Raw genomic sequence first — 54,655 nt, 5'->3', positions numbered from 1 at the left:
AGCGCGGTCCCCAGGCCCTCGCCGACGATGACGAACGGGTTGCGCTCGCCGTCGATCACGGTCGCCAGCATCGTGATCAGCGCCACCACCGCGGGCACGAACGACAGCAGCAGCAGGAGCACGCGGCGCCAGAGCGGGTAGACGGCCGGGCCGATGAGGTGCAGCTCGCGCCCGGCGTAGGTCGCCGCGAGCCGCTCCGGGTCGCCCAGCTCGACGAGGACGTCCCGCTCGACCTCCCCGGGGTCGGGCCCCGTCCGGGCCCGCACCCTCTCCTCGATCGTGGAGCGCAGCTGCTGCCCCACGTGGGCCCGCTCCTCGGCGGGCAGCCGCCGCACGACGGCGTGGACGTAGCGTTCGCTGAGGGACGACATGGTCCCCGTCCTTCCCGGAGCCACCCCGATGAAGCTCCTGCCTCCATTGTGCTCCTGTCCGGGATCGGAGGGTGGTGCGGGACCCCGCCCGCAGGGGTCGTCGGTCCCGTCGTGTACTGATGGACCTCGGCCCGACGCGCGGGCCCGGTCACCGAAGGTGGCCGCAGGTCGGAGAAGCTGGCGCAGGTGCTGGAGAAGCAGTGGTGCAGACGGTATGAAGTGGTTGCTCGGCACGGCCGTGCTCGGACTCGGTGTCACGGTCGCGGTGGGGGTGACGGCCAACTCCGCGATCGACGAGGAGGTCGTCACCGTCCACCGGGTCGTCGACGGTGACACCCTCGACGTCCTGCGTGACGGCGAGACGGTGCGCGTGCGCCTCCTCAACGTCGACACTCCCGAGACCAAGCACCCCGGCAAGGCCGTCGAGTGCCTCGGGCCGGAGGCCACCGCGTTCCTCGCCGACCGGCTGCCCGCAGGCACCGAGGTCGAGCTCGAGTACGACCAGGAGCGCACCGACCGCTACGGCCGCGACCTGGCCGGGGTCTTCCTCGACGACTCGCTGGTCAACGCCGAGATCGCCCGGGCGGGGCTGGGGGTGCCGGTCTACTTCGCGCCCAACGACCTCTTCCTCGACGACGTGGAGGCGGCGTTGGAGGAGGCCCAGGCGGCGGGACGCGGGATGTACGACCCTGAGCAGGAGTGCACCTTCGCCGCCCGGGCCCAGCAGGTCGAGGACCAGGTGGTCCAGGCCGAGGACGCCGCGCAGGCGGACCCCGCCGCGGCGGAGGAGACGGCCACCGAGGCGGTGGAGGCGGCCGAGGGCCTGCTCGTGCTGCTCGCGGACGTCGAGCCGGACACGCTGGCCGCGGCTGGCCTGACCACGGGTGAGCTGGACCGGCTGCGACAGGACGTGCGGGGTATGCGGACGCGCGCCCAGGCGGTGCACGCCGCCGCCGTCGAGGCACGGGAGGAGGCCGAGCGCGAGAAGGAGCGCGCGGCCGAGGAGAAGCGGAAGGCCGAGGAGAAGGCCGAGCGGGAGCGCGAGGAGAAGGCCGCGCAGGAGGCAGCCGAGCGGGAGGCGCCGCAGCCGGCTCCTCAGCCCCCGCCGCCCCCGGCGAACCAGCCCGGGGCCGGATACACCGGCTGCCGGGCCTACGTCGGCGGCCCCTACGTGGACGACCAGGGCCGGCACTACACCCCGATCGACTGCGAGACGAAGCAGTCGCTGGTGCCCTGAGGTGCCCACCGCGGGCGCCACGCCGGGGCGACACGCCGACGACACACCGGGGCCCATGCGGCTGACCTGCGGGTCTGGAGATTCGTCCCGGCCGAGGTGTTGCATCGAGGGGCGGGGCGGCATACGATCCCCATATCTAGTAGTTACAGCACTGTGGTTCGTCCACATGTTGTGCACAACCAGAGGGCGTGTACCCACACGTCGTCCACAGGTCGTCCCCAGATCGGCACACAGGGCGCCCCCACCAGGGGGTGTCGAAACCGTGCTGCCCGCACCCTCGAGGAGGAGAGTCGTGCACTGCCCGTTCTGCCGTCACACCGACTCGCGGGTCGTCGACAGCCGCGTCCAGGAGGAGGGCACCGTCATCCGGCGCCGCCGCCAGTGCCCCGAGTGCGGGCGCCGGTTCGGCACCGTGGAGACCGCCACCCTCTCGGTCATCAAGCGGTCCGGGGTCACCGAGCCGTTCAGCCGGGACAAGGTCATCACCGGGGTCCGCAAGGCCTGCCAGGGCCGGCCGGTCACCGACGACCAGCTCCAGGTCCTGGCGCAGCAGGTCGAGGAGACCATCCGCTCGCAGGGGCAGGCGGAGGTCGACGCGCACGAGGTCGGCCTGGCGATCCTCGAGCCCCTGCGCTGCCTCGACGAGGTGGCCTACCTCCGGTTCGCCTCCGTATACCAGGCGTTCGACTCGCTCGAGGACTTCGAGCAGGCGATCACGCTCCTGCGGACCGAGCAGGACGCACAACCCGCACCACCGGCGGGTATGCGGTAGCACCGCACCCCTCACGTCACCGGGTATGTCGGACCCGCCCGGTGGAATGGAACACCACGGACCACGAAGCACCGAAGCACGCACCACACCCACCACGCACAAGGGAGAGCAGCATGACGGAGACGACAGGGGCCAAGTCGCGGACCCGCCGCGGCGACAAGGGGCTGAAGATCGAGCGGATCTTCACCACCCCGGGCGTCCACCCCTACGACCAGGTCACCTGGGAGAAGCGGGACGTCGTCCAGACCAACTGGCAGAGCGGCGAGACGATCTTCGAGCAGCGCGGCGTGGAGTTCCCCGACTTCTGGTCGGCGAACGCCTCGACGATCGTGACGACGAAGTACTTCCGCGGTGCGGTGGGCACCCCGGAGCGTGAACAGAGCCTCAAGCAGCTGATCGACCGCGTGGTGCTGACCTACGTCAAGGCGGGCAAGGAGCACGGCTACTTCGCCTCCGACGAGGACGCCGAGGTCTTCGAGCACGAGCTGACCTACGCCCTGATCCACCAGGTCTTCTCGTTCAACTCCCCGGTGTGGTTCAACGTGGGCACCAAGAGCCCGCAGCAGGTCAGCGCGTGCTTCATCCTGTCCGTCGACGACTCGATGGACTCGATCCTCAACTGGTACAAGGAGGAGGGCAAGATCTTCCAGGGCGGCTCCGGCGCCGGCCTCAACCTCTCCCGCATCCGCTCCTCCAAGGAACTGCTCTCCTCCGGCGGCACCGCCTCCGGCCCGGTCTCCTTCATGCGCGGCGCCGATGCCTCCGCGGGGACCATCAAATCCGGCGGCGCGACCCGTCGCGCGGCCAAGATGGTCGTCCTGGACGTCGACCACCCCGACATCGAGGAGTTCATCGAGACCAAGGCGCGCGAGGAGGACAAGATCCGCGCGCTGCGCGACGCCGGCTTCGACATGGATCTGGGCGGCCGCGACATCGTGTCGGTGCAGTACCAGAACGCCAACAACTCCGTGCGCGTCTCCGACGAGTTCATGCGCGCCGTCGAGCAGGGGGCCGAGTTCAACCTCACCTCCCGCCTGGACGGCTCGGTCGTCGACACCGTCGACGCCCGCGAGCTCTTCGGCAAGATGGCCCAGGCCGCCTGGGAGTGCGCCGACCCCGGCCTGCAGTACGACGACACCATCAACGACTGGCACACCAACCCCGAGACCGGCCGCATCACCGCGTCCAACCCCTGCTCGGAGTACATGTCGCTGGACAACAGCTCGTGCAACCTGGCCTCGATCAACCTGCTGAAGTTCCTGCGCGAGGACGACACCTTCGACGTGGAGACCCTCGAGAAGGTCACCGAGCTGGTCTTCACGGCGATGGACATCTCGATCAGCTTCGCGGACTTCCCGACCGAGGCGATCGGCCAGACCACCCGTGACTACCGGCAGCTGGGCATCGGCTACGCCAACCTCGGCGCGCTGCTCATGGCCACCGGCCACGGCTACGACTCCGAGGGTGGCCGGGCGGTCGCCGCGGCGATCACCTCGCTGATGACCGGCGCCGCCTACCGGCGGTCCGCCGAGATGGCCGCCGTGGTCGGCCCCTACAACGGCTACGCCCGCAACGCCGACGGCCACAAGCGCGTCATGCGCAAGCACCAGGCGGCCAACGACCAGCTGCGCACCCTGCACACGATGGACTCCCAGATCCACAAGGCCGCGACCAAGGCCTGGGACGACGTCATCAAGCTGGGGGAGAAGAACGGCTTCCGCAACGCGCAGGCCTCGCTGCTGGCCCCCACCGGCACCATCGGCTTCATGATGGACTGCGACACCACCGGCATCGAGCCCGACTTCTCGCTGGTGAAGTTCAAGAAGCTCGTCGGCGGCGGGTCGATGCAGATCGTCAACCAGACCGTGCCCCGCGCGCTCAAGCGGATGGGCTACACCGAGGAGACCATCGAGGCGATCGTGGAGTACATCGCCGAGAACGGTCACGTCATCGACGCCCCGGGCCTGCGTCACGAGCACTACGAGGTCTTCGACTGTGCGATGGGCGCCCGCTCGATCAAGCCCATGGGCCACGTGCGGATGATGGCCGCGGTCCAGCCGTTCCTGTCCGGCGCGATCTCCAAGACGGTCAACCTGCCCGAGTCGGCGACCATCGAGGACGTCGAGGAGGTCTACCTGCAGGGCTGGGAGCTCGGCCTGAAAGCGCTGGCGATCTACCGCGACGGGTGCAAGGTGGGCCAGCCGCTGTCCGACGGCAAGGAGGGCAAGGCCGCCAAGCCGGACGAGAAGGGCGAGCCGGAGAAGGTCATCGAGTACCGCCCCGTCCGCAAGCGGCTCCCCAAGCGCCGCAGCAGCCAGACCACGAGCTTCGCGGTCGGCGGCGCGGAGGGCTACCTCACGGCCGGCACCTACGACAGCGGCGACCTGGGGGAGATCTTCCTCAAGTTCGGCAAGCAGGGCTCGACCCTGGCCGGTGTCATGGACGCATTCTCGATCGCGGTGTCGATCGGCCTGCAGTACGGCGTGCCGCTGGAGACCTACGTCGAGAAGTTCACCAACCTGCGCTTCGAGCCGGCCGGTCTGACCGACGACCCGGACGTGCGGATGTCGCAGTCGATCATGGACTACGTCTTCCGTCGTCTGGCGCTGGACTACCTGGACTTCGAGTCCCGGTCGTTCATGGGCATCCACTCCGCCGAGGAGCGGGCCCGCGAGCTGGAGACCGGCTCTTACGCGCCGGTGCAGTCCAGCGACGACGAGTCCTACGAGGACGAGCTGGAGTCCTTCAGCCAGGGCGTGGCCACCTCCCCGGCCAAGAGGGAGCAGAAGGCCGAGAAGGTCGAGGACTCCTCCGGCGCCGGTGCGGCCGACGCCCGCCAGGTTGACCCGGCCGTCCGCTCCTCGGCCGAGCTGCTCGAGCAGTTCCAGGGCAAGGTCGCCGACGCCCCGATCTGCATGACCTGCGGGACGAAGATGCGTCCGGCTGGCTCGTGCTACGTGTGCGAGGGCTGCGGCAGCACCAGCGGCTGCAGCTGATCGGTCCACTGCCGGGACGCGGTTCCACAGCCGCAAGTGCCCGTCATAGTTATCCGTTCTGAGGCGGGGCGAACCACAACTGGTTCGCCCCGCCTCACTGTCTGTGGGGTCAGTGTGCCACCTCGACAAGTGCCATCAGGGTTCGAGGTTGCCTGAGTCTCCGCAGGTCAGCGGACGCATCTATGAGTGCAAGGAGGCGAGCGCAGTCGCAGCCTGGTGGGGGAGTGCCCCGGCGGGGCGTTGCCCACTCTCCCGCACTCTGCTACTGTTGGAGGAACGCCAAGGAGGACTCGGATGAACGTTGAGTTCAAAGACGCTGGACAAGTCGTGGCTGACGAAAGGGGGCGCGTCGCGGTCGGCAAGGCAGGAGTCCGTAAGAACGACCGCTACGCCGTAAGCGTGAGCGACGACGGCTCGATCCTGCTCACGCCATTGGCCACGGTCCCGCGCCGCGAGCTGCTGATCTGGGAGGACCAGGAACTGCGGAAGATGTTGGCCCTCTCGCTGGCACAAAGCGAAAACGACGATGTCGTCGAACTGGAAGACCTGAGCGCCGTTCTCGACGAAGAAGACGTCGAGTAGGTTCATGCCCGCGTATACCATTCGCATGACCAAAGTGGCGCATGAAACCTACACTGAGCTGAAAGACAGGGCGGATCAAAAGGCACGTTTCAAGAAGGTGCAAAAGGCCCTGGCGCACCTGCAAGCGAACCCCAGGCATCCAGGACTTCAGTCTCATAAGTATGAGTCCATGCAAGGGGCGAATGGGGAAGCCGTCTGGGACTCCTATGTCGAAAACAACACCCCTTCGGCTTGGCGCATCTTCTGGCACTACGGGCCAGGCAAGGGTGTGCTGACCGTGTTGATGATCACGCCTCACCCGTGAGCAGGGTACCCTTGGGAGATGGGGCAGTCTGACCAAGAATTCATCCTTATTGCCACGATCGCGTTCGCTGACGCTTGCACGTTGCCGGCATTGACGCCCGAGTGCCCCTTCTATCGTCTAACGAACGATGGGACTCCCATGTGTGAGGAGCAGTGCCAGTCGGTGCTGCGGGGCCTCGGCTATGAGGGCAGGCCTGAGCGGTCCGTGCAGTTGGGTGGACTGGTTCTACACGGTAGGGCGCGCCCTGGAACGGTCGTGCGAGGATCAGATGATTACGACGCAGCTCAGATCTTCATGGAGGACCGTGTCCGTCCTCTCTCGGAGAGGCGGTTGGCGGCGATTTTGATGGACGCTACTGCACTGATGCAGAATCCATTTTTCTCCGGAAATCTTTATGAGGATCTGGCTCTAATCGAGCAGGAGCTTGAGCGCAGAGGGGCTGCTTCAGTAGAGTTTCTTTCATACGCATTGGTCGAGGCGGGGGCATCTAGAATAATATCCCTACTCCTTCTCGACAGATTGAACACGCTGGGCAGCCTTGGGGAAACGGCGTTGCAGTTGCCCGAGGGGAGTGCGACGGTCAACCTCGATGAGTGGAAAGACTGTCTAGCCCACATTGCCCCCAAGAATACTATCGACGTGCACGGGTTGGAGAAAGAGAACCCTGCCGATCAATTGATGAGGTCGCTGGCCGTTACTCTAGCGCACGATGATGTCTGTCGAGCGGCTCTAGGTCCGGCTTTCAGGAACCGAGTCATGAACTGGCTTGCGCGGCTACATAGGGCCGACTTGCGTGGTTTTGTCGAGACACCTGCGCCTACAGTGCCGTTGTTCTTGGCGGAGTCTCAAGAATGGAGCATTCCGGAAGATGCGCGATGGATAATTGACCGATTTACGAAGACGGACTTGGGGTCTTGGGATGACAAGTCACTCATGCTGGAATGGGGGGCTGTGCAGGGTAATCCGCCCCCGCTAAATGGACGTGTATGGCGTGAGCGCGTTCTCAGTGCTGAAGAGTTGTCAGTCGCATTCATGCAGAGGTCTCAAGTAATGGCGCGCCCGAGCAGGAGGCAAGGTCTTGAGGCATCGGAATATGTAGGGGTGGCGCGCGACAAGTTGTTGGCTGAAGAGTACGGCGCTGCATGTGAGATCTTTGAGGGGTTGTCAGTCCTTCGAGGTGCGGATGGTGAAGTCCATAACAACTGGGCGTTTTGCATGTTACCACACGATCCGCAGCGGGCGTTGGAAATTCTGGAGAATTCCATACTGTTCCCGATGGATGATCGCAATTTGCGGACGGCGAATAGAGCCTTTTTTCTGCATATGCTCGGGCGAAATGAAGAAGCCATGCTAGTTCTTAAGAGGGTCTCTGACGTCGATGCCGGAAACGACATTTTGGCTTGGGTGCACGAGACGTGCGATGCGCAGCTGACACTCAGAGCGAACTGGACGTCTTTGGATTACGTAAAGTGGCTTTCGTCTCACTTGGGGAGTGACCTCCCGTCGTAGTCGGGTTGTCCGTGCCCATTGATGGTCGGCACTCTTGCCCCCCGAGGTATCCGGTGCGCCTGTGGCTTAAGCTCTCGCCATGGCTGCGGAGTGGGAGCTGGAGATCGGGGACCTCACGAACCGTCGTGACGTGATGAAGCGGTACGGGGGGTCGCGCTTCGGCGGGATCGAGCCGTCGAACAGGACGCCCAACGTGCTGATCTACAGTGATCCGCAGCAGGGCACGCAACATGGTTACAACTACGACGGTTGGGATCCAGACACCGCTTCGCCGGTCTACTACTACACCGGCGAGGGCCAGCGCGGCGACCAGAACCCCGAGAGCAAGGGCAACGGGGCGATTCTTCGGCATTTAGAGGCTGGTCGGACGTTGCGGCTTTTCGAGGCTGCAGGGCCTAACAGAGGCGGGGGGAAGCCGCAGCTCTACGTGGGCGAGTTCCATATCGACCCGGCGGATCCGTGGCGTTTCCGTGAAGCACCCGACCGTGACGGTCAGCTGAGGCAAGTGGTCGTCTTCAAGCTCGTGGCAATCGATGCTGCCCGAAGCCGGACCGTCAGCCAGGCAGGCGTCGTGTCGATCCCCATGGAGATCGAGGTCGACTTTGACGAGCGGAAGTTGCGTGAGGTGGCGCTGCGGTGGCTCGAGCAGCGCACAGACGGTGGACGGCAGGCACTCAGCTTCGAGGACCTACGGGACTTCGACGGAGGCTTTCAGCTTGCCAACCCGGCAGTCGAGCTTTGGCAGCCTACGGGCTTCTCGGCCACGTTCTCCGTTCGGGACGAGGAGAACGTCAGTCGGGACGAAGCGCCGCTTGATGGCTTAAGAATCTCGCCGAGCACTGACGTCCAACTTGATAGCTTGGTCGCCGCTGACGAGCAGAGGTTGCCGTTGATCTGGTTCCAGAGCATCGGAGGAAGCAGATACCTGCCGATCTATCCGCTCTACGTCGCCGCGCGCGATGGCGGCTCCTTCCTGCTCTCACCCGACGAGACCTTCGGCCGCCTGCCTGAAGCGCCGGAGTCCGCCCTTGAAGTCGTTATGAAGCGATACGTGCTCGCGGAGACGAAGCGGCGGCTCCACCAGCCGGTGTTCAGGGCGCACATCCTCCGCGCTTATGAGCGACGCTGCACAGTCTGTGCGTTAAGGCACGTTGAGTTGTTGGACGCGGCGCACATCATCCCGGACTCGGAGGAGCTGGGAGTGCCTGCTGTCCCCAACGGCATGGCCATGTGCAAGTTGCATCACTCCGCATACGATTCGTATCTCCTCGGAGTCACTCCTGACCTGACGGTTGAGATCGCGCCGCGGATCATGCTTGAGGTAGACGGGCCGACGCTGAAATATGGGTTGCAGGGGCGGCACGGGCAACGCCTCATGGCTCTCCCGGCCTCCCGTATCGAGTGGCCAGACCCCGAGTTGTTGACGCAGCGCTACGAACAGTTCCGGGCGCACACAGAGGCGGGATAGAGCTCGTCCCGCGTATTGCCTGGATGACGGGACAACTCCTGCCCACTTGTCCCTGCCGCCCGGGACGCCCTGCCCGACAAAGTCATGTCATCGCACCGACAACCACGACAGAAGGAACCGCGATGACAACCATCACCACCACCAACCCCGTCCGCTCTGACGTCGCCGCCGAGCCGGCCCCGACCCGCTTGCGGCAGAGCCGCTCCTGGGCCGTCACCGGCATCGGCGCCGCGCTCGCCGGCATCGGCACGATCGTCACCAGCAGCGCCATCAGCGCCGTCTACGACCCGAGCCTGACGACGCCCGAGCAGGTCATGGCCAAGCTCGAGACGCAGACCGGGTGGATGTTCGCCTTCCACTCGGTCACCGCCCTCGGCGCGGTCCTGACGATCGTGTTTGGCGCCGGTCTCTACCGGCGGCTCCGCGCCACGCTCCCGGCCGACAGTTCCCTGCCGCTCGTCGCCTTCGCCGGCATGCTTGGCACCGCGGTCGTCTCGATCCTCGGCTCGGGGCTGGACACCGAGTTTATGCTGTCGCTGGCCACCGGCGACGGGGCCGTCGCGCCGACGAGCGCCGTCATCTACAACCACTGGACCGGCACCATCCCGTGGCTGTGGACCCTCGCCGGCCTCACCGGGGCCAGCCTGTTTGTGGCCGCCCGCACCCACGCCGTGCCGCGCTGGCTCGGCCGCGTCGGTCTCGTCATGGGTGGCCTGACCCTGCTGCTAGGCATCTCGCCGTTCGAGTACATGGCCGGCCCCGTCGCCGTCCTGTGGCTCCTCGTCACCGCCATCGGTTTCACCGCCGGTGACAAGGCATTCCGCCAGGCCTGACGGCCTGACAGAGTGAGCACCGTGCTCAGAGCCCGATCGCCGGAGCCGGCCACCGCCCGATGGGCGGGGGCCGGCTTCGTGCTGGCCACCGGCGCCATCTTCATCCTCAGCGTCGTGCTTGACCAGCGCGCCGACCCCACCGGGGCGGGCGCCGTGCTGGCACCCGGCGACGGCTGGCCCTACGCCGTGCTCGGCCCCCTCTTGGCGGCCCTCGCCACCGTGATCCTCATGCGCGACCCGCGCCAAGGCTTCGGGTGGGCGCTCGCCTGGCTCGGGTGCTTCTGGGCGCTCGACGGCCTCTCCCAGTCCTGGGTCCGCTACGCCGTCGGGTATGACGAGTCGCTCCCGGGCAGCAATCTCGCCCTCTGGTTCCTCAACCGCGTCGGCGCGTTCCTGCCCGTGACGGTGGCGCTCCTGCTCCTGCTCTTCCCGACGGGCCGCTTCCTGCCCGGTCGGTGGCGGGTCGTCTCCTGGACGGCGGCGGTGGGCATGGTGCTCGCGGCGCTGTTCATCGTCGTCGCGCCCGCGCGTGACGTGCCGGACGTCGAGGCACCCGGCGTGGACGTCGACTTCGGGGCCATCGCGCTCCCGGCGCGACTCGTCGACGTGGCGCTGCCGCTGACGATTGTCGCCTCGGTCGTCGGACTGGTCGTGGCGATGGTGACCGTCGTCGTGCGCTACCGCCGCTCCCTTGGGCTCGAGCGCGACCGGATGCGCTGGCTGCTGTGGTCGGTCATGGCCATGGGTGCGCTGATCGCCCTCTCCTTCCTCGCGCTCGGCCCGCTGCAGGACGTGGCCGTCATCCTGCTCATGGCCCTGCCCGCCGCCGCCATGACCATCGCGATCGTCGACCCGACGCTCGTCTCGATCGAGGAGCTGCTCGGCCGCACCCTCGTCTACGGCGCGCTCGGCGCGGTGATCGTCGGCGTCGACCTCCTCGGCCTCGGCCTGCTCGCCACCGTCCTGGGCGACCGGCTCGACCAGCGCCAGGCGGTGGTCGCCGTCGTCGTGCTCACCGCCCTCGTCTACCTGCCGCTGCGCGGCTGGCTGAGCCGGTGGGTCCGTCGCCTCATGCTCGGGTCTCGGGCCAACAGATATGACGCGGTCTCGGGTCTCGCGGCTACGCTCGAGACCACCGACGAGGGCAGCGAGCAGCTGGCCGCCGTGGCGCGCGCGGTGGCGGACGCGTTCCGCGTGCCCTTCGTCAGCGTCGACGTCGACCGCGGTGGCGGCGAACGACTCGTGACCACCGTGGGGAAGCGCCCGGCAGAGACGCGCAGCCTGCCGATCTCCTACCGCGGCGAGGCGGTCGGGCGGCTCGTGCTCCCGGCGCGCGGGCTGCGCAGCCGTCTCACCGCCCGTGATGAGGAGCTGCTCGGCGACCTGGTCCGGCAGGCCGCGACCGCAGCCCGCAGCAGCCGCCTCGCGGAGGAGCTGCAGGCCAGCCGCGAGCGGCTCGTCCTGGCCCGCGAGGAGGAGCGCCGCCGCATCCGCCGCGACCTGCACGACGGGCTCGGTCCCGCGCTGGGCGGAGTGGTGTTCCAGCTCGAGTCGGCCCGGCTGCTGCTCGACCGCGAGCCGGAGCAGGCTAAGGAGCAGCTTGCGGCAACCTCGACGCTGGTCCAGGACGTGGTCGCCGACGTGCGGCGGCTCGTGCACGACCTGCGCCCGCCCGCCCTCGACGACCGCGGCCTCGTCGGCGCCCTCACCCAGCAGGCCGAGCGGATGAGCGCCACCGGCCCGGTGACGACGGTGACCGCCGACGACCTCGGTGCGCTGCCCGCGGCCGTGGAGGTGGCGGCATACCGGATCGTGGGGGAGGCGCTGACCAACGTGACGCGCCATGCCCGGGCCAGGCGCGCCGAGGTGCGCCTGGCCGTCGCGGACGGCGCGCTGGCCGTCACCGTGCGCGACGACGGCCTCGGCATCCCCGACGACACCGAGTCCGGCGTCGGCCTGCTCTCGATGCGCGAGCGCGCGGCCGAGCTCGGCGGCACCGCCGAGGTCACCTGCCCACCCGACGGCGGCACCCTGGTGCGCGCCGTCCTGCCCCTGGAGAACCGATGATCCGAGTCGTCGTGGTCGACGACCACCAGATCGTGCGCGACGGGCTCGTCGCGCTGCTCGGCGCGCTCGACGGCATCGAGGTCGTCGGGACGGCCGCCGACGGCCAGGACGCCGTGCACGTGGTGGGGGAGACCCGACCCGACGTGGTGGTGATGGACATCCAGATGCCGCGGCTGGACGGGATCGAAGCGACACGGTTCGTCACCGGCCGGCACGAGGACGTGCGGGTCGTCATGCTGACGATGAACGAGGACGACGACACCATCCTCGCCGCGATGCGCGCGGGGGCCAGCGGCTACCTGCTCAAGGGCGCCGGCGCCGAGGAGGTCGAGCGCGCGATCCGCTCGGCGGCGGCCGGCGGGGTGGTCTTCGGGGCCTCGCTGGCGGCGCGGGTGGCGGAGTTCTTCGCCCGGATGGGTGCCCCGGCTCCGCCGGAGGAGGTGCCCTTCCCCGAGCTCAGCGAGCGGGAGCGGCAGGTGCTCGACCGGCTGGCCGCCGGGCGGACCAACGACCAGATCGCGGCGGAGCTCTACGTCTCCAACAAGACGGTCCGCAACGCGGTGTCGTCGGTCTACGCCAAGCTGCACGCGAGCGGCCGCGCTGAGGCGATCGCGAAGGCGAGGGACGCCGGGCTGGGCCGGGCTCCGGGCTGACCGGGTCTCCTCACGACCGTCGGCGGCGGCTGCGGAGGAGGAGCCAGATCCCCGCGACTACCACCAGCGGCCCGACGACGGCCCAGAGGGTGACGCCCGTCATCGGACTGCCCCCGACGACGCCCAGCCCCTGCAGCGTCCACAGCGCACCCACGGCGATCAACAGGACTCCACCGAGCATGCTCGCGACAGGACTCATGCCCGCACTGTACGAGGCGCGGCGACGCGGGATGCCGGCGTTCTCGAGAGCTGTGTCCGAGGGTGACCGGGACGCAGGCCGACGAGGTCGGCGGTGACAGGCGGTTAACTCCCCGCGCTAGTCTGCGGCGCATGGCAGCGGCGTCGCAGCGCATCCCGCGCCGGGCCGTCGCGGGCTACGCCGCGGGCAGCGTCGGCACCGGGGGCTTCGGCACGCTGCCGGGGCTGGTGCTGGCCTACTACCTCACCGACACCCTGGCCGTGCCCGCCCTCCTAGCCACGCTCGTGGTCGTGGTCCCCAAGGTCTGGGACGTCGTCATCGACCCGGCCGTGGGGGCGCTGAGCGACCGGGAGACCAGGGGCCGCGGCACCCGCACCCGGCTCATGGCCGTCGGCGCGCTCACCCTGCCGGTCGGCTTCGTCGGCATGTTCGCCGTACCCGACGGGCTCAGCCCCCTCTGGGCGGCGGTCTGGGTCACCGCCTGCTTCGTGCTGGCCACCACGTCGTTCAGCCTGTTCCAGGTCCCCTACATCGCGTTGCCGGCCGACCTGACCGGCAGCTACGACGAGCGCACCCGCCTCATGGGATGGCGGATCGCGGTCCTCGCGCTCGCCATCCTGCTCGTGGGTGCCGGCGGCCCGGCGGTGCGCGACGCCGTCGGCGGGGGAGCGGCCGGCTACCTGCTCATGGGCGTGGTCGTCACCGTCGCCCTCCTCGCCGGCATGCTCGGCACCGTCCTCGGCGTCCGCGGCCACCGGGCGCTCCCGGCCGAGGAGGTCGATCCCCGCGCCGGAGTCCGCGGCAACGCGCTGCGCGGCTACCGCGAGGGGCTCGCCGCGCTGCGGGACGTGGCGGCATACCGCGTCCTGCTCGTCGTCTTCGTGCTCCAGGCGGTCGCGACCGGCGTCATGCTCGCCGCGGCGCAGTATGTCGCGACCTACACCCTCGGCCAGCAGTCCGCCCTGACCTTCCTCTTCGCCGCGCTCGTCGCGCCGGCGCTGCTCGTCATGCCGCTGTGGACCCGGTATGCCGCCCGCCACGGCAAGCCGCGCTCGCTCGCCCTCGCGTCGGTCCTCTTCGCCCTCGCCACGCTCAGCCTCGTGGCCCTCGTCCCGTTCCCGGGTGCCTGGCTCTACCTGCCGGTCTGCGTCGCCGGCATCGCCTACGCCGGCATGCAGCTCTTCCCGCTGGCGATGCTGCCCGACGTCATCACCTCCGCCGGCCGAGGCAGGGGCGGCTCGATGAGCGGGTTGTGGACCGCCGCGGAGACCGGCGGGATGGCCCTCGGCCCCGGCATCGTCCTGCTGCTCCTGTCCGTCACCGGCTTCCGCTCCAGCACCGCCGACAGCGTCCTCGCCCAGCCCGACGCGGCGCTGACCGCGATCGTCGTCGCGTTCTCCGTGCTGCCCGCCGTGCTCGTCGGCGCGAGCCTGCTCGTGCTGCGCCGCTACCGCGAGCCGGTCCCCGCCCCCGACCCGATCGAGGACCCCGTATGACGCACCAGCCCGGCCCGGCCACCCCCGCCGACTTCACCGTCGACACGGACGCGGTGCTCGCGCGCCTGACGGCCTACCGCGGCCACGACGCCCCCACCCACGGCGGCCGGGTGCTGTCCTACGTCTACGACAGCGGCCTCGCCGCGCTCGACGAGCTGGCCGCCCGGGCCGCCCGCGAGGTGCAGGCGGTCAACGGGCTGGACCCGACGACCTTCCCCTCCGTCGCGCTCATGGAGGGCGACCTGGTCGCCTTCGGCCGGTGCATCCTCCACGGCCCGGACGCCGTCGGGTCGGTCACCTCCGGCGGCACCGAGAGCTGCCTGCTCGCCGTGAAGGCTGCGCGCGACACCTGGCGGGAGCGTCACCCCGGCAGCACCGCCCGCCCCCGGATCGTGCTCCCGCAGACGGCGCACGCGGCGTTCCACAAGGCCGCGCACTACCTCGACCTGGACGTCGACGTCTTCCCCGTCGACCCCACGACCGGCACGCTGCCCGCCGGCGACCTGACCCGGCGCCTCGACGAGGCGACGGCGCTCGTCGTGGTGAGCGCACCGGCATACCCCCACGGCGTGGTCGACCCCGTGGCCGACGTGGCCGGCGCCGCGCAGGAGGCCGGGGTCCCGTGCCACGTGGACGCCTGCGTCGGCGGGCTCGTGCTGCCGTTCTGGGAGGCCGCGGGCGGCGGGCCGGTGCCGCCGTGGGACTTCCGGGTGCCCGGCGTGAGCAGCATCTCGGCGGACCTGCACAAGTACGGCTACGCGCCCAAGGGCAGCTCGCTGCTCCTCTTCGCCGACCGCGGGCTGGACCGGGCCCGCTACTTCGCGCTCACCGGCTGGCCGGGCTACCCGGTCGTCAACCCCACCGTCCTCGGCTCCCGCTCGGCCACCTCGCTCGCCGCCGCGTGGGCGGTCACGACCGCACTGGGGGAGCAGGGGTATGTCGCGCTGACCCGGCGTCTGGTCGCCGCCACGGCGGCGGTGCGCGCCTGCGTCGACGGGATCGTCGGCCTGCGGGTGCTGGGCGACCCGGTCGGCTCGCTCGTCGCCGTGGTCGCCGACGAGGACGTGCCGGAGGCGGAGCAGGTGGACCCGCACCTGTGGGCCGGGGCCGTCCAGCGGCGGGGGTTCGTGCTGCAGGGACAGCCGGCGCTGACGCAGTCCGACGGGACGGGAATCCCCAGGTCGACCCACCTGACGGTGACGCCGGTGACCGCCGGGCTGATCGACGAGCTGACCGAGGCGCTCGCGGGCGGGGCGGAGGACGTGCGGGGGCAGGCCGGGGCCGGGTCGGGCGGCGGGCCTGATGCTGCCGGCGGCGGCGTGGTGGGGTCGGCGGGCCTGCCCGACCCGGCCGAACTGGCGCGGGCCGCGCGGGAGGACGGCGAGCTGGACCTGACGGCGGTGCTCGCCCTCATCGAGACGCTGCCGCGGGAGGTGAGCGCGCGGATGCTCGTGGACTTCATGGCGGAGTTCACCGAGCCGCGGGTCGAGAGTCCCTGATGGAGAGGCCGGCCGCGATGGGCAGGGGGGCGCCGCTCGGCAAGGTGCCGGGACGAGGCTTCGGGCCACGACGGACGCTGGCGTTCCTGGCCGCCATGGTCCCTGCCGCGGTGCTGCTCGTGGCGTGCGACGGACCGGTCGACCCCCGACCGGCGCCCGACTCGGGAGTGAGCGGGCGGATGGTGTCCGTCGACGACACGGGTCTGCCGCCGAGCCCGGACGGGGGAGGTGGGATGCTCCTGGTCCCCGAGGAGTCGGTCGACGGGCTGTCGCGCATTGTCGCCCTGCCGGAGGCGGACCAGCTTGCCTACACGACGTTCGTCATCGAGCCTCAGGCGGTCGCTGAGCTCGGCGGACACGTGGTCGAGGTCGACAGGCGTGGCCACTTCGTGCTCACGCAGGCCGGCCGGTTCCTCCTCTGCCGGATGCCTGACCCCGAGGGCTCCGGCACGCCGCCGGGCGGGGTGCGGGGCTGCGACGTCGTCGACCTTCCTGCCTCGGGAACCCTGCGGGCGACCTTCGGGGAGGGCGGGTTCTCAGCGTCCGTGCGGTGAGAAGCTTGGGCGTGGCCGGGGCCGAGGGGCGGGTCAGGGCGCAGAGGCTCGTCCCGGTCAGTCCTGGCAGCACTCCGCGGCGCAGGAGGCGCCGGCGTCGGACGTCACCGCCGGGGAGACGCTGCAGCAGCCGTCCCCCCTCCACGCCTCGACCCCCTCGCGGACCGCCACGGCGGCGATCACGAGCGCGGCCACGGCGTCCAGCCACCACCAGCCGAGCAGGGCGTTGGCGAGCAGGCCGACGAGCAGCACGCCGGAGAGGTAGGTGCACAGCAGGGTCTGGGTCCCGTCGGCGTGGACGGCGCCCGAGCCCAGCTCACGACCTGTGCGGCGCTGGGCCCAGGACAGCAGCGGCATGACCATCAACGACAGGGTGGCCAGGACGATCCCCACGGTGGAGGTGTCGGGGCGGGTGCCGGTCAGCAGCGCCGAGAGCGACTCGTAGCCGACGTAGAGCGCCAGCGCGAAGAACGACAGACCGATCAGCCGTCCGGCCAGCTGCTCGCGCGACTCCGGCAGCGGGTGGCGGAACTGCCACAGGATGATGAGACCGCTGGCGACCTCGACGGTCGAGTCCAGCCCGAAGCCGACGAGCGCCGCCGAGCCGGCCACCCGCCCCGCGGCGATGGCCACCACGGCCTCGACGACGTTGTAGACGACCGAGGCGGCGGCGAGCAGCTGGGCCCGCTTGGCCAGGGTCGCCCGGCGCTCGGGCGTCAGCACGGCGAAGGCCCGGGTGGTGCGCGTGGTCACCCGTCCAGGGTACGGCTCACCCCGTGTAGCGGGCCCCCCACGAAGGAAGCCACGGCGCACCGTCGGGCTCCTTGCCCAGGGGGGTCAGCATCGCGGTCATCGCCAGGTCGGTCGCCAGCGCGTCGCAGGCCCAGGCGAGCTCGAGCCGGGCTGCGCCGCGCTCCAGCATCGGCGTGCTGCCGTGGCGGGCGCCCAGCAGGCCGCCGACGACGGCGGAGGTGCCGTGCTTCTCCGGGGAGAACGACGCCAGGGCCATCGCCAGCATGAGCTCGTGCGGATCCGGGTGGGACAGCACGACGTAGACGGCGGCCGCGAGCGTCGACGCCGCCGAGCGGTCGGGTGCCAGGTCGGCGACCCTGGCCGGGTCGCAGGGCTCCACGGCGGCCGTGGTGACCGCTGCGCCCACGCGCTTCGTGACAAGGTCACCGCCCTCGGGCGCGTGGTTCTCCAGCAGCGCGCTGAACCCCTCGGCCAGGGGGACGGACCGGTCCGACGCCTGGGCGACCAGCAGTGCGTCGAGCGTCGCGGTCGGCGTCGCGAGCGGGTGGGTGTGGGTGGTGCCGACGAGCTCCTCGACCGGCCAGGTCAGGGACGGGCCGTGCAGGGTCAGCAGCACCCCGAACGGGAGGGTTCGGACGAGGGCGTGGGCGCCGAGGCTGCCCTGCCCGGGGCCGGCGGGCGGGCCGGAGCGGAGGCTGCGCACGGTGGCCGGGGCGTTGCCGCGCCGGGCGCCGAAGGCGGGGGAGCGGCTCAGGAGGCCGGGCGTCCCGGTGCGGTTCCCCGCGACGCCGGGGACCTGCTGGGCGGTGGCCCAGCGGCGCAGGGCCTCGAGGTTCTCGTGGCCCCAGTCGACGCCCAGGCCCTGGCCGGCCCGCTCCATCGCGCGGACCAAGCCCTCGGTGGTCGCCAGGGTGAGTTGGGTGGCCACCCCGGTCGGCCAGACCGGGGCGGTGCTGGTGAGGTGGTCCGCCGCGTCGCCGAGGGCGATGCCGTGGTGGACGCCGCGAGACAGCTCGATGAGCCTGGACAGGGTGGCGGCGGACGGGTGGTCGCCGGTGCTGGGCTCGTCGGTCATGGGACCTCCTCGGTTAAGGGTCGGCCGGCGCGTTCACCAGCCTTCGATGTCACCTTGACCCTAAAGGAGGGGTCTGACAGACCTGGCCGCCGCTCGCGGGCTCTGCGCCGGTGTCCTAGCCGGGGGTCTGGGTCGAGTCGTGGCGGGTGCCCTCCGGGTCCTCGGTCCTCTCGAGGCACTCTTCCAAGATCGCCTCCGCCTGGGCCTGCGGAGACTCGCTGCCGGCCGCCTGCTCCTCGGGCAGCAGCTCGGCACGGGTCTCGACGTCACGCTCGTCGGGTGTCTGCGTCATGACGGTCGACGCTACCCGGACCCGTGGAGAAGGCGGTGACGGATCTCATCGGGCAGACCTCACGATCCGTCGATGCGCGCTCGCACCCCGTCGCTGCGTGCGGGAAGCACCTGGGCCCCGCCGCGCTTGACACAGGTGCGTGTCCCCGCGCGCCCTCCGACACGAAGGACCCCCATGCCCGACCAGCAGACGATCGTTCTCACCGGCGCCAGCGACGGCATCGGCGCCGCAGCGGCCCGCCAGCTGGCCGGGCGCGGCCACCGGGTGGTGGTCGTCGGGCGCTCGCCGGAGAAGACCGCGGCGGTCGCCGAGGAGATCGGCGCGCCCTTCCACGTCGCGGACTTCGCCGACCTCGCCCAGGTGCGCGCCCTCGCCGAGGAGCTCACGGCATACCCCCGGATCGACGTGCTCGCCAACAACGCCGGCGGCATCTTCACCCGGCAGACGACCGTCGACGGCTTCGAGAAGACCTTCCAGGTCAACCACCTGGCGCCGTTCCTGCTGACCCGCCTGCTCATGGACCGGCTGGTCGAGGCCGGCGCGAAGGTGATCCAGACCTCCAGCGTCGGTCACCGCGCGTTCGGGAGGATCGACCTCGACGACCTGGACAACAGCCGGGACTGGAACGCCAACAAGGCCTACGGCGACGCCAAGCTGGCCAACGTGCTGTTCACCAAGGAGCTGCACCGCCGCTACGCCGACCAGGGCCTGGCCGCGGCGGCCTTCCACCCCGGCGGCATCGCGACCAACTTCGCCAACGACACCTCCAGCGTCATGCGCTTCGCCTACCACACCCCGATCCGCCACCTCATGACGAGCGTGGACAAGGGCGGGTCCCGGCTCGTCTGGCTCGCCGAGGGCACGCCGGGGCAGACGTGGAGGTCGGGGGAGTACTACGAGCGCAACCGGCCCGGCAAGGTCAACCCGCAGGTGAAGGACGAGGCGCTGGCCCGGGGGCTGTGGGAGCGCAGCGAGGAGATGCTGGGACTGTGAACGGAGCCGGGCGATGACCGAGAAGCAGGCATACGAGCTCGTCCGGACCTACCCGGGGTTCGAGCTGCGGCGCTACCCCGCCCACGTCGTCGCCGAGGTGGTCGTCCGGGCGCCGTTCGAGGACGCCGGCAACCGCGCCTTCCGCACGCTGGCCGCCTACATCGGGGGCCAGAACCGCTCGCGGGCCAGGGTCGCCATGACGGCGCCCGTGGTCCAGCAGGAGTCGGAGACGATCGCGATGACGTCCCCGGTCGTGCAGCGCGAGTCCGGGCAGGGGGAGTATGCCGTCGCGTTCGTCCTCCCCGCGCGGTTCACCCTCGAGGACGCGCCGGTGCCGACGAACCCCGACGTCACCCTGCACGGCCGTCCGGCCGTCCTCTCCGCGGTCCGCCGATACCGGGGGCGGTGGACGCAGGCGTCGTTCGAGCGGCACCGGGCCGTCCTCGACCGGGCGCTCGGCGAGGCGGGGCTCACTCCCGTGGGGCCGCCCCGGTGGGCCCGCTTCGACCCGCCCCTCGTCCCGGCCCCCCTGCGGCGCAACGCGGTCGTGCAGGACGTGTCCGGGCAGGCGGGTGCCCCGGTTCGTCCGTCCTGACGGCGGGTCTGTTGCCATACTTGGCCGGCACCCCTGGGAGGACCCATGATCGAGGCGCTCAACGCCTTCATCGAGTCGCACGCCGACTCGGCCTGGCTGCTGCCGGTCGTGCTCCTCGTCTGCGTCGTCGACGGGATCCTGCCACCGGCACCGGCGGAGACGGTGATGGTCGCCCTCGGGGCGGTGGCCGTCGCCGAGGGCGAGCCCAACGTCTGGGCGCTCATCGCCGTCGCCGCGCTCGGGGGCTTCCTGGGGGACAACCTCACCTACAGCCTCGGCCGGTACACCCGACTGGGCCGCCTGCGGGAGAGCCCGCGGCCCAAGGTGCGCTCCTTCGTCACCTGGGTGACCGGACTGCTCCTGCGGCGCGGCGGGATGATCATCGTCGCCTGCCGCTACATCCCCGGCGGCCGGCAGATCGTCAACCTCACCGCGGGCGCCATGGAGTTCCCCCGTCGGCGGTTCGTCCTCTTCGACAGCGTCGCGGTCACCAGCTGGGCCGCCTACAACGTCGGCATCGGGGCGCTCGCCGGCAACTGGGTCCAGGAGCAGCCTCTGCTGGCCATCGTGGTCGCCCTGGTCCTGGCGCTCGTACTGGGCTGGGTGGCGGAGCAGGCCGCCCGGTGGTGGCGCGCCCGGACCGAGGCGAGGGTCACGGCCGCGGCGAGGTAGTCGGGTCGGTGGGCCGCCCCCGCGCCCGGCCGTTCAGCCCTGCCCGCCGATGTCGACGGCGTAGGCCTCCCAGAGCAGGTCGCTGCCCCGCTGGCGGTGCCGGACGAACCGCCCGACCAGGGCGGTGAGCTCCTCGCGGAGCGCCGGCAGGTCCTCGACCGGGCCGTCCCGGTCGAGCGTGGCGAGGGCCGCGGACAGGTCCTCGGACAGGGAGGCGTGCTCGCCGAGCAGCGTCTCGACCGGTCCGGTCAGTCGCGGGTTGTCCTGCAGCAGCACGCCGAACATGCCGTCCGGGCGCTCGGCCATGTCGACGTGGTCCGCGAAGTCATGGGCCAGCTCGGCCAGCGCCGTCCGGGCGCGCTCCCGCCAGACGTCGGGCCTGCCGAGGGGGACGGCGAGGGCGTCGAGCACGGCCGTGAGCGACTCGCGCATCTGGGCGCGGCGGGCCCGCACCTCCTGCAGGTGGTTCTGGATCTCGTCCGCTCCGTGGACCGCCATGTGCCATGGTCCCGCACGAGGGGCGGTCCGTCCATGGCCGGCCGGGGGCGGGGCCGGTGTCGGGGCCCGCCCCTATGCTGCGGGCCATGGTCGACGGAGCACCGGCAGGCAGGGGTATGACGTGGGCGCGCGGCTGATCCCGGCGGAGCCGGCCTTCGCCCACCACACCGAACGGGAGGTGTGGGAGCGGCTGGCGGGGCAGCTCGACGAGGACTGCGTCCTCCTGGCCAACCTGCACCTCACCGACCACGAGCAGGACCACGAGGCCGACCTCGTCGTGCTGCTCCCGGACGCGGGGGTGGTCGTCGTCGAGGTCAAGGGCGGCAGCGTCTCGGTCGACTCCGAGGGTCGGTGGCACCAGAGCGGCGGCGGCTCGTCGAGGACGATCGACCCCGTCGGGCAGGCGCAGCGGGTCAAGCACGCGCTGCGGCGGTACGTGCAGGACGACCCGCGGTGGCGCGACTCCTCACGCGCCCGGGTGCGGTGGCTGCATGCGGTGGTGACGCCATACAGCGCCGTCCCGGAGGACTTCTCCCAGCCCGGGTGCTCCCGCGCGATGGTGCACGGCCGCGACGACCTGACGCACCTGGCGAAGCGGCTGCGGACGCTGGCGGAGACGCACGAGACCAACTACCGGCGGCCCGGCCACGACGACGTGGAGCTCATCGCCGAGATCCTCACCGGGCGCAATCTCATGAGCGCCGACGTCGTCGCCGAGTCCGACGACCGCGAGGCGCGGGCCGACCGGCTCACCCAGGAGCAGGCGATGATCCTGGGCGTCACCCGGCTGCTGCACCGGGTCGAGGTGCGCGGCGGGGCGGGCAGCGGCAAGACCGTGCTGGCCATGGCCCAGGCGAAGCAGCTGACGAGGGGTTTCGGGGAGCAGCGCCCGCAGCGGGTGGCGCTGCTGTGCTACTCGATCGGGCTCGGCGAGTGGTTCAAGCGCTCCTTCGAGGGTGCCCGGCGCAGGCACACGCCGGCCTTCATCGGGCGTTTCGAGGAGCTCGGGCGGGCCTGGGGCGCCGACATCAACGCCGGCCGGGACGACAGCGACTTCTGGGAGAAGCAGCTGCCGGCGCGGATGGCCGAGCTGGCCGCCGGGCTGCCGGAGGGTCAGAAGTTCGACGCGATCATCGTCGACGAGGCCCAGGACTTCGCCGAGGACTGGTGGACCCCCCTGCTCACGGCGCTGCGCGACCCGGAGGAGGGCGGGCTCTACGTCTACTCCGACGAGAACCAGCGGCTCTTCCCGCGGTTCGGCCGCCCGCCGGTCGCGCTGGTGCCGCTCGTGCTCGACCACAACCTGCGCAACACCCGCCAGATCGCCGAGAGCTTCAGCGCGCTGGCACCCATGCGGATGCGGCCGATGGGCGGCGACGGCCCGGAGGTGACCTTCGTCCAGGCGTCGCCGGACGAGGCGCTCGGGGTCGCCGACGACGAGGTGGAGCGGCTGCTCGACGAGGGCTGGCCTACCTCCCACGTCGCGCTGATCACCACCGGCACCCGCCACCCCGAGCAGCACTCGCGGCAGGAGCAGTTCGGCCAGGAGGGCTACTGGCGCACCTTCTGGGACGGCGAGGACGTCTTCTACGGCCACGTGCTCGGCTGCAAGGGCCTCGAGCGCCGCGCGGTCGTGCTGTGCTTCAACGAGGACGGCACCCGGGACCGGTCCAAGGAGCGGCTCTACGTCGGCCTGTCGCGGGCGACGGACAAGCTGGTCGTCGTCGGGGACGCCGACGCGATCCGGCGGATGGGCGGCGACGAGGTCGTCCGGAGGCTCGGCCTGGCCTGAGGTCCGGAGGTCGGGGCGTCGTCCGTGAGGCCAGGCTCCCACTGACGGCGACGAGGACGATGGCCGCTCCTGGGTGCGGCGCGGTGCCCTGACCCTGCTCGGTCCGGAAAGACAAGAATATGCACGTCAGACACGGTTGTCGACGCTGCATCCGGTGCACAAGATTGTCCTTCCCGTCGACGCCTGCCTGGCCTTCCCGCGGACCCGCGGCTGCCCGACCCCTACCTATCGGGACCGGGGAGGAGCACACTGGACCATGCGCGTACTGATGACCGGCGGGACCGGCTCCCTGCGGGACACGGCCCGGTGGCTGGTCGGGTCGGGGCGGCGGAACCCGGCCCGCGCGCCGGCGCTGGGCTGATCCCGTGGACCCCGACGTCCTCGCCCGGGCACGGGCGGCGTTCGACCTCGGCGAGGGGGACCTGCGGGTCACGCCCGGGCCGCGAGGCGCCGTCGGCCAGGTGTGGCGGATCGAGGTTGGCGACCGGGTCCGTGCGCTCAAGCACGTGCTCACGGGGCCGCCACCTGCCTACGCGACGGTGGAGGCCGAGCTCGTCCTCGCACGGGCGGCCGCCGCGGCGGGGGTACGACTGCCGGCGAGCCGTCCCGGTGCCGACGGGCAGTTCGTGGTGGGGCTGCCGGGCGGGGGGTGGCTGCGGCTCTACGACTGGATAAACCTGCGGCGGTGCGAGCCGACCGTCGACCCGGACGCGCTCGGCGTCCTGCTCGCGCGACTGCATACCGTCGCGCCCCCGTTCCGGAACGAGCCCGACGGGACGCCACCGGACGGGTGGTACGAGGTGATGCCAGAGGACTCCACGTGGGACCGCCTGCTGGCCGGGGCCTCCCGGGCGCGGGTGTCCTGGGCCCCGCGGCTGGCCGCGGCGTCGGCCGTCCTCCCGGCGCTCCGTGCCGCCGTCGCCTCCACCGACCCGGACCGGCTCCGGCTCAGCCACCGCGACCTCCACCCGGAGAACGTGCTCGCCGGCCCCGGGGGTGAGCTCGTACTCGTGGACTGGGACGACGTCGGTCCGGCCGACCCGGCCAGGGAGCTGGCCAAGACCCTCGTGCTGTCCTTCCACGACGGCATCCCGGACCTGGACGCGATGCGTCGCAGCTACGCCGCCTACGTCGGGGCGGGCGGTCCGGCGCGGCTGCGGTCCCGAGCCGACTTCACGATGCTGGTCGCCACCCGCCTCAACTTCCTCTCCTCCCAGGCGAAGGTCGCCCTCGACCCGACGGCGACGCCGCGCGACCGCGCGTGGGCCGAGGAGGAGATCGACGAGGGTCTGCGCACCCTGCCGACCCCGGACCTCCTCGACGCCGTCCTTGACGCGGTCGAGCGGACGCCGCCCGTCGGACCTGGTGGCGTGCCGGTCAGCGACCGCTGAGGTGGGCCACGACCTCGCCGTCGAAGGTCACGACCGTGCCGGGCGGGAAGCCCTCCTCCTCGACGTCCAGGGTGAACGTGTCGGTGAAGGAGCAGGTCACCTGGGGGCGTGGGTTGTGCCCGAGGACCGCCCCGCCGCCCTTGAGGTCCTTGCCCTCCTCGACCAGCACCGGCTCCTCCCCAGGAGGGGTGGCGGTAATGGTCATGGAGAAGGAGATCGGCACGAGCACCCCGGTGGATCCAACCAGGTGCCCTGGGGTGAAGGAGCCGTTGCCGCTCGTCCAGATCTGGTGGGTGCTGCCGTCGTCGCAGTGCACGGTCATGAGCTCCCCGTGCGGCGGTGCGGCGGACCCGGGTGCCGCGCCGACCAGCAGGAGCAGCCCGGCCGCTCCGGTGGCGAGAGTTCTACGCATGATGGTCTCCGTCCGGTCGGAGGGACCCCGTCGGCCCCTACGGGCCGAACCTAGGACCGGTCCGCCGGGGCGGACCATACGCAGAGGTGCGTACCCGCGTGGGCGGGACGCGACGGCATACCCCGTCGGTGGTGCATGGCACGCGGAGGGGTGGGACCCGGACGGCCCGGGCCCCACCCCTGGAGGTATGCCGGTCTACCGGGCGGAGCCGCCGCCCTTGCCCCGGCCCTTCCCGCCGGGCTTGTCGCTGTTGTCCGAGCTCTTGGCGCGCGACTGCAGCACGAAGACGCCTTCGTCGCTGCTGGTCACGACGACCTTGCCGTCACCGAAGTAGGGGTAGGTGCCCCACGAGCCGAAGAACTCGGTCCGGTCGTCGGCGGGGAAGACGTCGAAGAAGCCGCGCATCGTCACCCGGCCCTGCTCCTGCTTCCACGTGTCGTAGATCCACAGGCCCGACGTGTAGTTGGCCTGGTAGAGCAGGAAGTCGTCGACGAACATGTTGTGGTCGATCGAGGTGTTGCCGTCGGTGTGGGTGCCGATGACCCTGGCGTCGTCCAGGTCGCGCAGGTCCCAGATGTAGGTCGTGCGCTCGCTGGCCACGCCACTGAGCTCGTCGAGCTCGTCGCCGAGGAAGAAGTAGCTGTGGTCGGCGCTCAGCCAGCCCTGGTGGGTGTAGATGTCGCCCACCTCCAGCGACTCGTCCAGGTAGTGGAAGCGGTCGAGGACCACCGGGTCGGCCGGATCCGTGGCGTCGTAGATCGTCACCGTGTCCTCGTTGGAGCCGATGCAGATCTCCCGCCCGGTGTAGTCGGCGTCCGGGCCGGCATAGTCCACGCACTGGATGTCGTGGGAGTAGCCGTCCTCGGTGAGGCAGCCGAGGAACTGCGGGTCGTTCGGGTCGGTCGCCACGTCGTAGACGATGGCCCCGCCGTTGCCGTTCAGCACCGGGAAGTCGGGGTTCGGTGTGCCGCACTGCTCGACGTCGTAGACCGAGCCCACGACGTACATCCGCCCGCTGTCCTCGTTGAGGGAGATGTTGTGCGAGTTGGTGACGTCGTCGATGTGGTGGGTCAGCTCCACGTCGATCGGCGCCGTGGCACCGCGGAACTGGGTGAGGTCGACGACCTGGATGCCGAAGCCGTCGAGCTCGCCGGTGGCCGGCACGTAGGTGTCGAGGTCGATCGCCTCGCTGCCGATGTAGGCCGTGTCCTCGTAGACGCGCACGTCGCCCCAGATGTTGCCCGTGTCACCGGGGACCTGCGACTCCAGCGTCCCCAGGTAGACCGGGTTGCTGCCGTCGGTGACGTCGATGAACGCGGTGCCCTCGAACGTGCCGACGATCGCGAGCTGCAGACCCGTCTCGTCGTCCTCCCAGCCCCACAGGTCGTTGACGAACGTCGACTCCATGTCGGTCAGCGGGGTGAACGATGCCAGGTCGACCTTGTGGCAGGGGAAGATGCCGGCCATCCCGTCCTCGCACCGGACGTCGGACATAGCCTCCATCGGGACGCCGCCGGGGCTGACGGCGTCGACGACGCCGTCGTAGGTGCGTCCCTTCAACGGTGCGGCGCCGGGGTTCTGCAGGTCGTGGGCCGGGTGTGCCGAGACGGGCAGATGCATGCTCGTGACGAGCGCAGCTGCGGCTACGCCTCCGAGCACGGCTCGTGAATGCTTTCTCATGGTTTTCCTCCGAGTGGACCGCCGGCTCGGCGGTGAGCCGACCCCTCCAGGGTGCCGCAGGATGTGACCTGGCGCACACCGGGGCATGCGGCCCGCGGCCGGCCGTCCGTCGGGTGGCCGATCCGGCTCAGGACTCCGGCGGTGGACGGCGTGACGCCGTCCACCGCCGGAGTGAGGTCGGGTTCAGTGCGTGGGCGCATGCGCCAGGTGCACCCGGACGAGCAGGTCGTGCCACCGCGAACGGGGCGCGAACGTCGGCATCGTGGCGGCCGGGGCCCGGCGGCGGGAGGCCTCGCGGTGGCGAAGGTCGGCCTGGGTCAGCCGCTCACGCTCCCTGGCCATGCTCTGGGCGGCCATGAGGTCGATGTGCTGGTACATGATGTCTCCTCGGGGGTGGTGCAGGGTGTGGGTACGCGGTGTGCCGGCGTCACAGGACGTGGCGGGTGAGGCGGTCGGACGGCTCTGTCAGGGACCGCCCCGGGACGGGGTCGTCGACCTGGCCCTGGTCGCTCCCTGCGGGCCAGGACTTGATGAGGTCGGCGGGAGGCACCTCCTGGACGTTGCTGGGGTGCGGGGTGGCGGCCGGTTCGGCAGCGGGTGGCCGTTCGACGGTGTCCGCCTGCTGGACCGGGGTCTCGACCGCGGTCTCCCCGCATGCGCCGAGCGTGAGCGCGGCTGCCAGCAGGGTCGCCGCGAGGAGCGGCGCGGGGCGTCGGTTGGTGTTCATCAGGCCGGTTCCTTCCGGTGGTGGCGGGACCCGTGCGGTCCCGATGGCTCCACCGTCGGCACCGGCGGTATCGAGACGGCTCCGACCCGGTATCACCCGGGTAACAACCCCGTTGACGTGGCGTCAACGGCGGGAGGACGATCACTCATGGACATTCGGGTGCTCGGGGGAGTGCGGCTCGGTGACGCGCCGTCGATAGGTCCCCGCGACCGCGTGGTCCTGGGGGCGCTCGTGGTCCGGCGCGGCGAGGTGGTCACCGCGGAGGCACTGGCCGACGCCCTGTGGTCCGAGAGACCGCCGTCGTCCTGGGCCAAGGTCGTGCAGGGGTGCATCGTCCGGCTCCGACGCGCGCTGGGGCCGTCGGCGATCGAGACCCAGGGACGCGGCTACCGGCTACGGGTCCCCGACGAGGCGGTCGACGCGGCTCGCTTCGAACGGCTCACGGGGCGGGCACGGGACCTCATCGCACTGGGCGAGCCCGACCGGGCGGCCTACACCGTCGACGAGGCGCTGCAGCTGTGGACGGGGGACCCATGGCCCGAGCTGGAGGCCTGGGAGCCGGCCAGGGTCGAGGCGGACCGGCTCCGGGAGATTAGGCTCTCCGCCGAGGAGCTGCGTCTGGACTCGGCGCTGCAGTCCGGCCGCGCCGAGGAGGTCCTCGCGGAGGTGCGGGCCCGCGTCGCGCAGGCTCCACTGCGGGAGCACCGGTGGGCGTCGTGGGCGCTGGCCCTGTACCAGGCTGGGCGCCAGGGTGAGGCCCTGGAGGTGCTGCGCCGGGCCCGTCTGGTCCTCTCGGACGAGCTGGGGGTCGACCCCGGGCCCGAGCTGGTGTCGATGGAGCAGGCGATCCTGCGTCAGGACGACTCGCTGCGCGCCTCGGTACGCCTCGGGGGGCCCTCGACCTGCCCCTACCAGGGTCTGGTGCCCTACGACGTGGCCGACGCCGAGCTGTTCTTCGGTCGTGGTCGTCAGATCCAGGAGGGGCTGGACAAGGTGGCGGCCACCGGGATACTGGCCGTCGTCGGGCCGAGCGGGTCGGGCAAGTCGTCCCTCGTGCGGGCCGGCGTCGCCGCCGCGTTGTGCCAGCTGGGCCAGGCCGTGGTCGTCATCACCCCCGGAAGGCACCCGCTCCACGCTCTGGAGGCCGTCGCAGCGCGCACCGGAGAACCGGTCCTGGTCGTGGACCAGTGCGAGGAGGTCGTCACCCTGTGCGAGGACGAGGCCGAGCGGACGGCCTTCCTGCAGGCTGTGGCAGACCGTGCCGACCACACCCCGGTCGTGCTGGCCCTCCGGGCCGACAAGCTGGGCGAGTTCACCCCCTACCCGGCGTTCGTCCGGCTGCTGGAACGCGGCTTCTATCTGCTGGCCGCCATGGAGTCGGACGGGCTCCGCGAGGCGATCGAGTCCCCGGCCCGGCAGGCGGGCCTGCGGTTGGAGCCTGGGCTGGTCGACCTTCTCGTGCGGGAGGTCGAGGGCGAGCCTGGGTCCCTGCCGCTCCTGTCGCACGCGCTCCGGCAGACCTGGTCCCGGCGGGAGGGCTCGACGCTGACGGTGGACGGTTATCAGGCGACCGGGGGGATCAGGGGAGCGGTGGCCCAGACCGCCGACGCCGTCTACGCCCAGCTGCCCGCGGGGGACCACCATGTGCTGCGGGACCTGCTGCTCCGGCTGGTGACGCCCACGGCCGAGGGCGAACCGGTCCGGTCCAGGGTGCCCCTCCGGTCGGTCGCGACCGACGAGGCGCACGAGCGGATGATCGAGACCCTCGTCCGAGCCCGCCTGGTGACCAGCGACGACGGCGTGGTCGAGATCGCCCACGAGTCCCTGGCCCGGGCGTGGCCACGCCTGCGCGAGTGGCTCGTCGACGACGTCGAGGGGCAACGGATCTGGCGTCACCTGACGACGTCGGCGGAGGCGTGGGACGCCATGGGCCGGCCCCCGTCCGAGCTGTACCGCGGGGTGCGGCTGGCGCGGGTGCTGGAGTGGCACGAGCGGGCCGGGGCCGACCTGAACGACGCCGAGCGGGACTTCCTGGAGGCCAGCGAGGCGGCATACCTCTCGGAGCTGGCGAAGGAGCAGGAGGAGGCGGCACGGCAGGCACGGGCCAACCGGCGGCTGCGGGCGCTCGTGGCCGGGGTGGCCTCGTTGGCCCTCGTGGCCGTCGTCGTCGGCGCTGTCGCCTTCCGTCAGGCGGGCCGGGCGGACGCCCAGGCGGCCGAGGCCCGGGCCCAGGCGGGGCAGGCTCGGGCCCACGAGCTGTCCGCGTCGGCGGTCGGCGCCATCGGCCAGTCTCCCGGACTGGCCAAGCTCCTGGCGGTCTCCGCCGCCACGACCGCACCGATGACCGTGGAGACCAGCAGGGTGCTGCACCAGGTCTGGGCCGCCGACGACACCGTCGCCCGGCACACACACCCCGTCGAGGTGGACGGCGGAGTGTCCCTGCATCCTGACGGAACCCTGCTGGCGATGTCCGGGGTGTGGTTCGACCAGGGGGCCCGCAGCATGCAGGTGATCGACCCCCTGACCGGGGAGGAGGTCTGGTCCTACGCGCTCCCCAGCGGCCCCGGCCACGACGCGGCGTACGTCATGGTGCCCAACTTCTCGCCCGACGGGCAGCTGCTCGCCGGAGGGATCGTCTGGGAGCCGCACCAGGGGGGTCGTCCAGGGTGGGACAGGGAGCAAGGCCAGGAGGCGCCGGAGGACCTCCTCGGGGGATACCTCTGGGACGCCACGACCGGCGAGGTCGTCGAGCGGGTCGACCTCGGACCCTGCGGGGGCGTCGTCATGCAGGTGACCGAGGCCACCCTGCTGGCCCGGGCACGCACGGACGGAGCCGACAACGGGTGCGCCCACTTCTACGAGGAGGAGGACGGTGGAGCGGACGTCATCCTCATCGACCGGGAGACCGGGGAGCGGACCACCCTGCCCGCGGGCCCGGCCCCCTGGGGTGTGATCGCGACCTTGAGCGCAGACGGTCGCACGGTCGCCTACGCCGAGGCCGAGCAGTCCGCGGTCGTCGTCATGGACCTGACGACGGGCGAGGAGCTCATGCGCACGGAGACGCGCACCCCCGAGCTGTGGGCCCTGGCCGAGGACGCGTCGTTCGTCGTGGTGTCGATCGAGCCGATGGAGGTCTGGGACGTGGGGAGCGGCGAGCTCGTCGCCACCTACAACGGTCACGGCGCGGTCGTCAACCACGCCTCGCTGGTGCCCGGAACGGAGACGGTCGTGAGCAGCGGGAACGACGGGTCGCTGCACCAGTGGGAGGCACGCACCGGGAGGGAGGTCGAGGTGTACCCGGGTGCGGGCAACAAGTCGGCGACGGCGTCGGCGAACGGGCTGATCGCGGTCGTGCGCGAGGACGGGGGAGTGCAGGTGCTCGACACCACCTTGCGGGGCGAGCTCGCCGCGATGCCTACCTGTCCCGCCTTCGTCTTCTCCGACTCCCTCCACGCATCGGCCGAGAACGACCTGATGACGCTCGGACTGGCCTGTGACGACGCGAAGGACGCCACCACCCTGGCCTACCGCCCCAGCACGGGGGAGGAGGTCTTCTCCTTGCCCGGGCACCAGGGACAGGTGACCTCCATCTCCCCCGACGGGACCAGGTGGTTCCGACAGGACGGGACCGGCGTGGCCCGTCCTGGTCGGCCTCCGGCGACGGTCGACCGGACGGTCCTGCGGGACAGCCGGTCAGGGGACGTGGTGACCGTGCTCGAGGGGACCTGTGCCTATGCCGTGAACACGGATCACTCCGCGTGCGCGGAGTTCCCCGAGACGCCCTTCGACCTGTGGGCCTGGGAGGTCGCGTGGTCCCCTGACGGAAAGCTCCTGGCGGCGACCCTCCAGTCTGAGGGGTTCGCCCCGGCCTCAGGGGTGGCGGTGTGGGACGCCGCCACCGGCAGCCTGGTCCACGCCGGGCCGGTGCTGCAGGAGCACGACTTCGACGACGTGGCCCGCGACCTGCTCTTCACCCCCGACGGGACGGGTCTGGTGGTGTCCCTCGAGGACGGCCAGGTGATGCGCCTCGACACCGCGACCTGGACGGTGCAGGCCGCCGCCCGCCTGTCGGCCGACCGTGCCGGTGTGCTCGGCTTCTCCGCCCAGGGGGACCTGATCGCCATGGGCAAGTACCGAGCGCAGGACGTGGGCGCGACCCTCGAGTGGTTGGACCCGAGCACGCTCGAGATCAAGCGCACCGTGCGCGACCTGCACGACGGGTCGGTGCGGGCCGGATCGATCGACCCCGGGGGGACCCGGCTGGCGACGGCCAGCTGGGACGGCACGGTCCGGGTGTGGGACCTTGGGACCGGTGCCCTGGTGCACGAGGTGGGCTTCGAGGAGTCGCAGCCGCAGGCGATGGCCTGGGTGGGGGAGCACGAGGTCGCCGTGGCCTTCGCGACGGGCGACGTCGTCGTGGTCACCGTCGACCCGGAGGAGCTGCTGCAGCTGGTGCGGTCGTCGCTGAACCGTGGCTACACCCAGACGGAGTGTGAGACCTACGGCTTCGGCGAGGCATGCCCGGTGCTGGCGCAGATGCGTGGGCCGCGGCCTGGCGACGACGACCCGTCCGGGCTGGCGGGGACCTACCGCCTCTCGTGGAAGACGCAGGAGCTGCAGGAGGCGTTCGTGGACGCCATGGGGCAGACGCTCGCCGTCGAGCAGGACGAGGTCGCGGCGGGGGAGGTGCTGGCGCGGGCCGAGGAGATGGCCGGCGACTACACGCTGACCCTCGACGGGCCGCGCTACGAGCTCCGGCGGGACGACCAGGAGGAGCCCGACTGCGTCGGCAGCGTCGAGGTCGACGACGGGGTCCTGCGGCTGGGCGCCGAGCGCGGCGCCCGGTGCACCGCATACACCCTCCTCGTGGCCCCGTTCCGGCTCGAGGAGGACCGGCTGCACCTGGACGCCGAGGGCTTCGTCGGTCCCTGGTGGCGGCGGCTCACGTGGACCACGCGCCCGCTGGAGCGGGCGGAGGGCTGACCTGGACCCCGGGGCCCGTTCGCAGGCGCGCCCCCGTCAGCGCCGCGGCAGGACCGTCAGCACCCGCTCGATGTGCTCGCGGAACTCCCGCATGAACTCGGTGAGGATCTTCTCCAGCTCCGGGTCCTTGACCTGGCCGCCCTCGCCGTAGGCCTCCGGGTTGAACTGGATGTAGGCCTCGGGGGCGGTCATCTGCCGGGCGTTGCAGAAGCTGAGGATCCCGCGCAGCCCCTGCTGGGCCACCGCGGTGCCGATGCCGCCGGGAGAGGCCCCGATGACCGCCACCGGCACGTGGTCGAAGGAGTTCTCGCCGTAGGGGCGCGACGCCCAGTCGATCGCGTTCATGAGGGCGCCGGGGATCGAGCGGTTGTACTCCGGGGTGACGAACAGGACCGCGTCCGAGGCCGCGATGGCCTCCTTCATCGCCACGGCCTCGTCCGGGTAGTTCGCGTCGAGATCCCGGTTGTAGAGCGGCAGGTCGTCGATCCGGATCTCGGTGAAGTGCAGGTCCTTGGGCGCGACCTTGATGAGCGCCTCGGACAGGGTGCGGTTGATCGACTCCGACGACAGGCTGCCGATGAAGTAGCCCACGTTGTACGTCACGATGACCTCCTGGTGCTGGGGTGCGCGCCGGTCCGGGGGCGCACCCCCAGCCTTGCAGAGGACGGCGCGTGGCGCTCAGAGGCGCCGGCGCCCGCCCCCGCCGAGGACCCGGCCGAGCATCCCGCCGAGCCCCGAGCGGCCTGTGGTCCGGCCCCGTCCGACGCCGGCCGCACGCCCACCCCGGCGTGTCCCACCGGTCGCCCGGCCGAGCAGTCCCGAGATGATTCCCATGTCGCTTCTCCTTAGGTCGACTGCGCTGACGTCCGTCCAGCGAACACCTGCGCCGCGGACCTCGCCAGCGGAACCGTCCGGCGCCGCCCGGGAGGGAGGGGGTCAGACGGGCCGGCAGTCGTTCCCGCACCCCGCGTCGTGGGTATGCGGCGTGCCCGGGTCCGCGTGGTCCGCGGGCCGGTGCAGCACGGCCGTGGCGGGCTCGAGCACGAAGCCGTCGTCGGTCGTCCTGGCGGTGCCGTCCACGATGAGGGAGTAGCCCCTGGGCTTCGGAGGCGGGAAGAGCAGGGTCGCCGTCGGGTTGTCGGCCAGGTTGCGGGCACTTCCGTTGCTGCCCACGGGGATCCGGACCCGTCCCTCGACGACCTCAGCCGTCACGGTGACCGCCTTGACCGCCCCGCCGGAGGTGGTCAGCAGGTAGCCGTACGGATACTCACCCAGGGTCGTGGCCAGCTGGTCGAGGTCGACGACGATGCTCATGGGCCCACTGTGCCAGTCAGGTCCTCACCCCAACAGGGTTCCGTCCGACCGTTCTGCCTTGCGCGATCCTCGGGTGTCAGCGACGGTGAAGGAACCGTCCCGTTCGGTCCGTCGGCCCGGTGAAGGAGAACGACATGACTGGTCGCGTTGGTGCGGTCGTCTTCGACGTCCTCGAGACTCTGCTCGACCTCGATCCGATCGGCGAAAGGCTGGAGGAGGTGGGGCAGCCGGCTGCGGTGCTGGGCCCGTTCTTCATGCGGTTCCAGCGCGATGCGATGGCGCTGACGTTGGCGGGCGAGTTCGCCGACTTCACCGCGACCGCACGCCAGGCCCTGCGCACGGAGACCCGGCAGACCATGTCCGAGGACGCGATCGACCACGTCCTGCGCGGCTTCGCGGAGGCCCCGGCCTTCCCCGACGCGGCACCCGCCCTGCGCCGGCTGTCCGAGGCGGGCGTGCCCGTCGGATGCCTGACCGTCGGCGACCCCGACAACACGCGCGCGTTCCTGGCCGGCGCGGGCCTGGACCGCTACGTCGACCAGGTGGTGACCTGCGACGTGGTCGGGGTCTGGAAGCCTGCACCGCAGGTGTACCGCTTCGCCGCCGAGGCGCTCGACTGCGAGCTGGCACGGATGGCGCTCGTCGCGGTGCACGCCTGGGACTGCCACGGCGCCAAGAAGGCGGGCGCACTGGCCGGGTGGTGCTCCCGGCTGGAGGGGGAGCCCGGTGAGAGGTGTTCCTCCCGGCCGACGTCCGTGGTGACGACCTCCTCGAGGTCGTCGACGGGCTGCTGGCCCTGGCACCATCGAGCGCATGACACGACCTGGGGAGCCGGTGACCGGTGGCTGCGTCTTCTGCGACATCGTCGCCGGGCAGGAGGAGACCAGCCTGGTGCACGAGGACGACACCGTGGTCGCCTTCATGGACCTGCACCCGGTCACGCCGGGCCACGTGCTCGTCGTCCCGCGGGCGCACGCCGTCGGCCTGGAGGACCTTGACGAGGACACCGGCGCCCAGGTCTGGTCGGTCGGCCACCGGCTGGCCCGCGCCCTCCGCCGCTCCGGTCTGCCGTGCGAGGGCATCAACCTCTTCGTCTGCGACGGTGAGGCGGCGTGGCAGACAGTCTTCCACTTCCATCTGCACGTCATCCCCCGCTCTGCGGGCGACGGATGGGAGGTCAGTCCCGAGTCGGACGTCGAACGCGGACGCTCCCACCTCGACGCCGAGGCGCAGGCCATTCGGCGGGCCTTCCGCTGACCGGCGGGCCTCGTCACCCGGCAGTCTGCTTCGATGGACCGGTGGAGCTCGATGCGGCCCGCGTGGCCCGGATCTACGGCAGCCCGCTGCATCTCCCGGACCCGTCGGAGATGCTGGGCCTGGCCCAGGACGCACGGGAGGAGGCCTGGCCGCTGAACGGACTGCGTCACCGTCCCGAGGGGGGAGCCTGCGGGTGGTTCGTCTGGGCCGGTGAGGAGCTGTCCGCCGACCCCGACTTCTTCCGCCCGGTCCACGTGGGGCACCTCGCGACACGGTGCCCCTCCGTGCTGCCTTACCTGGGCCTGGCCCCGGGGTGGCGCTTCCTCATCGCCCCCGGCTACGAGGACGTGTGGTGCGACCCCTCGCTCCTCAGCCCGGTGGTTCGCCGGTGGTGACCGACCGTCCCGACTGGTGGCGCTGCCAGGTGCCGGCGGACCGTCCGCCGCCCTGGGTCGGACGGGAGGGAGCGGTCACCGGGTCCGTCGGGAAGGTGGACGCGCCCGACATACCCCTGCGGGACGGGCTGCGCCCGCTGCACTTCTTCCGGGCGGCCGTGACGGACGTCCAGGTGTGGCTCAACGCCGTGCACCTTACGGTGCAGTGGTCCTCCTTCGACGGCTGCCACTTCCGGCAGCGGGTGCGACCGGTCCTGGGCACGGACGGGTTCGCGGCGCAGGGGTCGTTCGGCAACGACCCCGCCCTCTACCGGGGGTGCACCTTCGAGCGTGTCCGCTTCAGGGCCATGGGCGGGTTCTCCCTGGGGCACGCCCGCTTCGAGGGCTGCACGTTCGTGAACTGCCGGTGGGAGGGGCACGTCGCCGACGCGGCGGACCTCCTCGACAATACCTTCGTCGGGCGGATGAACGGCTGCGTCTGGGTCGGCCGGTCCCGGTCCGACCGCTACCCCGGCGGGCGTCGCAACCTCATCCGGGGGAACGACTTCACCGCGACCGAGCTCACCGACAACGTCGCCTGGCGCCTGGACTTCCCGCTCGCGGACCAGCACTGGCCGAAGGGATTCACGCCCCTGGTCGACGACCACCCGGACCTAGGCTGAGCACGTGGACCCGCTCGACGAGCTGCGCGCGATGATCGACACCCATGGGTGGGCCGTGCGCAACGTGGTCGACCCGGAGCCGGCGCTCTGCCTGTCCTACACGGTCGGTCTGACCCGGCACGGCCATCCCGAGGTCGTTCTGACCGGACTGCCCCCGGACGTCGCGACCGCGTTCCTCAACCTCGTCGGGGAGATCGTCGTGCGGGAGGGCGGCCGCTTCGTCGCCGGTGAGCCCACCACCGAGCTCGCCGACGGACCGGCCCTGCCCGTGCTCGCCGTGACCGACCTCTCCGGGCTCACCGCCGCCCGGTCGCTCTACGGACCTGTCGAGGCGCTGCAGGTCGTGTGGACGGACTCGGCGGGCCACCTCCCCTGGGAGCCGGGGTATGCCAACCCGCCGGGCTCGCAGCCGATCCTGGGTCGTCCGTGACCGGCGCGACCGGCGTGACGAGGCAGCCGCGGCGTCCGGGTCGCGGGTAGGGTCCCTGCGTGGATCCGACCATGGCCCAGGCGCTCGGGCGCATCGAGGCCGCGCACGCCCGGCTGGGGCGAGACACCCTGCTCCGTGCGCTGCGCCCAGGACTGGGCGCCCCCGATCTCGACCGCAGCCTGACGGACGCCGGGCTGCCCGACGACGCGTTCGTGCGTTCGCTCTTCCGGTGGCACGACGGTGTCGACACGGACGGAGCCGTGCTGGGGGACCTGTGGCTCTTCCCCGGCTTCTACCCGCTCTCCCTGGAGGACGCGCTCCTGCACGCCGAGGCGTTCCGGTCCCACCCCCGCTGGGGCGCGGGCTGGCTCCCCGTCTTCGCCGACGGGGGCGGGGACTTCTACGTGGTCGACCGCGGGGACGGACGCGAGGGGGCGGTGCGCCGTTTCCGGATGGACGAGTGGGACCAGCCGGTGGAGTTCGCCAACCTGGCGGACATGGTCCGGACCGTCGCCACCGCGTTCGACGACGGCATCTACCACGTCGACGACGAGGGGTGGCTCGAGGTGGACGACGCCGCCTTCGCCGGGCTCGCGCGGCGGCTCAACCCCGGGGTGCGGCACTGGGCCGAGCCGTAGCGCGGTCGGGCCGCGGTCGGTCGGGGACCCCGCCGGACGCCCGGCGGTAACGTGTCCTGATGAGCGGCCTCCTGCACCTGAGCCGCGAGCAGGTCCTCGGCCACCGGCGGCGGGTCGGTGCCCTCGACGAGCGGCTGGGGCCGGGACGCGGGTCGTTGCGCCGGGCCGCGTGGGCCGGTCTGACGGACAGCGTGCCGCGGGCCGCGCTGCTGTCCATCCACGCCCGGGTGCGCGAGACCTCCCCGACGACGTGGGCCGACGAGTCCCTGGTGCAGGTGTGGGGTCCCCGGTTCAGCACCTACGTGGTGCCGGAGCAGGACCGCGCCGTCTTCACCCTCGGCAGGCACCCGGTGGACCCGGCACGCCGCCGGTTCGCCGAGGACCTCGCCGACCGGCTCGAGGAGGTGCTCGCCGGTCGGCGCCTGCCCTACCGGGACGCCGGCCGTGCCCTGGGCATGCACCCGAGCCAGCTGAGGTATGCCGCGACGACGGGCCGCGTCCTCGTCCGGTGGGAGGGGGCGGGGCCCCCGCACGTGTGGACGGTCCCCAGGCCGGGGACGGACCCCGCGGAGGCCCGTCTGGAGCTGGCGCGGCGCTACCTGCGCGTGCTCGCCCCGGGCACGCCCGAGGGGTTCGAGAGGTGGGCGGGGCTGAGGCGGGGGCAGGGCACACCGGTCTTCGACGCCCTGGGCGACCTCGTCCCGGTGGAGTCCCCGTCGGGCCGGGCCTGGGTCCTGGCGGAGGACGAGGAGGGCCTGCGGGAGCCTCGGGCGGAGCCCTCCTCCGTCCGTCTGCTCCCCAGCGGGGACGCCTACCTCCTGCTGTGGGGGGTCGACCGGGAGCTGCTGGTGCCGGACCCGGACCGCCGCGCGGCGCTGTGGACGTCACGGGTCTGGCCCGGGGCGGTGCTGGTGGACGGCGAGGTCGTCGGCACCTGGAGACGGTCAGCCCACCGGGTCGCCGTGACGTCGTGGACACCGCTGCCGGCTGGCCACCGCCGGGCCGTCGAGGCGGAGGCCGCCGCCCTGCCCCTGCCGGACCTGGAGCGCGAGATCACGGTGACCTGGTAGGCAGGGCGGGATGACCGACTACGACGGGTTCGCGAGGGCATACTCCGCCGCCAACGAGGACAACCTGCTGAACGCCTGGTACGAACGGCCGGCGATGGTCGAGCTCGCCGGGGACGTCCGGGGTCGGCGCGTCCTGGACGCCGGGTGCGGGTCGGGCCCGTTGACCGCGGCGCTGCGGGACAAGGGCGCCGACGCGAGCGGGTTCGACCTGAGCCCCGCCATGATCGCCCTGGCCCGTGAGCGGCTGGGTGACGGGGTCGACCTGAGGGTCGCGGACCTGGCCGCTCGGCTGCCCTACGACGACCCCGCGTTCGACGTCGCCGTCTGCTCGCTGGCCCTGCACTACCTGCAGGACTGGGCCGGCCCCCTGGGGGAGCTGCGCCGCGTGCTGCGACCCGGTGGTCGCCTCGTCGTCTCGGTGCCCCACCCGGCGGCCTACCTGTTCAACTACCCCGGCAGCGACTACTTCGCGCTCACCCGCTACTCGGAGGAGTTCACCTTCGGGGACCAGAGCGCAGTGCTGACCTACTGGCACCGCCCGCTGCACGCCATGACCGACGCCTTCACGCAGGCGGGCTTCCGGATCTGCGCGGTGAGCGAACCGCCGTGGTCGCCGGACACGCCCGCCGAGCTCCTGCCCGCCAACGCGAGCGAGCGGACCGCCTTCGTGTGCTTCCTGTTCTTCGTCCTCCAGGCGCCCTGAGCCCCGGGGTCCCGGTTGCCCCATCCCCCCGGTTCCGGGAGCCAGGATCCGGGGTGGGGGCTAGTGTCGGTGCGCATGGACGAGGCCAGCGAACCGGTGCCCTTCGAGGTGTATCAGGCGGGGGTGTACCTGCACGGCACGAAGGCGGACCTGGCCGTAGGGGACGTCCTCACGCCGGGGCGGGAGTCGAACTTCGAGGCCGGCCGCGTCATGAACTTCGTCTACTTCACCGAGACCCTGGACGCGGCGACCTGGGGTGCCGAGCTGTCCAGCGGCGCGGGTCGGGGCCGCATCTACGTCGTCGAGCCGACGGGCGAGTTCGAGGACGACCCCAACGTCACCGACAAGAGGTTCCCGGGCAACCCGACCAGGTCCTTCCGGTCGGCCGAGCCCCTGCGGGTGGTGGGGGAGCTGGTCGGCTGGACAGGGCACCCGCCCGAGAAGGTGCAGGCCATGCGGGACGGGCTGGCGGCCTTGCAGCAGGAGGGTAGGGCGCCGATCGAGGACTGAGGACGTCCTCCGTCTCAGACCCGGCGCGTCTCCTCCCGCAGCCGGGGCTCCACCCGCAGCTCCGGACGGAAGCCGGCCTTGTCGGCGTAGAAGGCGCGGATGCGGTCCATGTCGGCGGCGACGTCCCCGGTCATCTCCAGGGTGGGACCCAGGCCCGTCGTCATCGTCGTGCGGTCGACGTAGCCCAGCGTCACCGGCATCCCGCTCTCCCGGGCGATGCGGTAGAAGCCGGACTTCCAGTGGGTGTGCCCTCCACGGGTCCCGTCCGGAGTGACCACGAGCCCGAAGACCTCCCCTGAGCGGACACGCCCGAGCACCTCGTCCACGACACCGCCGGCGTTCGCGCGGTCCACGGGGATGCCGCCGAGGGCACGCATCACCGGGCCCCGCCACCCGGTGAACAGGCTGTGCTTGCCCAGCCACCGGGTGTCGATGTCCAGCCGCCAGGTGATCGCCAGCATGAGCACGAAGTCCCAGTTGGACGTGTGGGGTGCACCCACGAGCACCGTGGGCCGGTCCGGCGCGGGGGCGGTGGACAGTGTCCAGCGGCTGAACGACCAGAAGGCGCGAGCCACGAGGCGTCGGAGCATGGGCCTACGGTAGTGGGCGGCCCGACGCGGCCGGGACCCGTTCCCGGTGCCCCGGCGGTAGCGTCCGTCCCATGATCCGCATCGGAGCGATCGTCATGAGCACGGCCGACACGGAGCGCGCCGGCTCCTTCTGGAGCCAGGCGCTGGGGTACGACCGAGCCGCCAACCCGGACTTCCTGGTCCCGCGCGGGAGCGGCGCCTGCCGGCTCCACCTCGACGGCCAGGACCGCACGCACCTGGACCTGTGGACGGACAGCGAGGCGGAGCAGCGCCTCGAGGTCGAGCGCCTCGTCTCGCTGGGCGCGTCCCGGGTCGACTGGGACTACCCCGAGGACGCCGACTTCGTCGTCCTGGCCGACCCGACGGGCACCCTGTTCTGCGTCGTCGACACCGGCCGGTAGCCGCTCGGCACAGACACCGCCGTCGCGGTGACGCCCGGCCGCCACCTCCCGCCGGGCCGCCGAGCGCACAGAATGGGCGCATGAGCCTCGACGACCAGACCCCCTCCACCGACCTGCGCTCGACGCTGACGGCAGCCGCCACCGGATCCGGCGAGGGGCTGCGCCATGGCCTGTGGGTCAGCTTCCTCGACCCCTACGGTCTCGAGGTGGCCCTCGGCTCCGGCGTCGACTGGCTCGGGCTGGACCTGCAGCACGGCAACCTCGAGCCCTCCGACGTGCCCGGGCTGCTGCGCGTGGCCGAGCGCGCCGGCCTGCCGGTCCTGGCCCGCACGCCCGACCACGCCCCGGCGACGATCGGCTGCCTCCTCGACGCCGGGGTCGACGGCCTCATCGTCCCCATGGTCGAGTCGGCCGACCAGGCCCGCGCCCTCGTCTCGGCCGGCCGGACCCCTCCGCGCGGCACCCGCAGCACCGGGGGCTGCCGGCAGGCCCTCGGGGTGGCCGACGCCCCCGCCGAGCAGCTCCTGCTCCCCATGGTGGAGACCGCCGCGGGCCTGCGGAACGCCGCCGACATCCTCGCCGTCGACGGGGTCGACGGCGTCTTCGTCGGCCCCTACGACCTGTCCATCTCCTCGGGCTTCCCCGCCCCCGACTCGCCGCAGACCCTCGACGCGGTGCGGCACGTCCTCGGGCTGGCCCGGGGTGCGGGGAAGGTCGCCGGCTTCATGGCCGGTGCGCCGGGCCTGGTGGACCTCGCCCCGGAGGCCGACCTGGTCGCCCTCGACACCGACGTCGCGGCGCTGCGGCTGGGGCTCTCCCTCATCGTCCGCTGACCCTCCGGCGCGCGGTCCGGGAGACGGGCCCGCGCGGCCGAACCCTCGTTATCCGCCGCCCTCCGGCGTTCGGAGGATAGATTTCCTGTTTTTCATCTGTATGTACTAGCGTGCGTCGTACAAGCCCTCGGGGACTCACGGGAGGACAGCAGATGCGTGTGGTGATCGGGGCGCCGGCCAACGGGGCGGCGCTGAAGGACGAGCTCAAGGACCTTCTGGAGGGGGACGAGCGGGTCACCGAGGTCGTGGACCTGTCCACCGCCGACATCACCTACCCGGAGGTGTCCTTCCGGGCCGCGGAGAGGGTCGTGGACGGCACGGCCGACCGGGCGCTGCTGGTCTGCGGCACCGGCGTGGGCACCGCCATCGCGGCCGGCAAGGTGAAGGGGGCCCGCGCGGCGACGGCGCACGACGTGGTCACCGTCCGCGGGGCCGTCGAGAACTACGACGCGCAGATCCTGTGCATGGGGCAGAACGTCATCGCGCCGGCGTACGCCCGCGCGCTCGTCGACCTCTGGCTGGGCCTGTCCCACGACCCGGCGGGCTTTTACGGGCCGAAGGTCGGCGAGATCGCCGAGTTCGAGTCGCGTGGCTGACGCGCCGGACCACCCCGACCAGGACGCAGCGGTATGAGCGCCGACAGCACCATCCTCACCCCCTCCCAGATGGCGAAGGCCGCTGAGGACGCCGCCTTCGGCAAGGCCACCAGCCACCAGCTGAAGTCCTTCCTGCTGGCCCTGACCGCCGGTGGCTACATCGCCCTGGGCTTCGTCTTCTTCACCACCAGCCAGGTCGGGGCGGACCAGCTGCCCTACGGCATGGCCAAGGTCGTCGGCGGGCTGGTCTTCTCCACCGGTCTGGCGCTCGTCGTGCTCACCGGGGCCGAGCTGTTCACCTCCTCGACCCTGACCCTGACCGCCCGCGCCAGCGGCCGCATCACCACCTGGCAGCTGCTGCGCAACTGGGTCGTGGTGTTCGTCGGCAACTTCGTGGGCGCGCTGACCGTGGTCGCCCTCATCTTCTACGGCAAGGTCTGGGAGCAGGCCTCCGGCGGGTGGGCCGCGGTGGTCCTCGAGGTGTCCCTGAAGAAGGTGCACCACGACTTCCTCACCGCGTTCGTGCTCGGCGTCCTGTGCAACCTCATGGTCTGCCTGGCCATCTGGGCCGCCTACAGCGGCCGGACCACCGTCGACAAGGTCGTCGCGGTGACGATGCCGATCGCGCTGTTCGTGGCCACCGGCTTCGAGCACTCGGTGGCCAACATGTTCATGGTGCCCCTGGGCATCCTCATCCGCTCGTCCGCCGGCGCCGACCTGTGGGCCACCTCCGGGCTGGACCAGGCCGCCTACGCCGACCTGACCTGGACCAGCTTCCTCGTCGACAACCTGCTGCCGGTGACCCTCGGCAACATCGTCGGCGGCGGCCTGATGATCGGCGTCCTCTACTGGACCATCTTCCACTTCCTCGACCGCCCCGGCACGGCCCTGGGGCAGGCGAGGGTGGGCACCGACCGGGGCGGCCGCGCCCGGGACATCCGGGACGCGGCATGAGCACGACATACCCCCCAGCAGCACGACCGACGCCGTCCGCACGGGACCGGCGTCCCTCATCCCAAGGAGTGGAGTAAGGCATGGACGTCGATTTTCCGTTGTGGTTGAGGGCTCAGCACCTCCTCAACTTCGTCCTGATGGGCATGCTCATCAGGTCGGGCATCGAGATGCTCTCGTCCCTGCCCCGGCTGTGGTGGCGCAAGGACTGCGCCCCCGGCACCGAGTGGCTGAAGTTCACCCGGCGTGAGCTGCCGAAGGAGGAGGGCGTCTACACCTCCCTCATGGACGAGAAGTCGGTCCACCCGTTGCTGTCCCTGCCCGGCCGGGAGAACATCGGTCTGGGCCGGCACTGGCACGGCCTCTCGGTGATGTTCTGGGTGCTCAACGGCGTGGTCTACGTCGGCCTGCTGTTCGTCACCGGCCTGTGGCGGCGCATCGTGCCCACCTCCTGGGAGGTGTTCCCCGAGGCCTGGGACTCGCTGCTGATGTACCTCAGCCTGGAGGTGCCCGACATCAGCCACTTCTCGCCCTACGACTCCCTGCAGATGCTGGGCTACACCTTCGTGATCTTCATCCTGGCGCCCTTCCAGATGCTCACCGGCATCGCGATGTCGCCGGCGATCCGCTCGCGCTTCCCGTGGTACGTCAAGATGTGGGGCGGCCACCAGGGCGCGCGCTCGCTGCACTTCATCGGCCTGGTCCTCTTCAGCGGCTTCATCGTCATGCACGTCTCGCTGGTCTTCCTCGTCCACCGCGAGCACAACATGGTCAACATGGTGTTCGGCGGCGGCGAGGTGACCACGGCGCGGGCCGCCCAGGCCCTGGTCATCATGGTCTCGACGATCGTGGCGGTCGCCGTCTTCTGGATCTTCCTGTCCTACTGGTCGCTGGCCGACCGGGCCCGTGCCCAGCGGTTCACCGCCGGGATCACCGAGATCGGCCGCAAGCTCTTCCTCAACCGCCTCCGCCCGCTGGGCGCGGCCAAGAAGGCCTACACCGACGACGACATCTCGGAGTTCCACTGGACCAACGGCCTCCCGCCGACCGAGGAGGAGTCCCCGCTGTGGGTGCAGGCCCGGGACAACGACTGGGAGGGCCTGACCATCACCCTCCGGGACGACATCAACGACGTCGAGACGCAGCTGACCGTGGACGACCTGAGGAAGCTGCCGCGGCACTCCTACGTCGCCACGCACACCTGCATGCAGGGCTGGTCGGCCACGTCCCGCTGGACCGGGGTGCGCCTCACCGACCTGATGGACGTGCTCGGCCCGCGGCCCGAGGGGGCGCGCTACCTGCTGGCCGAGTCCTACGGGCTGGCGCAGAAGATGTACGACAACCGGCCCCGGGAGCCCTTCTACGCCGCCATCGACCTGGAGACGATGGCCGAGGAGGAGTCGATCCTGGCCTACGAGCGCAACGGGCACCCGGTCGACAACCACCTGGGCGGGCCGGCGCGCCTGCGCGTGGAGTCCAACCACGGCTACAAGCACGTCAAGTGGGTGTCGCGGATCATGTGGATCCACGACTACGCCGACTACGGCGACGGCCGCGGCGGGACCCGCGAGGACTCGGCCCTGCAGGCGTTCAACGGCAGGATCTGATGGCGGCGGCGAGGATCGTGGCGACGTGCTTCCTCGTCGAGGGCGTCCGGGACGACCGGGACACGAAGAGGGCGATGCAGCCGCTGTTCGACATCTTCGCCGCCCACGGCCTGGGCCAGGCGACCTTCGAGATCGTGCCGGGTGAGCCGACCCGCCTGTGGATCAAGCACAAGGACAGCGTCCGGCCCTCCCGGGAGCTCATCGACCAGGCCCTGGCCCGGGCGGGCAGCTACCGGGTGGTCGACGGCTAGCGCAGGGGCCGGCCCGGGGCGTACGGCTCGGGCCGGCCCCCGCGCCGGGCCAGCTCGGCCTCCGCCCGCGCCAGCCCGCCGTGCTCCAGCCCGGCCAGGTATGACGTGCCGCCCCAGACCTGCCGGCCCCGCCGGGCGACGCGCACCTCGAGCGTGCCGGCCAGGTGCTCCAGGGCGCCGGGGGTGTTGCGGGCCTGCGACGGCAGGGGGACCGGAAGCACGTGCGCGTCCTGCAGCGGGGAGGTCGCGTCCACCTCGACCCGCCAGCCGGTGAAGCGGTCGACGCCGCGCAGCCGCCAGGTGTCGTCGCCGACCCGGGCGTCCACGGGCGTCACCACGGGGTCGCCCAGGCGCAGGACCCGGCCCGAGGGGAGGCGGACGAGCGCGGTCACCTCGGTGCGCAACGGCATACCCAGCGGGGTCGCATGCACCTGCCCGCCGGCGAAGGCGACGCACGCACCCGGCTCGGCGAAGCCGTGGGCCTGCCCCCACCACCACGCGTCGGGGAAGCCCTCGTGGCCCCAGTTCTTCTCGCCGTAGACCTGGGCGTCGTCGACGGTCCAGGCATCCTCGCCCACCACGACGGTGCCGGTGGCGCGGCCGCCGAGCAGCCACGGGTGCCAGTACTGGTTGAGCCGGGGCACGACGTGGAAGACGCTCGACCCGCCGAGGGTCCGTGGCCACGGGTGGTGCGGCTCGAGCCGCAGATCCACCCGGGCGTCGGGCCCGAGGTCCACCGTCAGCCGGTGCGCGGTGCCCTCGATCGCCCAGCCGTCCCCGGCCCGTCCGCCCCGGGCGCCCAGGCCGTGGGGCGCAGCCTCGGCCCCGGGCAGGGCGGCCGTGCGCAGGAAGCCGTCGGAGGTGGCCAGCCCGACGGTGGCCCACGGGCCGTCGGGCCCCTGGTTGACGCCGACCAGGGCGATGAGGGCCCGGCCCGACGCGACGTCGCTCACCCGCCAGAAGTAGCCCTCCATCGCCACGCCCGGGTGCGAGCGGCGGGGATCCTGCCACGGCAGGTCCGCGCCCGTGCCGCGGTAGCGCGCGAGCAGGCCGGTGCCGCGACCTGGCGGTGCCGGTGTGATGCCCCTCATGGACGCGATCCGACCTCGGCCGCGGGCCTAGCCGGTGCTCGTCGTCGAGGCCAGCAGCCGCCGAGCGCGCCGACCGAGGTCGTTGAGGTCCACCCGGCCGGCGTCGGCCGCGGCCGCCAGCCGTTGGGCCAGGTCCAGCGCCTCGTCCAGCTCCGGCCCCACGACGGCGGCGTCCTGGCCCATGCCTACGGCGCGGACGAGACCTTCAACGCCGTCCGCCTCGCCGTCGCGCTGAGCAGGCGCGAGGACACCCAGACCCGGGTCTTCCTCATGGGCGACGCCGTCACCTGCGCCGTCGCCGGCCAGAAGACCCCCGACGGCTACTACAGCCTCGACCGCATGCTCAAGGGGTTCCTGCGCCACGGGGGCGAGATCGCCTGCTGCGGCACCTGCCTGGACGCCCGCGGGCTCACCGAGGACCACCTCATCGACGGCGCACCCCGCTCAACCATGGACGAGCTCGCCGCCTGGACCGTCGAGGCCGACACCGTCCTCACCTTCTGACCGCAGGCGTCGGCGTCGGCCCTCCGTCGGCCGCCCTCCGGGGTCGTCCGCCTCTACGGTGGAGGAGTGCCGGAGCCGGTCGCCCACGTCCAGCTGCGCCCGATGGGGAGCGCGGACGTCTCCGCCGTGCTCGACGTCCAGGAGCCGGCGGCCGTGGCAGGTCTGGCCGACGTCTTCCCCCAGGACCGCTACCCGTTCCCGCGCCAGGCCGTCGCCGACCGGTGGCGGGAGGAGATCGCCAGCGCCGACGTCGAGTGCCTCGTGGCGGAGGAGGACGGGACGGTCGTCGGCTTCGCCGCGGTGCGCGGCGACGAGCTCCTGCACCTGGGCACGGCCCTGGAGCGGTGGGGGACGGGTGTCGCCCAGGAGCTGCACGACCTGGTGGTGGACCACCTGCGCTCGCGGGGTGTCCGGCGGGCCTGGTGCTGGGTCTTCACCGACAACCGACGCGGCCGTCGGTTCTACGAGAAGCAGGGCTGGCGCCCGACAGGGGAGACCAGCCGCAGCGGCTTCCCTCCGCACGCCGAGCTGCTGCGCCACGCGCGGGACCTGTCCGAGCCGGCCCGTCCTCGCTAACCTGACGGGGGTGGACGTGCACGAGCCGCAGAGCTGGCACCACGGGCTGGTGGCCAGGTGGTGGTCGCTGTTCCGCCGGGGCGGTCCCGAGGTCGACTACTTCCGCCGGTTCGTCGAGGCCGGGCAGCCGGCGCTGGACGTGGCCTGCGGGGCGGGCCGGCTGCTCGTGCCCTACGTCGAGGCCGGGCTGGACGTGGACGGCTGCGACGCCTCGCCGGACATGGTGGCCCTGTGCGCCGAGGCGGCCGCGCGGGTGGGTGCCACGCCGTCCCTGGTCGCCCAGCCGATGCACGAGCTGGACCTGCCCCGTCGCTACCGCACCGTCTACGTCTGCGGCGGCCTCGGGCTGGGGTCGACGCGGGCGCAGGACGAGCAGGCGCTGCGGCGCCTGCACGACCACCTCGAGCCGGGTGGCCGGCTCGTGCTGGACAACGAGGTCCCCTGGTCCGACCCCGGCGGGTGGAGCCGCTGGCCGCCGGGCGGCCGCGACGACCTCCCCGAGCCCGAGCCGGGCGGGCCCCCTGCCGAGCGGCAGGTTGGTCCCGACGGCGACGAGTACGCCCTGCTCACCCGGATGCTCTCCCTCGACCCGGTCGCCCAGCAGGAGGCCTGGGAGATCCACGCCTTCCGCTGGCACGAGGGGGCGCTGGTCGAGGAGGAGCGCCACCGGCTGACCACCAACCTCTACTTCACCCACGAGGTGGTGATGCTGCTCGAGCGGGCCGGGTTCGTCGACGTGCAGGTCACGGGGGAGTACAACGACCTGCCGCCCACGGCTGACGACACCTTCCTGGTCTACAGCGCCACCCGGCCGTGAGCCTCAGGGGTCGAGCCGGCCGTCCCCGTAGGTCGCGCTGACCTCGCTGACCACGATCCGGTAGCCGTCGTACCAGCGGTCCACCTGGTCCTTGGCCTCCCGGTGCTGCGGGAAGCGGGCGAGCTGGGCCACCGAGTCCATGTCGGTGAAGTAGTAGACGGCGTTGACCACCGTCCCGTCGGGGGAGAGCCACTTCTCGACCCGATCGAACCCGGGCAGGCTGCGCGCGTGCTCGGCGATCTGCCCGTCCAGCCGGTGGACGTCGTCGTCGAAGGTGCCGGGGCGGAAGATGAACTGGCAGCAGATCAAGGGTGCTCCTCCTGGTCGCGTGCGCCCATCCTGCCGGCCACCTCACGGCGTCCGCCGCAGGGGTATGCCGCGTGCTCGGGTCTTCCGCGCCGGCCACCCCCTGTGGTGTGCTGGGGAGAGCGACCTTCGGGGCTCCTGCGGGGAGGCGAGGATGATCGAGCTGTCCGCCCGCGACGCGCGCCGGCTGGCCGTGACGGGCCAGCTGCTGACCCGGCCGCGCCCTGCCGACCTGCTCGCGGCGGCCTCGGGGCTGGGGGCGGTCCAGGTGGACCACACGGCCTACGTCGCGCCCAACGCCGAGCTCGTCCTGTGGAGCCGGCTCGGCAGCCGGACCAGCCGGGTCGAGGTGCAGGACGCCGTCGAGAGCCGCCGGCTCGTGGAGATCCGCGGCTTCCTCCGCCCCGCGCAGGACGTGGCCCTCTTCACCGCCGAGATGGCGGCGTGGCCGGGGGAGGACCCGCCGGGCCACCGGGTCGGCGAGCAGCGCTGGGTCGACGTCAACCGGCACGCCCGCGACCAGATCCTCGAGCAGCTCCGCTCCGACGGGCCGCTGCCCGCCCGCGAGCTGTCCGCCGACTTCGCCGTCGACTGGCGCTCGTCGGGGTGGAACGACGTCAAGAACGTGCCGATGATGCTGGAGCGCCTCGAGGAGCGCGGCCAGGTCGCCGTCTCCTCCCGGGAGGGCCGCGAACGGGTCTGGGACCTGGCGGAGCGGATCTACCCCGACGACCCGCCGGTGCCGCTGGCCCAGGCCCTGCACCGCCGGGCGCTCCGACGGCTGCGGGCCCTCGGCATCGCCCGGGTCAAGGGGCCGGCCTGCCCGGCCGAGCCCCTGGACGCGGGGGACGCCGGGGAGCCCGCCCTGGTGGAGGGGGTCCGGGGAGAGTGGCGGGTCGACCCGGCGCTGCTGCATACCCCCTTCTCGGGGCGGACCGCCCTCCTGTCCCCGCTGGACCGGCTCGTCTTCGACCGGCGGCGGATGGCCGACCTCTTCGCCTTCGACTACGCGCTGGAGATGTACAAGCCCGCCGGGCAGCGCCGGTGGGGCTACTTCGCCCTGCCGGTCCTGCACCTGGACCGGCTCGTCGGCAAGGTCGACGCGCAGGCCGACCGCGGGCGCGGCGTGCTGTGCGTCGACGCCGTGCACGAGGACGTCCCGTGGTCGGGCAGCCTCCGCGGGGCGGTCGAGGGCGAGCTGCGGTCGCTGGCCCGCTTCCTCGACCTCGACCTGGCGTTCGACGGGAGGAGCTGAGGATGGGGCAGCTGGTCTACGTCGGCATCGGCTCGCTCGACGGCTACGTCGCCGACGAGGACGGGGACTTCGCCTGGAGCGCCCCCGACGAGGAGGTCCACGCCTACCTCAACGAGCGGGACCGGCGCGTCACGGCTGAGCTCTACGGCCGGCGGCTCTACGAGGTGATGAAGGTCTGGGAGACGTATGGGGCCGCGCCCGGCTCCCCGGACGTCGAGCGGGACTACGGCGAGCAGTGGCGGGGCCGGTCCAAGGTGGTGTTCTCGCGCACGCTCCCGTCCGTGGACACCTCCCGGACCCGGCTGGAACGGCGGTTCGACCCCGCCGTGGTCCGACGGTTCGTCGACGACGCCGATGGGGAAGTGGGCATCGGGGGGCCGGAGCTGGCGGGCCAGGCGCTCCGGGCCGGTCTCGTCGAGCGGGTGGAGTACTACGTCGTCCCCGTGGTCGTCGGCGGTGGCACCCCCTGGCTCCCGCCCGGGCTGCGGCTCGACCTGCGCCTGGTCGGGCACCACCGCTTCGGCTGCGGGGTCGTGCACCTGGTCTACGACGTGACCGGGTGACCGCGGGGTCCTCAGCCCCGGCGGGCGATCACCGCGAAGGCGACGGCGCCCACCGCGAGCTGGCCGACCAGCAGGAAGAACAGGACCATCATGGTCTCGGCACCCAGCCCGATCGCGACGACGGCGGCGGCCGTGAGCAGGAAGGCCGCCAGCCCCTGCACCGCCAGGGCCCTGGTCAGCAGGCTGTCGTCGCGCTCGTCGCCGGTCTGGGTGAAGGCCCGCTCGAAGGTGGTGGCCCGCTCCGGGCGGCGGGTCACCCGCCAGAGCACCACGGCGGCGGCCACCAGTGCCACACCGGCGCCCTGCAGGAAGCCGGTGCCCATGTTGCCGGGAGCGTGCTCCTGCAGCAGCAGCCCCGTGGTCAGGACGGCCACGAGGAGGGCCGCGACGACCAGCAGCACGCCGGCCTTCCGACGGGCTGTCAGCTCAGTGGTCAGCATGGAAGATCTCCTCGACGGTCGTGCGGAAGCGCCGGGCGATGGCGATGGCCAGCGGCAGGGACGGGTCGTAGCGGCCGGTCTCGATGGAGTTGACCGTCTGCCGTGAGACGGACAGCGCCTCGGCCAGCTCGCGCTGCGAGAGGCCGGCGGCCACCCGCAGGGCCCTGACGTCGTTGCGCACCGTTCCTCCTCCGCCCGCTCCCCAAGGACAAGCGTCCTTGACACGATCGACGCTACGCCGCCGCGCACCCACGTGTCAAGCGTCCTTGTCGTCACGCTCGACGACGCGACCGGGTGTGGTCGTCCTGACGACCACACCCGGTCACGGTCTGTCGCGTGCCGGCCCTGTCCGGACCGTCGCGGGCGGGACCTAGTCCGGCAGCACCCGGTCCACGGCGCCCCGCACCGTGTCGGCCGCCTTGGCCAGCAGCGGCTGGTCGTCGCCGCCCGCCGCCCACGACGGGTCCTGCGGCATCGGCCCCATCGGGTCGGCGGTGGCCGGGTCGGAGGCCGAGGTCTCGCGGGGGTCGGCCAACGACCGGCGGAACGACTCGTCCAGCCCGACCAGCTCGTAGCCCTCCGGCAGCAGGTCCCGGCGGAAGTCCTCCTCGCCGCACACCATGTCGTGGTGCAGGCTCTCGACCAGCGCCTCGACGGTGGGCGTGGGCACGTCGGTCAGGCTGCCGGCGAGGAAGCCGACGAGGTCGGTCGGCAGCAGGGGCACCTCGACCTGCGGGCGTTCCAGGCCGGCGATCGTGGCGTACCGGTCGAGCAGGTCGGCGTAGGGCAGGCGCTCGGGCCCGCCGATGTCGTAGCTGCGCGTGCCCACGTCGGCCGTCAGCGCGCCCACCAGCGCCTCGACGGCGTCGACGACGGCGATCGGCTGGACGTCGGAGTTCATCCAGTCGGGCACGGTCTGCAGCGGCATCCGCTCGCTGACCTGGCGGATGATCTCGAAGGACGTGGACCCGCTGCCCATGAGCACCGCCGCGCGCAGGGTGATCGCGGTCGCCGGCGTCGAGCTGAGGATCTCCTCCACCTCGAGCCGGGAGCTGATGTGCTCGCTGAGCTCGGACTCGTCGACCGGCGGCACGATCCCGGACAGGTAGATCACCCGCGAGGTGCCGTGCTGCGTCAGCGCCTGCGCGACGTGCTGGGCGGCCTCGCGGTCCTTCTGCGCGAAGTCGTCGCCCCCGCCCATCCCGTGGATGAGGTAGTAGACCGCGTCGACCCCCTCGACCGCCGCGTCCACCTGGTCACGGTCCTGGATGTCCATCTCGACGGTCTCGACCCGGTCGGAGAACCACGGCCCCTCCTTGGACGGGTCGTGCGTCGTCGTGCGCACCTCGTGGCCCTCGTCGAGCAGCCGCGGGACGAGCCGCCCCCCGACGTAACCGGTCGCGCCGGTCACCAGAACCTTCATGCCTGTCCCATCCCTTCGAGCGCCCCGAGCGGTCAGGCGCCAGTATGGCGCAGCCCGGGCGGGTGGGCCTGTCGCCGAGCCTGGTCCGGGGTGCGGGAGGCCACCGGCCGGGGTGCACCAGAAAGTGCACTATGCTGCACTCCATGGATCTCCAGGCCGCAGCCCTCGCCGCCGCCGTCGGCGCGCGGGTGCGGCGCGAACGGCAGGACCGGCGCTGGACCCTCGACCGGCTGGCCGAGGCCTCCGGCCTGAGCCGCCGGATGGTCGTCAACGTCGAGCAGGGTGCCGCCAACCCCAGCGTCGGCACCCTGCTCCGGCTGGCCGACGCGCTCGGCCTGGGGTTGCCGGCGCTCGTCGAGCCGCCCGGCGCCACCGACGTCACGCTGACCCGGGCGGGGGAGGGGGCCACCCTGTGGACCGGCGAGCACGGCGGCCGCGGCGTGCTCGTCGCCGGCACCCGCCCGCCGGACGTGCTCGAGCTGTGGGACTGGACGCTGGCCCCCGGCGACGCCCATGCCGCCGAGGCGCACGCGGTCGGCACCACCGAGATCCTGCACGTCCTCGACGGCCGGGTCGTCCTCGAGGTCGACGGCACCACCCACGAACTCTCGCCCGGCGACGCCGCGAGCTTCCCCGGCGACGTCCCGCACGCCTACCGGAACGTGCACGACATACCTGCCCGCTTCTCCCTGGCCGTCCTCGAACCGGGGGTCGGCCCCACCACCCCAGGAGGAACCCGATGACCCCCACCCCCGAGGGCCTGCTCACCCGCGCCTCCGTCGACGACGAGGTGCTCGCGCTCCGGCCGGACTACCGCGCGCTGCTCGTGGTCGTCGACGGGATCGTCCCCGCGGCCGGCGACAGCGGCAGCGAGGCGCTGCTCGTCGCCGCCGAGGAGCACGCGCGCGAGCTGCTCGGGCGGTCGCCGGTCGAGGAGCTGGCGCACGTGGCGGCCTGGCGCGAGGCCTACCGCGCCTTCGGGGCCAAGCCGCAGCGCACCCGCAACAGCCTGGAGGCGCTGACCCGCCGTGCTCCCAAGGGGCTGCCGCGGGTCAACCGGCTGACCGACGTCTACAACGCGGTGTCGGTGCTGCACCAGCTGCCGCTGGGCGGGGAGGACCTCGACCGGTATGCCGGTCCGCCGCGCCTCGTGCGCGCTACCGGCGCCGAGCCGTTCGACACGACGGCCGACGGGGAGACGGTCGTCGAGCACCCCGAGGCCGGCGAGGTCGTGTGGGCCGACGACGCCGGCGTGACCTGCCGGCGGTGGAACTGGCGCCAGGCCCGCCGCACCCAGCTGCACGAGGGCACGACCACCGCGCTGTTCATCCTCGACGCGCTCGGCCCGATGGACGACGACGCGCTCACCGCCGCCGCTGACGACCTCGTGGGCCACCTGGCCGAGGGGGCGCAGATCCGCAGCTGGCGCCGGCTGCTGGGGGCCGGAGGTGGACTCTCAGCCGGTTCTTGACGAACTGGGGCCTCGCGACCAGCGGTTTTGTCCTCGGGCGTGTCAAGAACCGGCTGACAGTCGAGGTGCTGACCCGCTCAGGGGGCGAACTCGGGCACCGGGCGCTGCTCGGCCTCCTCCTGGGTGGTCACGACGCCGTTCTCGGCGATGTCGTCGACGAGCCACTTCATCTCGGCGATCTCCTTGCGCTGGGCCTCGATGATCTCGTCGGCCAGCTCGCGCACCCGCACGTCGTCGATGTCGGCGCGCTCGCTGGTGAGGATGGCGATGGAGTGGTGCGGGATCATCCCGTTCATGTAGGCCCGGTCCTCGACGAAGGTCTGCGAGCGGGACAGCCACAGCGCGGTCAGGCCCAGGACGATGGCGCCGGCGATGATGGCGAGGTTGACCGTGACGTTCTTGTACATCATCCCCCACATGAACGCGAGCATGATGATGGCCATCGCCGAGCCCATGAGCAGGGCCATGTAGACCCGCTCCTCGCTGAACGTCATGTGCGCCCAGGTCCAGGCGTTGGTGTAGGTCAGCAGGAACATCGTCACCGTCGACGTGGTGATCATCGCGGCGAAGATCAGGTACATCTTCCGCTCGTGCTTCTTGTGCTGCCCGTGGTCCTGCTCGGACTGGCTGTGCTGGTCGTGCTGGGACATCAGGGGATCCTTCCTCCAGGGGTGAGGGCGGGGGTATGACGTGAGGCTAGGACGTCCTCAGCCGTCCGGCTCCTCGAGCCGTCGGCGGCGGGTCTGGTAGTCCTGCTCGTCGATCTCGCCGCGGGCGTAGCGCTCGTCGAGGATCTGGCGCGCCGCGGACCGGCCGCCGGAGGCGCTCGTCCGGCCGCCGCTGGAGCGGACCAGCAGCGCCACGACGGCGACGACGGCGACGAGCACCAGGAGCCACACCAGCAGCATCCAGATCGACCCAGCGCCCATGCCCCATCCGTTGCCCATCATCGTTCCTCTCCTTCCGGTGGCGGTCGTCGGCTCTCGCCCCGTGGGTCACCCGGCGACGATCGTGCCCATCATGCCGAGGTCCTCGTGGTCCAGGATGTGGCAGTGGTAGACGGTCCGCCCACCGAAGTCGGCGAACCTGATCCGCACGGTGACGGTGCCGCCGGCGGGGACGTTGACCACGTCCAGCCACAGCGGCTCCTCGGGCTGACGTCCGTCCACGTCCATGACCTGCATGGGCCACACGTGCAGGTGGAAGGGGTGGTCCAGCGGGCCGACGTTGCCGATGGTCCACTCCTCGACGGTGCCCAGCCGCACCCGTTGGTCGGTGCGGTCGGGGTCGAAGGACCGGCCGTCGATGGTGAAGTCCATCATCCCGCCCGGTCCGCGGCCCCCACCCCCTCCGCCGCCCATCATCCCGCCCATGCCCATCTCCATGGTCAGCTCCCGGCGCCGGTCGACGTCGACCTCGCGCAGGTCGGCGAGCGGACCGTCCGGACCACCGGGGAGCCCACCGGCGACGCCTCCGTCGGACCCGCCGGCCGAGGACCCGCCCCGGCCGACCTCCAGGTGGGCCAGGACCCGTTCGGTGTCCTCCGGGCCGACCGCGCCGCCCATCATCCCGCCCATCATCTGGCCGCGGTCCACGGG

61 protein-coding genes and 1 pseudogene (1 of these 62 cut by a window edge) are annotated in these 54,655 nt (G+C 71.8%); 41 read left to right on the top strand and 21 right to left on the bottom strand.

What is annotated here, in order from left to right; translation table 11 throughout:
- Positions 1–371, bottom strand: partial view of an HAAS signaling domain-containing protein gene (locus tag FJR00_RS13625; RefSeq protein ID WP_141339200.1) — the 5' end (the start) only. It extends 589 nt beyond the left edge of the window; only the first 371 of its 960 coding nucleotides appear in the window; it begins with the start codon at positions 369–371; the stop codon falls past the left edge of the window.
- Positions 372–585: 214 nt separating this feature from the next.
- Here FJR00_RS13625 and FJR00_RS13620 point away from each other — a divergent pair, with 214 nt between their 5' ends.
- From FJR00_RS13620 to FJR00_RS13575, 10 genes are all read left to right on the top strand, one after another.
- Complete coding sequence (locus FJR00_RS13620; protein ID WP_181409634.1) at positions 586–1,608, top strand: thermonuclease family protein; 1,023 nt, start codon at positions 586–588, stop codon at positions 1,606–1,608.
- Between the two features lie 292 nt (positions 1,609–1,900).
- Complete coding sequence (gene nrdR / locus FJR00_RS13615; protein ID WP_075957746.1) at positions 1,901–2,380, top strand: transcriptional regulator NrdR; 480 nt, start codon at positions 1,901–1,903, stop codon at positions 2,378–2,380.
- Positions 2,381–2,493: 113 nt separating this feature from the next.
- Positions 2,494–5,376 (top strand): vitamin B12-dependent ribonucleotide reductase, encoded by a 2,883-nt coding sequence (locus tag FJR00_RS13610; protein WP_141339198.1) that lies wholly within the window; start codon positions 2,494–2,496, stop codon positions 5,374–5,376.
- 294 nt (positions 5,377–5,670) lie between these two features.
- A complete protein-coding gene (locus tag FJR00_RS13605; RefSeq protein ID WP_141339197.1) occupies positions 5,671–5,958 on the top strand; it encodes a hypothetical protein in 288 nt (95 codons plus the stop codon).
- 25 nt (positions 5,959–5,983) lie between these two features.
- Complete coding sequence (locus FJR00_RS13600; RefSeq protein WP_238330495.1) at positions 5,984–6,262, top strand: hypothetical protein; 279 nt, start codon at positions 5,984–5,986, stop codon at positions 6,260–6,262.
- Between the two features lie 18 nt (positions 6,263–6,280).
- Positions 6,281–7,771, top strand: coding sequence for a hypothetical protein (locus tag FJR00_RS13595; protein WP_141339195.1), 1,491 nt, complete (start codon positions 6,281–6,283; stop codon positions 7,769–7,771).
- 79 nt (positions 7,772–7,850) lie between these two features.
- Entirely contained in the window at positions 7,851–9,239 is a 1,389-nt protein-coding gene (locus FJR00_RS16035; RefSeq protein ID WP_202876680.1) for an HNH endonuclease, read from the top strand.
- Positions 9,240–9,361: 122 nt separating this feature from the next.
- Positions 9,362–10,072 (top strand): hypothetical protein, encoded by a 711-nt coding sequence (locus FJR00_RS13585; protein ID WP_141339194.1) that lies wholly within the window; start codon positions 9,362–9,364, stop codon positions 10,070–10,072.
- 21 nt (positions 10,073–10,093) lie between these two features.
- Positions 10,094–12,139, top strand: a complete 2,046-nt coding sequence (locus FJR00_RS13580; protein ID WP_141339193.1) for a GAF domain-containing sensor histidine kinase — start codon at positions 10,094–10,096, stop codon at positions 12,137–12,139.
- Positions 12,136–12,792, top strand: coding sequence for a response regulator transcription factor (locus tag FJR00_RS13575; protein ID WP_181409633.1), 657 nt, complete (start codon positions 12,136–12,138; stop codon positions 12,790–12,792). The genes FJR00_RS13580 and FJR00_RS13575 overlap by 4 nt, the downstream gene beginning before the upstream one ends.
- 10 nt (positions 12,793–12,802) lie before the next feature.
- On the opposite strand, the gene FJR00_RS13570 is transcribed toward FJR00_RS13575, so the two are convergent.
- A complete protein-coding gene (locus FJR00_RS13570; RefSeq protein WP_141339192.1) occupies positions 12,803–12,991 on the bottom strand; it encodes a hypothetical protein in 189 nt (62 codons plus the stop codon).
- A gap of 131 nt (positions 12,992–13,122) precedes the next feature.
- Between FJR00_RS13570 and FJR00_RS13565 the strand changes: the two genes are divergently transcribed.
- From FJR00_RS13565 to FJR00_RS13555, 3 genes are read left to right on the top strand one after another with little or no spacing between them, the layout of a single operon-like run.
- Positions 13,123–14,487, top strand: coding sequence for an MFS transporter (locus FJR00_RS13565; RefSeq protein ID WP_141339191.1), 1,365 nt, complete (start codon positions 13,123–13,125; stop codon positions 14,485–14,487).
- The gene (locus FJR00_RS13560) at positions 14,484–15,986 is read left to right on the top strand and encodes a pyridoxal phosphate-dependent decarboxylase family protein (protein WP_141339190.1); all 1,503 of its coding nucleotides are present in this window, start codon (positions 14,484–14,486) and stop codon (positions 15,984–15,986) included. The genes FJR00_RS13565 and FJR00_RS13560 overlap by 4 nt, the downstream gene beginning before the upstream one ends.
- Positions 15,986–16,540 (top strand): hypothetical protein, encoded by a 555-nt coding sequence (locus tag FJR00_RS13555; protein ID WP_141339189.1) that lies wholly within the window; start codon positions 15,986–15,988, stop codon positions 16,538–16,540. Before FJR00_RS13560 ends, FJR00_RS13555 begins: the two co-directional genes overlap by 1 nt.
- Before the next feature lie 57 nt (positions 16,541–16,597).
- Here the strand turns inward: FJR00_RS13555 and FJR00_RS13550 are convergent, their stop codons facing one another.
- From FJR00_RS13550 to FJR00_RS15825, 3 genes are all read right to left on the bottom strand, one after another.
- Positions 16,598–17,293, bottom strand: a complete 696-nt coding sequence (locus tag FJR00_RS13550) for a cation efflux transmembrane domain-containing protein (protein ID WP_141339188.1) — start codon at positions 17,291–17,293, stop codon at positions 16,598–16,600.
- A gap of 16 nt (positions 17,294–17,309) precedes the next feature.
- The gene (locus FJR00_RS13545) at positions 17,310–18,368 is read right to left on the bottom strand and encodes an ADP-ribosylglycohydrolase family protein (RefSeq protein ID WP_141339187.1); all 1,059 of its coding nucleotides are present in this window, start codon (positions 18,366–18,368) and stop codon (positions 17,310–17,312) included.
- A gap of 115 nt (positions 18,369–18,483) precedes the next feature.
- Positions 18,484–18,660 (bottom strand): hypothetical protein, encoded by a 177-nt coding sequence (locus FJR00_RS15825; RefSeq protein ID WP_181409632.1) that lies wholly within the window; start codon positions 18,658–18,660, stop codon positions 18,484–18,486.
- Between the two features lie 174 nt (positions 18,661–18,834).
- Here FJR00_RS15825 and FJR00_RS13540 point away from each other — a divergent pair, with 174 nt between their 5' ends.
- The 3 genes from FJR00_RS13540 to FJR00_RS13530 are packed head-to-tail and all read left to right on the top strand — an operon-like array spanning position 18,835 to position 20,920.
- Positions 18,835–19,653 carry an SDR family NAD(P)-dependent oxidoreductase gene (locus FJR00_RS13540; protein ID WP_141339186.1) on the top strand — a complete coding sequence of 273 codons (819 nt, stop codon included), beginning with the start codon at positions 18,835–18,837 and terminating at the stop codon, positions 19,651–19,653.
- 13 nt (positions 19,654–19,666) lie between these two features.
- Positions 19,667–20,248: an SOUL family heme-binding protein gene (locus FJR00_RS13535; RefSeq protein ID WP_141339185.1), complete on the top strand. Its 582-nt coding sequence runs from the start codon at positions 19,667–19,669 to the stop codon at positions 20,246–20,248.
- 45 nt (positions 20,249–20,293) lie between these two features.
- Positions 20,294–20,920: a DedA family protein gene (locus FJR00_RS13530; protein ID WP_141339184.1), complete on the top strand. Its 627-nt coding sequence runs from the start codon at positions 20,294–20,296 to the stop codon at positions 20,918–20,920.
- A gap of 33 nt (positions 20,921–20,953) precedes the next feature.
- Here the strand turns inward: FJR00_RS13530 and FJR00_RS13525 are convergent, their stop codons facing one another.
- Positions 20,954–21,418: a hemerythrin domain-containing protein gene (locus tag FJR00_RS13525; protein WP_141339183.1), complete on the bottom strand. Its 465-nt coding sequence runs from the start codon at positions 21,416–21,418 to the stop codon at positions 20,954–20,956.
- Positions 21,419–21,539: 121 nt separating this feature from the next.
- Here FJR00_RS13525 and FJR00_RS13520 point away from each other — a divergent pair, with 121 nt between their 5' ends.
- Both FJR00_RS13520 and FJR00_RS13515 read left to right on the top strand, forming a co-directional pair.
- Complete coding sequence (locus FJR00_RS13520) at positions 21,540–23,210, top strand: NERD domain-containing protein (RefSeq protein ID WP_238330494.1); 1,671 nt, start codon at positions 21,540–21,542, stop codon at positions 23,208–23,210.
- A 365-nt stretch (positions 23,211–23,575) separates the two neighbouring features.
- Entirely contained in the window at positions 23,576–24,601 is a 1,026-nt protein-coding gene (locus tag FJR00_RS13515; protein ID WP_141339181.1) for an aminoglycoside phosphotransferase family protein, read from the top strand.
- Here FJR00_RS13515 and FJR00_RS13510 read toward each other — a convergent pair.
- The 4 genes from FJR00_RS13510 to FJR00_RS15820 form a co-directional block, all read right to left on the bottom strand.
- The gene (locus tag FJR00_RS13510; RefSeq protein WP_141339180.1) at positions 24,588–25,013 is read right to left on the bottom strand and encodes a hypothetical protein; all 426 of its coding nucleotides are present in this window, start codon (positions 25,011–25,013) and stop codon (positions 24,588–24,590) included. The two genes, FJR00_RS13515 and FJR00_RS13510, sit on opposite strands and share 14 nt — an antisense overlap.
- Positions 25,014–25,208: 195 nt before the next feature.
- Positions 25,209–26,633, bottom strand: a complete 1,425-nt coding sequence (locus FJR00_RS13505) for a choice-of-anchor B family protein (RefSeq protein ID WP_181409631.1) — start codon at positions 26,631–26,633, stop codon at positions 25,209–25,211.
- 243 nt (positions 26,634–26,876) lie between these two features.
- On the bottom strand, positions 26,877–27,071 hold the full coding sequence (locus FJR00_RS13500) for a hypothetical protein (protein ID WP_141339178.1): 195 nt from the start codon (positions 27,069–27,071) through the stop codon (positions 26,877–26,879).
- A 49-nt stretch (positions 27,072–27,120) separates the two neighbouring features.
- The gene (locus FJR00_RS15820; RefSeq protein WP_181409630.1) at positions 27,121–27,420 is read right to left on the bottom strand and encodes a hypothetical protein; all 300 of its coding nucleotides are present in this window, start codon (positions 27,418–27,420) and stop codon (positions 27,121–27,123) included.
- 147 nt (positions 27,421–27,567) lie between these two features.
- On the opposite strand from FJR00_RS15820, the gene FJR00_RS13495 reads away from it, so the two are divergent.
- Positions 27,568–32,403, top strand: a complete 4,836-nt coding sequence (locus tag FJR00_RS13495; protein WP_238330493.1) for an nSTAND1 domain-containing NTPase — start codon at positions 27,568–27,570, stop codon at positions 32,401–32,403.
- A gap of 36 nt (positions 32,404–32,439) precedes the next feature.
- On the opposite strand, the gene FJR00_RS13490 is transcribed toward FJR00_RS13495, so the two are convergent.
- Entirely contained in the window at positions 32,440–33,009 is a 570-nt protein-coding gene (locus tag FJR00_RS13490; protein WP_141339176.1) for an NADPH-dependent FMN reductase, read from the bottom strand.
- Positions 33,010–33,339: 330 nt separating this feature from the next.
- Positions 33,340–33,717 (bottom strand): pyridoxamine 5'-phosphate oxidase family protein, encoded by a 378-nt coding sequence (locus tag FJR00_RS13485; RefSeq protein ID WP_141339175.1) that lies wholly within the window; start codon positions 33,715–33,717, stop codon positions 33,340–33,342.
- Between the two features lie 134 nt (positions 33,718–33,851).
- Here FJR00_RS13485 and FJR00_RS16670 point away from each other — a divergent pair.
- From FJR00_RS16670 to arr, 9 genes and pseudogenes are all read left to right on the top strand, one after another.
- Positions 33,852–34,376 (top strand): annotated as a pseudogene (locus tag FJR00_RS16670) (HAD family hydrolase); the annotation flags it as partial.
- A 154-nt stretch (positions 34,377–34,530) separates the two neighbouring features.
- Positions 34,531–34,974, top strand: a complete 444-nt coding sequence (locus FJR00_RS13475) for an HIT family protein (RefSeq protein WP_141339174.1) — start codon at positions 34,531–34,533, stop codon at positions 34,972–34,974.
- Between the two features lie 41 nt (positions 34,975–35,015).
- Positions 35,016–35,369: an immunity protein Imm33 domain-containing protein gene (locus tag FJR00_RS13470; protein ID WP_141339173.1), complete on the top strand. Its 354-nt coding sequence runs from the start codon at positions 35,016–35,018 to the stop codon at positions 35,367–35,369.
- A complete protein-coding gene (locus FJR00_RS13465) occupies positions 35,366–36,031 on the top strand; it encodes a hypothetical protein (protein ID WP_141339172.1) in 666 nt (221 codons plus the stop codon). Before FJR00_RS13470 ends, FJR00_RS13465 begins: the two co-directional genes overlap by 4 nt.
- A gap of 4 nt (positions 36,032–36,035) precedes the next feature.
- Positions 36,036–36,461 (top strand): DUF4262 domain-containing protein, encoded by a 426-nt coding sequence (locus FJR00_RS13460; RefSeq protein ID WP_141339171.1) that lies wholly within the window; start codon positions 36,036–36,038, stop codon positions 36,459–36,461.
- Between the two features lie 59 nt (positions 36,462–36,520).
- Positions 36,521–37,099, top strand: a complete 579-nt coding sequence (locus tag FJR00_RS13455) for an SMI1/KNR4 family protein (RefSeq protein WP_141339170.1) — start codon at positions 36,521–36,523, stop codon at positions 37,097–37,099.
- A 59-nt stretch (positions 37,100–37,158) separates the two neighbouring features.
- Positions 37,159–38,169, top strand: coding sequence for a DNA glycosylase AlkZ-like family protein (locus FJR00_RS13450; protein WP_141339169.1), 1,011 nt, complete (start codon positions 37,159–37,161; stop codon positions 38,167–38,169).
- Between the two features lie 10 nt (positions 38,170–38,179).
- Complete coding sequence (locus tag FJR00_RS13445) at positions 38,180–38,872, top strand: class I SAM-dependent methyltransferase (protein WP_141339168.1); 693 nt, start codon at positions 38,180–38,182, stop codon at positions 38,870–38,872.
- A 75-nt stretch (positions 38,873–38,947) separates the two neighbouring features.
- Positions 38,948–39,382: an NAD(+)--rifampin ADP-ribosyltransferase gene (gene arr, locus FJR00_RS13440; RefSeq protein WP_141339167.1), complete on the top strand. Its 435-nt coding sequence runs from the start codon at positions 38,948–38,950 to the stop codon at positions 39,380–39,382.
- Positions 39,383–39,396: 14 nt separating this feature from the next.
- Here arr and FJR00_RS13435 read toward each other — a convergent pair whose 3' ends face one another.
- On the bottom strand, positions 39,397–39,972 hold the full coding sequence (locus tag FJR00_RS13435; RefSeq protein ID WP_141339166.1) for a 1-acyl-sn-glycerol-3-phosphate acyltransferase: 576 nt from the start codon (positions 39,970–39,972) through the stop codon (positions 39,397–39,399).
- A 71-nt stretch (positions 39,973–40,043) separates the two neighbouring features.
- Between FJR00_RS13435 and FJR00_RS13430 the strand changes: the two genes are divergently transcribed.
- The 6 genes from FJR00_RS13430 (at position 40,044) to FJR00_RS13405 (ending at position 44,611) form a co-directional block, all read left to right on the top strand.
- The gene (locus tag FJR00_RS13430) at positions 40,044–40,373 is read left to right on the top strand and encodes a VOC family protein (RefSeq protein ID WP_141339165.1); all 330 of its coding nucleotides are present in this window, start codon (positions 40,044–40,046) and stop codon (positions 40,371–40,373) included.
- A gap of 80 nt (positions 40,374–40,453) precedes the next feature.
- The gene (locus tag FJR00_RS13425; protein ID WP_141339164.1) at positions 40,454–41,206 is read left to right on the top strand and encodes an HpcH/HpaI aldolase family protein; all 753 of its coding nucleotides are present in this window, start codon (positions 40,454–40,456) and stop codon (positions 41,204–41,206) included.
- Positions 41,207–41,358: 152 nt separating this feature from the next.
- The gene (locus tag FJR00_RS13420) at positions 41,359–41,802 is read left to right on the top strand and encodes an RpiB/LacA/LacB family sugar-phosphate isomerase (protein WP_141339163.1); all 444 of its coding nucleotides are present in this window, start codon (positions 41,359–41,361) and stop codon (positions 41,800–41,802) included.
- Positions 41,803–41,835: 33 nt separating this feature from the next.
- A complete protein-coding gene (focA, locus tag FJR00_RS13415; protein ID WP_141339162.1) occupies positions 41,836–42,756 on the top strand; it encodes a formate transporter FocA in 921 nt (306 codons plus the stop codon).
- An 80-nt stretch (positions 42,757–42,836) separates the two neighbouring features.
- The gene (locus FJR00_RS13410) at positions 42,837–44,360 is read left to right on the top strand and encodes a molybdopterin-dependent oxidoreductase (RefSeq protein WP_141339161.1); all 1,524 of its coding nucleotides are present in this window, start codon (positions 42,837–42,839) and stop codon (positions 44,358–44,360) included.
- Positions 44,360–44,611: a hypothetical protein gene (locus FJR00_RS13405; RefSeq protein ID WP_141339160.1), complete on the top strand. Its 252-nt coding sequence runs from the start codon at positions 44,360–44,362 to the stop codon at positions 44,609–44,611. Before FJR00_RS13410 ends, FJR00_RS13405 begins: the two co-directional genes overlap by 1 nt.
- On the opposite strand, the gene FJR00_RS13400 is transcribed toward FJR00_RS13405, so the two are convergent.
- The gene (locus FJR00_RS13400) at positions 44,608–45,702 is read right to left on the bottom strand and encodes a tocopherol cyclase family protein (protein WP_141339159.1); all 1,095 of its coding nucleotides are present in this window, start codon (positions 45,700–45,702) and stop codon (positions 44,608–44,610) included. The two genes, FJR00_RS13405 and FJR00_RS13400, sit on opposite strands and share 4 nt — an antisense overlap.
- Positions 45,703–45,825: 123 nt before the next feature.
- Between FJR00_RS13400 and FJR00_RS13395 the strand changes: the two genes are divergently transcribed.
- The 3 genes from FJR00_RS13395 (at position 45,826) to FJR00_RS13385 (ending at position 47,599) form a co-directional block, all read left to right on the top strand.
- Complete coding sequence (locus tag FJR00_RS13395; RefSeq protein WP_238330492.1) at positions 45,826–46,206, top strand: DsrE/DsrF/TusD sulfur relay family protein; 381 nt, start codon at positions 45,826–45,828, stop codon at positions 46,204–46,206.
- 66 nt (positions 46,207–46,272) lie between these two features.
- Entirely contained in the window at positions 46,273–46,782 is a 510-nt protein-coding gene (locus tag FJR00_RS13390; RefSeq protein WP_238330491.1) for a GNAT family N-acetyltransferase, read from the top strand.
- A gap of 10 nt (positions 46,783–46,792) precedes the next feature.
- Complete coding sequence (locus FJR00_RS13385; protein WP_181409628.1) at positions 46,793–47,599, top strand: class I SAM-dependent methyltransferase; 807 nt, start codon at positions 46,793–46,795, stop codon at positions 47,597–47,599.
- Between the two features lie 3 nt (positions 47,600–47,602).
- Here the strand turns inward: FJR00_RS13385 and FJR00_RS13380 are convergent, their stop codons facing one another.
- Positions 47,603–47,908, bottom strand: a complete 306-nt coding sequence (locus tag FJR00_RS13380; RefSeq protein ID WP_141339157.1) for an antibiotic biosynthesis monooxygenase — start codon at positions 47,906–47,908, stop codon at positions 47,603–47,605.
- 151 nt (positions 47,909–48,059) lie between these two features.
- On the opposite strand from FJR00_RS13380, the gene FJR00_RS13375 reads away from it, so the two are divergent.
- Entirely contained in the window at positions 48,060–49,160 is a 1,101-nt protein-coding gene (locus FJR00_RS13375) for a DNA glycosylase AlkZ-like family protein (protein WP_141339156.1), read from the top strand.
- A 2-nt stretch (positions 49,161–49,162) separates the two neighbouring features.
- A complete protein-coding gene (locus FJR00_RS13370; protein WP_141339155.1) occupies positions 49,163–49,723 on the top strand; it encodes a dihydrofolate reductase family protein in 561 nt (186 codons plus the stop codon).
- 11 nt (positions 49,724–49,734) lie between these two features.
- Here FJR00_RS13370 and FJR00_RS13365 read toward each other — a convergent pair whose 3' ends face one another.
- From FJR00_RS13365 to FJR00_RS13355, 3 genes are all read right to left on the bottom strand, one after another.
- Positions 49,735–50,163, bottom strand: coding sequence for a hypothetical protein (locus FJR00_RS13365; RefSeq protein WP_141339154.1), 429 nt, complete (start codon positions 50,161–50,163; stop codon positions 49,735–49,737).
- The gene (locus FJR00_RS13360) at positions 50,150–50,344 is read right to left on the bottom strand and encodes a helix-turn-helix transcriptional regulator (RefSeq protein ID WP_141339153.1); all 195 of its coding nucleotides are present in this window, start codon (positions 50,342–50,344) and stop codon (positions 50,150–50,152) included. Before FJR00_RS13360 ends, FJR00_RS13365 begins: the two co-directional genes overlap by 14 nt.
- A gap of 189 nt (positions 50,345–50,533) precedes the next feature.
- Complete coding sequence (locus FJR00_RS13355) at positions 50,534–51,586, bottom strand: NAD(P)H-binding protein (RefSeq protein ID WP_238330490.1); 1,053 nt, start codon at positions 51,584–51,586, stop codon at positions 50,534–50,536.
- A gap of 143 nt (positions 51,587–51,729) precedes the next feature.
- On the opposite strand from FJR00_RS13355, the gene FJR00_RS13350 reads away from it, so the two are divergent.
- Together FJR00_RS13350 and FJR00_RS13345 are read left to right on the top strand one after the other, a co-directional pair.
- Positions 51,730–52,329, top strand: a complete 600-nt coding sequence (locus tag FJR00_RS13350; protein ID WP_202876679.1) for a helix-turn-helix domain-containing protein — start codon at positions 51,730–51,732, stop codon at positions 52,327–52,329.
- On the top strand, positions 52,326–53,057 hold the full coding sequence (locus tag FJR00_RS13345) for a B3/B4 domain-containing protein (protein WP_141339151.1): 732 nt from the start codon (positions 52,326–52,328) through the stop codon (positions 53,055–53,057). Before FJR00_RS13350 ends, FJR00_RS13345 begins: the two co-directional genes overlap by 4 nt.
- Positions 53,058–53,134: 77 nt before the next feature.
- Here FJR00_RS13345 and FJR00_RS13340 read toward each other — a convergent pair whose 3' ends face one another.
- From FJR00_RS13340 to FJR00_RS13330, 3 genes are all read right to left on the bottom strand, one after another.
- Positions 53,135–53,707: a DUF305 domain-containing protein gene (locus FJR00_RS13340; protein ID WP_202876678.1), complete on the bottom strand. Its 573-nt coding sequence runs from the start codon at positions 53,705–53,707 to the stop codon at positions 53,135–53,137.
- A gap of 57 nt (positions 53,708–53,764) precedes the next feature.
- Positions 53,765–54,007: an SHOCT domain-containing protein gene (locus FJR00_RS13335; RefSeq protein ID WP_141339150.1), complete on the bottom strand. Its 243-nt coding sequence runs from the start codon at positions 54,005–54,007 to the stop codon at positions 53,765–53,767.
- 45 nt (positions 54,008–54,052) lie between these two features.
- A partial coding sequence (locus tag FJR00_RS13330; RefSeq protein ID WP_181409627.1) for a multicopper oxidase domain-containing protein occupies positions 54,053–54,655 on the bottom strand: 603 nt, incomplete at its 5' end.

The sequence above is a fragment of the Ornithinimicrobium kibberense genome, from assembly GCF_006519705.1.
GTDB lineage: Bacteria > Actinomycetota > Actinomycetes > Actinomycetales > Dermatophilaceae > Ornithinicoccus > Ornithinicoccus kibberensis.
Note: the sequence above shows the minus strand (reverse complement) of the source record. Positions and strands in the feature narration are given on the sequence as shown.

Coding starts and splice junctions, on each gene's coding strand:
- FJR00_RS13620 (WP_181409634.1), top strand. CDS start 586: ATGAAGTGGTTGCTCGGCACGGCCGTGCTCGGACTCGGTGTCACGGTC.
- FJR00_RS13610 (WP_141339198.1), top strand. CDS start 2,494: ATGACGGAGACGACAGGGGCCAAGTCGCGGACCCGCCGCGGCGACAAG.
- FJR00_RS13605 (WP_141339197.1), top strand. CDS start 5,671: ATGAACGTTGAGTTCAAAGACGCTGGACAAGTCGTGGCTGACGAAAGG.
- FJR00_RS13600 (WP_238330495.1), top strand. CDS start 5,984: ATGACCAAAGTGGCGCATGAAACCTACACTGAGCTGAAAGACAGGGCG.
- FJR00_RS13595 (WP_141339195.1), top strand. CDS start 6,281: ATGGGGCAGTCTGACCAAGAATTCATCCTTATTGCCACGATCGCGTTC.
- FJR00_RS16035 (WP_202876680.1), top strand. CDS start 7,851: ATGGCTGCGGAGTGGGAGCTGGAGATCGGGGACCTCACGAACCGTCGT.
- FJR00_RS13585 (WP_141339194.1), top strand. CDS start 9,362: ATGACAACCATCACCACCACCAACCCCGTCCGCTCTGACGTCGCCGCC.
- FJR00_RS13575 (WP_181409633.1), top strand. CDS start 12,136: ATGATCCGAGTCGTCGTGGTCGACGACCACCAGATCGTGCGCGACGGG.
- FJR00_RS13570 (WP_141339192.1), bottom strand. CDS start 12,991: ATGAGTCCTGTCGCGAGCATGCTCGGTGGAGTCCTGTTGATCGCCGTG.
- FJR00_RS13565 (WP_141339191.1), top strand. CDS start 13,123: ATGGCAGCGGCGTCGCAGCGCATCCCGCGCCGGGCCGTCGCGGGCTAC.
- FJR00_RS13560 (WP_141339190.1), top strand. CDS start 14,484: ATGACGCACCAGCCCGGCCCGGCCACCCCCGCCGACTTCACCGTCGAC.
- FJR00_RS13555 (WP_141339189.1), top strand. CDS start 15,986: ATGGAGAGGCCGGCCGCGATGGGCAGGGGGGCGCCGCTCGGCAAGGTG.
- FJR00_RS13545 (WP_141339187.1), bottom strand. CDS start 18,368: ATGACCGACGAGCCCAGCACCGGCGACCACCCGTCCGCCGCCACCCTG.
- FJR00_RS15825 (WP_181409632.1), bottom strand. CDS start 18,660: ATGACGCAGACACCCGACGAGCGTGACGTCGAGACCCGTGCCGAGCTG.
- FJR00_RS13540 (WP_141339186.1), top strand. CDS start 18,835: ATGCCCGACCAGCAGACGATCGTTCTCACCGGCGCCAGCGACGGCATC.
- FJR00_RS13535 (WP_141339185.1), top strand. CDS start 19,667: ATGACCGAGAAGCAGGCATACGAGCTCGTCCGGACCTACCCGGGGTTC.
- FJR00_RS13530 (WP_141339184.1), top strand. CDS start 20,294: ATGATCGAGGCGCTCAACGCCTTCATCGAGTCGCACGCCGACTCGGCC.
- FJR00_RS13525 (WP_141339183.1), bottom strand. CDS start 21,418: ATGGCGGTCCACGGAGCGGACGAGATCCAGAACCACCTGCAGGAGGTG.
- FJR00_RS13510 (WP_141339180.1), bottom strand. CDS start 25,013: ATGCGTAGAACTCTCGCCACCGGAGCGGCCGGGCTGCTCCTGCTGGTC.
- FJR00_RS13505 (WP_181409631.1), bottom strand. CDS start 26,633: ATGCATCTGCCCGTCTCGGCACACCCGGCCCACGACCTGCAGAACCCC.
- FJR00_RS13500 (WP_141339178.1), bottom strand. CDS start 27,071: ATGTACCAGCACATCGACCTCATGGCCGCCCAGAGCATGGCCAGGGAG.
- FJR00_RS15820 (WP_181409630.1), bottom strand. CDS start 27,420: ATGAACACCAACCGACGCCCCGCGCCGCTCCTCGCGGCGACCCTGCTG.
- FJR00_RS13495 (WP_238330493.1), top strand. CDS start 27,568: ATGGACATTCGGGTGCTCGGGGGAGTGCGGCTCGGTGACGCGCCGTCG.
- FJR00_RS13485 (WP_141339175.1), bottom strand. CDS start 33,717: ATGAGCATCGTCGTCGACCTCGACCAGCTGGCCACGACCCTGGGTGAG.
- FJR00_RS13475 (WP_141339174.1), top strand. CDS start 34,531: ATGACACGACCTGGGGAGCCGGTGACCGGTGGCTGCGTCTTCTGCGAC.
- FJR00_RS13450 (WP_141339169.1), top strand. CDS start 37,159: ATGAGCGGCCTCCTGCACCTGAGCCGCGAGCAGGTCCTCGGCCACCGG.
- FJR00_RS13445 (WP_141339168.1), top strand. CDS start 38,180: ATGACCGACTACGACGGGTTCGCGAGGGCATACTCCGCCGCCAACGAG.
- arr (WP_141339167.1), top strand. CDS start 38,948: ATGGACGAGGCCAGCGAACCGGTGCCCTTCGAGGTGTATCAGGCGGGG.
- FJR00_RS13435 (WP_141339166.1), bottom strand. CDS start 39,972: ATGCTCCGACGCCTCGTGGCTCGCGCCTTCTGGTCGTTCAGCCGCTGG.
- FJR00_RS13430 (WP_141339165.1), top strand. CDS start 40,044: ATGATCCGCATCGGAGCGATCGTCATGAGCACGGCCGACACGGAGCGC.
- FJR00_RS13425 (WP_141339164.1), top strand. CDS start 40,454: ATGAGCCTCGACGACCAGACCCCCTCCACCGACCTGCGCTCGACGCTG.
- FJR00_RS13420 (WP_141339163.1), top strand. CDS start 41,359: ATGCGTGTGGTGATCGGGGCGCCGGCCAACGGGGCGGCGCTGAAGGAC.
- focA (WP_141339162.1), top strand. CDS start 41,836: ATGAGCGCCGACAGCACCATCCTCACCCCCTCCCAGATGGCGAAGGCC.
- FJR00_RS13410 (WP_141339161.1), top strand. CDS start 42,837: ATGGACGTCGATTTTCCGTTGTGGTTGAGGGCTCAGCACCTCCTCAAC.
- FJR00_RS13405 (WP_141339160.1), top strand. CDS start 44,360: ATGGCGGCGGCGAGGATCGTGGCGACGTGCTTCCTCGTCGAGGGCGTC.
- FJR00_RS13400 (WP_141339159.1), bottom strand. CDS start 45,702: ATGAGGGGCATCACACCGGCACCGCCAGGTCGCGGCACCGGCCTGCTC.
- FJR00_RS13375 (WP_141339156.1), top strand. CDS start 48,060: ATGATCGAGCTGTCCGCCCGCGACGCGCGCCGGCTGGCCGTGACGGGC.
- FJR00_RS13370 (WP_141339155.1), top strand. CDS start 49,163: ATGGGGCAGCTGGTCTACGTCGGCATCGGCTCGCTCGACGGCTACGTC.
- FJR00_RS13365 (WP_141339154.1), bottom strand. CDS start 50,163: ATGCTGACCACTGAGCTGACAGCCCGTCGGAAGGCCGGCGTGCTGCTG.
- FJR00_RS13355 (WP_238330490.1), bottom strand. CDS start 51,586: ATGAAGGTTCTGGTGACCGGCGCGACCGGTTACGTCGGGGGGCGGCTC.
- FJR00_RS13350 (WP_202876679.1), top strand. CDS start 51,730: ATGGATCTCCAGGCCGCAGCCCTCGCCGCCGCCGTCGGCGCGCGGGTG.
- FJR00_RS13345 (WP_141339151.1), top strand. CDS start 52,326: ATGACCCCCACCCCCGAGGGCCTGCTCACCCGCGCCTCCGTCGACGAC.
- FJR00_RS13340 (WP_202876678.1), bottom strand. CDS start 53,707: ATGTCCCAGCACGACCAGCACAGCCAGTCCGAGCAGGACCACGGGCAG.
- FJR00_RS13335 (WP_141339150.1), bottom strand. CDS start 54,007: ATGATGGGCAACGGATGGGGCATGGGCGCTGGGTCGATCTGGATGCTG.